Below are 57,671 nucleotides of genomic sequence, written 5' to 3'. Positions count from 1 at the left end.
CTTCAGCGCGAAGTCCCTACTACATGGAATGCCATGTTGGCAGTGACACCTCAACAACTTGAAATATGGCGACAGCAGATCATCACGTTGACACGCTAATCGTCAAAGCGACTCTCATAATGAGAAAGGTACGAAAGGCATATGAGTCCAATTTTAGGTTATCACTAAAAATCAGAGGGTTAAGTGCCAAATAAAACTTGGCACGCCTTCTGCAATACCCATAACAGTACTCAGTCACTTTCAACGAGGTTGTCATGAAGACCATTGTTCAAGTCGTACAGCATCTCAAACCAGGCGGACTCGAAGTCATGGCCTTAGAGTTGATGAAATTCTCGAACCACGGTCATGCAATGAAGATTGTCAGCCTAGAAGGTGATGCTGAAACGGCGATTGCTGCATGGCCTCGACTTCGTGAATTTGAAGATCAGTTGGTGTTTATGAACAAAGCACCCGAGTTTTCACTATCACCTGTTCTCGCACTGAAAAACATACTGACATCACTCAACGCCGATCTTATTCACACCCATCACATCGGCCCTTACTTCTACGGCGGTCTTGCTGCGTTTCTAAGCAAGATTCCACATGTCCACACCGAGCATGACGCATGGCATTACAGCAACAAACGCCACCAAGTGTTGCATCGCATCGTGTCTTTTTTTGGCAAACCCGTCTGCGTCGCAGATGCTGACATCGTCGCTCATGCGCTGTCTTCTTTGTCTGGTATGCAAGACGTTCTGGTTATCAAAAACGGTGTAGATACTTCTAAATACATCCCCGGCCACAAACCAACGGCACGCGCCGCCATGAAGCTACCTAATGCCATCAAGCTAGTGGGTGCCAGCGGACGACTTGAAGAAGTGAAAGGGCACTCGGTGTTGATTTCTGCCATGGCTGAATTACCTAACCATGTGCATCTGGTCATTGCGGGGTCGGGCTCGATGGAAGCTACATTGAAAGACCAAGCCAATCAGCTCAATCTTAGCGAGCGCGTTCATTTTCTCGGTCATGTTGAAAACATGCCGAAGTTCTATCAATCACTCGATCTATTCTGCCTCCCTTCTTTCAACGAAGGTTTCCCTCTCGCACCGTTAGAAGCGCAGGCATGTGGCATCCCGACAGCGGTCACCAATGTGGGTGGAGCCAGCGAAACACTGTGTCCAGAATCGGGATGTTTATTGAAGGCGGGGGATGCCAGTGACATGGCGGAAAAAATCATTCACTGCCTACACGGTGCCACCCCATCAAACCCTCGTGCTTTTGTTACGAATCACGCAGATATCCGCACCATGGCGAGTGCTTACGACTCTTTGACTGAGGGGCTTTGTCATGGCGCATGAAATCATATTCTGGCTAACCACCATCAGTATTATTTTGGTGATTTACCATCACGTGGGTTACCCACTGCTACTGAAAGTCTTGGTCCGTGATACGGCTTCGCAAAACACCGAGACGACCACTCCTGCTCGTGGCTACCAGAACAGTGTCGACGATATTGATTTGCCAACCATCAGCGTCCTGATGCCGGCTTACAATGAAGAAAAATGGATTGCCGATAAGATCCGTAACCTTGCTGCATTGGACTACCCAAGCAATAAAATCCATGTGGTACTTGCTTGCGACGGTTGCACGGATGAAACCGCTAACATTGCAAGACGCACCGCTGAAGAGGCACTCTGCAAACACCTTGATGTCACTGTGATTGAATACGCCGACAACGCGGGAAAAGTGGCGGTGATCAACAACACCATGCCTCACGTTCAAGGCGACATTGTGGCACTGAGCGATATTTCGGCTTTGATTTCAATCGATGCTTTCTACATCGCAGCGCATCACTTTAGCGATGAAAACGTTGGCGTACTTAACAGCCGCTACTGCTTAATCAAAGCAGAAGATGGCGAGCAGAAGTACTGGGATTACCAAACAAAGATCCAACGTAATGAAGCACAACTCGGTTCATCTCTGGGTGCTCACGGAGCGTTGTATTTCATTCGCCGCAAACTGTTCACACCACTGGCAGGCGACACCATCAATGACGATTTTGTTCTGCCGATGCAAATTGTGGAAAAAGGCTTTCGCGCTGATATTCACGACTCGATTCAAGCGGTCGAACTTGAGCCGACAAATACCGCGCAAGACTTTCGCCGTCGCCTTCGCATTGGCGCCGGTAACTATCAACAGCTCACAAGATTACTGCCTTTGCTCAACCCTCTTCGTGGTGGCGTCGCCTTCACATTTGCGTCGGGTAAAGGTCTGCGTGTGCTCATGCCATTTATTATGATCACCGCGTTATTAGGGAGCGCGTTCCTCGCGCCATCCAACAGCTTTTTTGCCTTGGCAGCCGCGGGGCAAACCACTATCTACGTAGCCATCGGGTTTTGCCGTATTGCTGGCTATAAACCAAAAAGCAGCATTGCAAAAGCTTTGTCATACTTAGTGACAGGTCACACGGCAAACCTAATAGGTACATTGCGTTACATAACAGGTTTGGAGACAGGACGATGGACGCGTGTCTCCGAGGAATCAAAGACTTATAATAAGGATAAATCACTATGAATATCAGCATGAACTTGAACGTAAACAGCGATATCAGCCCAGTAACGGCAAAAGCAAAACGTGGTTTTGATATTCTGTTTTCTCTGATTGGCCTCGGTCTGACACTGCCTTTGTTCCCTTTGATTGCTCTCGCCATCAAGCTCGACAGTCGTGGACCTGTATTCTTCAGCCAAATGCGCATTGGTCGCGCACTGCCTGATAAAAGTTTGCTGTTCCCGATGATCAAATTCCGCACCATGCGTACTGACGCCGAAAGCGTGACAGGCGCAACATGGGCAACCAAAACCGATCCTCGAGTCACCCGTGTTGGCCGTTTTCTAAGAAAAACCCGTTTGGATGAGATTCCACAGTTCATCAATGTTTTAGTTGGTGATATGTCAATTATTGGTCCGCGCCCAGAACGTCCTGGCTTCTACCAAAAATTAGAAAATGCGATCCCTTACTTCGCAGAACGTACTTATGGTGTTACTCCGGGGATCACAGGGCTCGCTCAGGTCAATCAAGGCTATGATACCTGCATTGATGATGTGCGTTCGAAAGTGGGATTCGATCATTCGTATGCGCTTTCATTAACTACGCCAATGAGCTGGTTGAAAATGGACCTGCATATTATGGTTCGTACCATCGTTGTCATGGTGTGCGGTCGCGGCCAATAGAGACCACTGAAAGCCCGAGCCAAGGCACAAGCAAGCCTCAACGTCTGATTTTAATATAAACGCCGTGCTCCCAATAGAGAGCACGGCGTTTTACTTTGATACGTTGATTGACGGTAATACGTTACTTTACGGTAATAGTGATTTTTTCCGACATCACGGGTTTGTCATGAGGAATATGCAAGTAATCCCCCAGCAATAACTGAAGCGTGTGCTTGCCCTTTGGTAGGGTCAACATCGTCTCAGTTTGCCCTCCTCCAAAGTGTCTAACATTGTCATTAGCAGGCAGGGGCAACGCGAAATCCGCTAATGAATCTACATCAATCAACAAGTGATGATGACCAGAGTTAGGCTGATTATTACCCGCAGGCGATACATCCATGCCTTTCAACCCAAATACCACTTTGAATGTTTCAGGTACGGTTTGACCATCCTGAGGCTCCACAAAATAGACTTCTGCATCGGCAGCTGACGGTGTGGCTGCCATTGATGAGAAAGGCAAGATAGACGCGGTCACTAACAATAGCGACGAAATCAGTGCGTGTTTCATAATATCCCCTCGAATTCAGCCTTGATGATGTAAACAAACGCGATAAACAAAAAAATGATGCCTTGTGCGTTGCGACGCATGTGTTCAGCATGACCGATGTTTCGAAAGAAAAAGTGTTCGGAAATGGGACATTGCAGAATTAGCCACCGTCGGTAGCCGGCTTTTTTGATTTCATTTAACGGGGGTTAGCATGTGTGACTTTCCACGCGCGCCCCCCGCCAATACGGGTTTTAGGCATAACTCACTCATCATTTCATTTGGCTTCCTTTCTTCCAAACATCTCAACCAGCTCAGCAAAGTCACCAATAAATTCTTGCATCCAAAAACGGCCTTTACTCGTCTCTATCACTCTCGTGTATCCAAAATAACCTAAAGAACATGAAATCAGTGGCTTAAAGACAAAGCCAGAACCAATCACAAGAACGCGGAGCCACCAAACATTAGCCTAAGTTAAATTAATATTTACTAAATTAGAATTGACTTAATTAAGGTGAATGATTAGATTTATTTTATGCAACGGCGTGGGCATTACCGTTAGCCCACACATTGGATTGAAGATAAACAGGAGTGTCTATGTCATTTGAAATTCCGTGGAATGCACTGTTGGGAGGTATGCTACTCGGCGTGTCTGCACTGACGTTATTCGCATTCAACGGTCGAATCGCCGGCATCAGCGGTATTGCGGGAGGGTTACTGAAGCCAAAATCGTCTGATGTTTTATGGCGTCTACTTTTCTTAGGCGGCATGGTCGGTGCAGGATTAGTGTCACCGCTCATTGGATTCAACTACCCCGACTTTTCCTCGCTTACGCCCAGCACGACGCCACTGATTGCGATCGGTGCAGGTTTGCTTGTTGGCATCGGTACTCGCCTAGCCAACGGTTGCACCAGCGGACACGGCATCTGTGGGATGGGTCGTTTGTCCAAACGTTCAATCGTCGCCACGCTCATATTTATGGGTTCCGCTTTCCTAACGGTCTTTGTGCGTCTTCACGCCTAGGGAGAAAAAGATGTTGAAACACTTTGTTGCTCTAACTTCAGGCGTTCTGTTTGGGCTTGGTATGATGATTTCAGGCATGGTTAACCCTGCCAATGTCATTGGTTTTCTGGATGCATTTGGAGAATGGAACCCGAGTTTGGCCTTCGTCATGGGTGGCGCCTTGCTGGTCTTTATGCCGGGTTATTTCTTCTTGGTGCGTAAGCAAACTAAGCCTGTATTGGCTGACACCTTCTGCGTCAATGACAACACAGCAATGGATACTCGACTGATTTCAGGATCCGTACTATTTGGGGTGGGTTGGGGATTGGCAGGGATTTGTCCTGGGCCTGCCATTGCTGCATTGGGTTCAGGATCGAGCACGGTTATTCTGTTTGTATTGAGCACAGTGGTTGGCATGTACATGGTCAATGTCATGACAACAAAGCCCTCGCCTGAGGCACTTTCTGAGCCGCAATAATTTCCTCTCATAACAAGCAACAAGTAAACTGCCATTAACGCAATGAGCCAAGCGGCCTGACTATACCCAAGTAACCTAAAGATGCTTGGGTATATATTTTTCAGGCTGTTTGATAATGCTCAACCAAATGAATAGACCATCAGAAAAGTTACCTTATAACGCGTATAGAAAGATGGCTATTAAACATACAAACCTTGTGATTTCCTCTGCATATGCCCTTCACCAATTTCATATAATCCTGTTATTTTTGTGTCGAGGAAATCACCAATAAAAGCCGATAAAAAAGACAGCAAGCACACCACACTAGACATTTGTTTACATTTATAAAACAAATGAATTGTGCAAACATCAACCAGAGATGACTGATTTATTCACCACCATGAACTGATAACAATACAAATCATGGAAGCGCCTAAAAGACAACCAACAAAAATTATTATTTAAACCAACAAACATCACTATTTTTTTGTGATGAAAGTCTGGTTTAAAAAAATAAATGACCTCGTCTCAGTTGGTTTTAAATTTAGACGATGAAATTGGTTTCATATTTATTTTATTTACATGCATCACATAAAAACGTTTTTTATATTCAACAAGTTAATCATATGCACACCCAAAAATAAAACCGAATCGCCTCAATAATGAAAATTAGTCTTAATTATGAAATTTAATACCGCAGACAAGCCGGTAGATAAATTTCAATATCAGTTATATCTTATTTCCTGAGCTGCAATTAAATAAAGGTAATGGCACTAGCCAGAAATCTTTACATTTGAATTTTCGCTCATCAATAAAATAAAGATCACCCTTAAAAATAAATGGAGTTTTTCATGTCTCTACTGAAAATAGCCAAGCGTTTTACAAAAGACGAACGCGGCGTAACCGCTATCGAATATGCAATCATCGGTGTGGCAATTTCTGCAATCGTACTTGCAGTTGTTGCAGACGGCGGGCTAGGTAAAGCACTAGGTGACGCAATGACGGTAATTGATACCAACATCGGTAAAGCTGAAACCGTTACTACTCAGTAATACGGCTCTTAGACCATTGTCAATGAATCTCATTGGTCTAGTCCTTATAGCCATCTCAACGGTTGTTGTTATTTCGGACATCAAAGAGCGGAAGATAAGCAATAGATTAAATTTAGTCGTTTTGGTCTGTTGCTTATTGATTGCCTATGAGTACGAAAATATAGAGTTGCATATACTAAGAAGCACTCTAGTTTTGGCCGTTGGGTTGGTTATCTTCAGCTTAGGGATAATTGGGGCTGGCGATGTAAAGCTTCTTTCTATCTATGCACTGATAATCGACGACCAATATTGGGCATTATCTTTAGCAACAGTCGGTTTCATTGGGGGCATCACAGCGTTAATCATCCTTATTAAATCGATAATTGTGAAAAGTGATACGGAGAAAGGCGTCCCATATGGAATCCCTATCGTCGTTTCCAGTCTTTTTTTTATTCATCTGAGTGCACTTAGTTAAAAGATCCACCTTATGTGTATGACATACCGAGTAGACAAATGAGCCAAAGAGTATTTTTTGTTATCGCAGTACTGACAATCATTATTGGCCTGTTAGGTTTGACCGGGATGTTTAGGTTTAATCAAACAGCAGTCGTCGATACATCCATCCCAACATTTCAAGTCGCACAACTAGAAGCACCACTGGCCAAAGGCGAGCTTTTAAAGCGAACAAATGTCCGATATTTCCGCGTGCGCGAACAAGAAGCCATGACAAAAGGGATTGCGCAAGATACTTCATTAGAACTTGTTGCAGGCATGATTGCCGCTAAAGACATATCTAACTCTACCTTCGTCACTCAAAGCGACTTTATTTCACCCGGAGACAAAGGCTACATCGAGGCCGCAATAGAGCCGGGCATGACACCTTACTCGTTTGGTTTAACCAGCCGAGACTTTTTAGGTTCAGGTATTTCTGTCGGTGACCATATTGACGTCCTTGTGCTGACATCAGATGAGCAAAACATTGGCGAGTCAGGCAGAAACAATGCGATTCAATCGTTTCGAACGCTATCCGTTTCTCCATTGCTCCAAAACGTCAAAATTCTCGCCATTGAAGGGGAGAGTAATTCTAAAACTGAGGACTTGCCTATCACCATTGAGCTCGCGAGAGAGCAAATAGGAAAGATGGTCATAGCGAGGCGTATTGGTGTTATTGAAGTTATTAAGTCTTTAAATCAAACAACGTTAGGCATGAATGCAGACACGCATGACGTGCTACCCAATTTTAAATCGGTCATCGAAATCCGTGGCCAAGATAAGGCTTTTAACTAGAGAGCAAGGAATGCTTACTTTGCGTTTTCATCACATCTTACTCGTCGTTTTTTTGGCGTCAGCGTCCTTGACAGCGAAGGCTGCAGGAATCATCAATCTGGGTACTGGCGATGCCCGTTCTATGCATTTTGATACCACTATCGGCACTATCTTTATCGCCAACCCAGAAGTAGCAGATTACCAAGTCATCGATAACAACCGCTTGGTCGTCTTTGGCAGAAACATTGGTACTACAACGTTAATTGTTTTTGGTGAAAACAGTTCCACGCTGACAGAAAAGCGTATCGTCGTTAACAAAAGTCTAATCAGCATTGAGCAAATGCTCTCGTCACAATACCCAAACGCCGAAGTGTCCGTTTTAAATTTGGGTGATCGCGTGGTTTTGGGAGGCACGGTTCCAACGCAAAAAGAAAAAGATGAAATATATGCCATGGTGGGTGAACTGCTCACCAAAGATCCCACTGAGAAAGTCAAAACGCTGGTATCCATTAACACTGACACACCAGATAAAGATATCGACTACCTCGCACATAAAATCTATGAGGGTGTGGTCAATAACTTGGAAGTCACGGTCACTAAACAAGTCAATGTCAAACTCACCATTGCGGAAGTGAACAGTTCAATTGTGAACGAGCTCGGCATCCAGTGGGGCACCGTATTTGAAAACACGTTCAACAATGGACAATTCTTTCGTGCCATTACGGGAACGGGCGGTTCAGGTAGCAACGTCGGCTCATACATTTCAGCCATCAACGATGACAGAATTGGACAAGTGCTTTCCGAACCCAACCTCTCTGTTATTTCTGGAGAGACTGCAAGCTTTCTTGTCGGTGGCGAAGTACCTATCTCTTACCTCTCCCCAGATGGCTACGTCATCACCTATCGTTCGTTTGGTATTGGTCTAGAGCTTGCTGCGGAAGTTCAACGCGATGACAAGATCATGTTGACCCTGCTGCCATCGGTTAGCTCTGTTGACGAGCAATTTGGTGAAACGGCCTTGGATATACCTGCATTTCGTGTTCGTCGTGCTCAAACCACCATTGAGTTGGGCGATGGCGACAGCTTTGTGTTAGCGGGGCTGCTCAGCACGGAGGACCAAGAATCATTAGCAAAAATCCCATTTATTGCTGATGTGCCGATTTTAGGGGCATTGTTCCGCCACTCTACGACCACGAGGCGCAAAACAGAGTTGGTTATTGTTGCCACTGTCTCGTTGGTGACGCCAATAACATCGGCGAACATTACGCTGCCGCACATCAAGCAAACCAGCACTCTCTCTCGATTCTTCGGGATGGATTTTGACACGTCGTCAGACACAGCAAAATGGCAGACTGAAATTCTGGCGACGGGAGGGTTCAAGAAATGATCGATACCAAAAGATATCTCGTCGCATTTGTACTGAGCACCTCTTCTCTTTTCGCATGCTCTAGTTTACCTCATAACACCGCGGTGCAAGGGGGAGACCTTACTGTTACGCCAGTGACATATACCTATGCCGTCAGTTTGAAAAACAAGAAATCAAAGCTCGCCAAAAAAGAGCTATTCACTTACCTCAAAAACAACAAAGACGACCTACTGGTCTACGGAGCTGAGATCTCCTGGAAAGGTCAACGCGCAAAAAGGTTAGCCAAAGAAGCATCCAAGTGGCTGATCAGTGCGGGCACACCGAGCGAATTGGTAACCGTGCAGGCAGACAGTTCGCAGGCCGTCGACATTATTTCGCTATCGACAACTATCTATCAGGTGCAAACCCACACCTGTAACGAGCGCGTGATTGGCCAGTATCACTCTGGTGATGATGGCTGCTACTCAGATAATTTGAGATGGCAGTCAATGCTCCATCCGGACAGAAAGTTAGCAGGCCAGAATCGCACTACCGTTTTACCTCAAGACAGCCAGTAAGAGAGACACCATGATCTTTGACGAACTACTCAAGAAAGAGTCAACGAGCTCTCTCTCTAACCTTGGCAATCAGTCTGGCATTAAGGTTGTTCAATTTCATAGAACGGATGAATCAAAGTCTCTGGTTGAAGAGACATTCCGCTTTATTGGCGAAACCCTACCCACCTCATATCAATACAAATTTGATGACGTCGCAGGACAGGTTGAAGAGTTAAATGCCCAAGTTGCCATTGTCGATTTGGTGGAATGTGAAGACATTTTAAAAGAGTGCCGCCAATTATCAGAGCGCCTGCCTACCTCGCTTTCTGTCTTAATCATCGGTGGCGAAGATTCTATTTCTGTCGTGCGAGAGTTAAAAGCATTTGGGTTTTATTATCTGCTTTGGCCGATATCGAAAATCGAGCTTGCTGAATTTGTCGAAAGTGTCTTAGCCCAGCATGAATCCGCCAACTTTAAGCATCGTCGACGCGCTAAACGCATTGGAATCATCGGCACGCGTGGCGGCATTGGTACGTCACTCATCACCGCAGAGCTTGGCTGGCAGCTTTCTAATGAAAAGCAGGCATCCTGTGTTGTGGTGGATAACAATTACCTGTCAGGCAATCTAGATATCTACCTTGGCGTGAAAAACCGTGAAAAGAGAAAACTGAACGCGGTTGAGTCCAGCGGCAATGTTGATGAATCAATCGCGAAGTCGCTCGTCACAAGAGTAAACCATCGACTCGATTACCTGGCTTTAGGCCTAGATAGTGAAACGTCAGCAGACTTCCATGAAGTCACTGGCACTGTCATCAGCAATTTAAGCAGCGAGACAAATTTCATCATTGATGACCTCTCGGCCTCTGTCAGTTTCGACTTGAGACCTAGCTCATTGATCAAACAACTTGATGTTGCCGTCGTGGTGATGGACCCAACCATCTCATGCCTTCGCGAAACCGCAGCGCTTTTGAATAACATCAAAAAACACATTGAAGAGAATGATCTAAGAAAGACTGTCCGGATTATGCTTGTACTCAATAAGCACAGAGCGTCTCGATTTCACAGTGTCACTGAATCAGAAATTGTTAAGTACTTGAGCGTACCCATTGATGTTGTTCTTCCTTATGAAGTGTCGGCGGAGGAAGCATTAGTCAGCGGAACTATGTTAAGCACAGGCAAGACCAAGTTGGGCAGTCAGCTGCGCGTTTTATGTTCGTTGGTCGTCGGTGAAGTCATACAGCCAAGCCGTGTGAAAGGGCTGTTTCCTTTTTTCCGTAAGAAGGATAGCTAATACATGAATCCTTCTCGCGAACTCTATATTTCCTTACGCACACGCATCTTTGATGCACTTGACCCAGAAGCCGTTTCGACACTTGGTAAGGATGAACTGAAAGGCCAGTTACTTCAGGCCATTTTACTGCTCATAGAACAAGACAAAGCCCCCGTCTCCACAACGCTTCGAAATGAGTTCGTCACCATGCTGTATGACGAACTGCGAGGCCTTGGCCCGATTCAGGCATTGATGGAGGATGATTCCATTTCGGACATCATGATCAATGGCCCTGATAACGTCTTTATTGAAAGGCAGGGGCTTGTTGAAAAATCTCGCATCACCTTCATGGATAATACGCAGCTGACCAACGTCGCCAAACGCATCGCCTCAAGAGTTGGCCGTCGTGTTGATGACTCGACACCGTTGTGTGATGCACGTCTAGAGGACGGAAGCCGCGTCAACATTGTTCTGCCGCCCATTGCCATTGATGGTGCGTCTGTATCTATCCGTAAATTTAAAAAGCAAAGCATCAGTTTTGGTGACTTGATTGAATTCGGTGCTGTGAGTCCAGAAGTCGCCAAACTCATGATCATCGCCTCACGTTGCCGTCTCAATGTGGTGATCTCTGGGGGTACAGGCTCGGGTAAAACCACCATGATGAATGCTCTCTCTCAATATATCTCTGAGAGCGAACGTATCGTGACGATTGAAGATGCCGCCGAACTCAGATTGCAGCAACCACACGTGGTGCGTCTGGAAACACGTACCGCAGGTATTGAAGGTAATGGCGAGATCAACCAGCGCCAATTGGTTATCAATGCGCTGCGTATGCGTCCTGATCGCATCATTATTGGTGAGTGCCGTGGCTCTGAAACCTTTGAAATGCTTCAGGCGATGAACACAGGCCACGATGGTTCAATGACCACCCTTCACGCCAACAGCCCTCGAGACGCAATTTCTCGTATCGAGAGCATGGTCATGATGGCGACGGCATCTTTGCCACTGGAAGCCATACGACGCACCGTTGTAAGTGCTGTGGACATTATCATCCAGATAAGTCGCCTTCACGATGGTAGCCGTAAGGTCATGAGTATTTGTGAGGTCGTCGGTATGGAAGGCGACGGTGTTGTAATGGAAGAAATATTCCGTTTTGAGCACCAAGGCTTTTCAAGCCAAGGACGAATTCTAGGTAGGTTCATTACGTCTGGGCTGATGGAACGTTCTGCGCTCTATGAAAAAGCGCGCTACTTCGGCTTAGACAAAGAACTCAAAAGTATCTTCCAAGAGATGCAAGCATGATTGCAAACCTGTTTTTCATCGGCTTAATTGGTGTTGGCCTCTACATCATGAGGAAACAAGCTCAACTCAGCGAACGCCGAGAAAGTATGCTTCGTGAAAACAACACGCTTCCAGAAACCAAATTGCTCGAGAACCGTGCGGTTGATATGGAAGCGCTTTCCCACACTACATTTTCTCAGCGTTTATCTCGGTCTCTAAGGAACATCTATTACGACATCGGTGAGTACGCCATTATTAAGGTCTTGGTGTATTACGTTGTTGCCACTTTTGTCGGTGAGTTTGTTTTTGTCACGGTATTTGGTTTTACGACTCAAGTATCGCTTTTACTTTCGTACCCTATTTTCACGTATCTTGGTATTCGGTACTTAGAGTTTCGAACACAAAAAGAATTCGAAGAAAACTTCCCTGACGCGCTCAATATGATTGCCAGTTCGGTTTCCGCTGGAGAGAGTTTGCTTCACGCGATTCAATACGTTGGAAAGTCACTCGATAATATTGTTGGACGAGAATTTAAGACAATGGGTGAGCGTCTGAACCTAGGCGAGACAACCGAATCTGTTTTTGCCCGTGCCTGTCAGCGATTCCCGACCCCCACGTTCCAGTTCTTTGTGATTGCCATGAGGGTGAACGTCAATCGAGGTGGTCAGTTGCGCCGCGTGATTACCAACCTCAACCGTGTGCTTTTTGACGCCAAAAGTGTGGAAATGAAGAAAAAGGCATTAACGGCAGAAGCGCGTATGTCTTCATACATTATCTGCTCCATTCCTTTTTTCTTCCTGTTTGTTGTTCTACGTTTTTTGTCACCAGAAAACTACGACTATGTCATGCATGACCCAAGCGGGAGATTTCTGCTTTATTACACCTTAATCAGTGAATCGATTGGCATTGGCATCATCACGTGGCTGATGAGGAGTGTGAAGTAGTGAACAGCTTTTACACGCTCATCTTTATTGTTTTGATTGCGCTTGGTGCAGCGACCGCCCTTACCATTTTGCTTGCAAACGTAAAGCGTAAGAGCAGCATTGAACAAGCACTAGACATTAATCAGATGGACAAAGTGTCATCGCTTGCGAATGCATCTCGATTGATTTCGTCATTTTTCGCTGCCAGTAACACCGAAATCACTGAGAAATTCATCGGTGCTGGTATTTATAACACCGCGCTGGCACCTTACTTTTTCCTCATTAAATACACGGTTTTCGGGGTCGCTTCAGCAATTGTCATTATGACCGGTGACGCGCCCATTTATGAGGGGATCGTAGATAAAATTACGTGGTTAGCAGCATTGACCCTCGTCGTGGTCATTGGGCCTGACTTGTACCTAGAAATGCGCCGTCGCGCACTCGCGCTAAAAATCACCCGAAAACTGCCTTTCTTATTAGATTTAATGGCCACCTGTGTTCAAACGGGCATGACTATCGAATCAACGCTGTTCTATCTGACGTCTGAAATGGCATCGTTCGACCGCGATATCGCTTATATGCTGAAGCGCCTCAGTGATAGAGCCAGAACCGTTGGCCTAGACAAAGCGCTTCAAGATCTTTACGAACGGGTTCCGTCGCCAGAAATGCACAGTTTCGTCATGACTCTCACCCAGAGCATGCAACACGGCACCTCGGTTTACGAAATCCTAACCACGCTTTCCAACGATATTCGCAAAATTCAGCTTCTTTCTCTCGAAGAAAAAGCAGGAAAGCTCTCTTCCAAAATGTCCATTCCAATGATCATATTCGTCATGATGCCCGTCGTTATTCTGATTGTCAGTCCGGGTGTGATGAGGATGTTGGAGAAACTATGAAACTGTTGCTCGTTGCCGCCTCCATTCTTGCGCTTTCTGCGTGTAGCTCCTCTGATGTACTCGAAGAGTACGCCGGAGAGAAGGGAGATCAACTCTTACTTCAAACCGGAAACTACAGCTCCTTGGTTAAACGCTACCAAGATCAGCTAAAGGAAAACCCGTCGCCATCACTACGATATAAATTGGCGAATGCACTGTATTTGTCGGGCGATCCTGAAGCTGCACAGTTCCAATTAGCACTGATCCCTTATGACGCCATTGAGGATTCAGAGTTAGAAATGCTCAGAGCAAACGTGCTCTATGACCTCGATAGACTGAATGCCGCCGAACAACACGTTAACGCGGCATTACGAATCTATGATAATAACGCCGAGGCATACAACCTTAAGGGATTGCTCCTCGCCCAACGCGGCGAACTCAATAAAGCCAAACAGGCATTTGACCGTGCTCGCCTTCATGGCTTTGACGACGATATTGTGAAGAACAACCTCGCGATGGTTGCCATATTGAAAGGGGATTTTGACTGGGCAGCCGACATTCTGCTGCCACTGGTGAAAAATGGCCGTTCAGACAGTATCGTTGAGGCTAACCTATTGCTTGCACTGGCTAAATCTGGTCGTTCCCGCGAGTTCAGTCAACTCCTCGCAAGCGAAGGAAGCAGAGAAACGATCAATGAGAGATATACCAGTATCAATAATGTTGAAGCGTTGGGTCGCTTCTCTCAAAACAGTGCGCAAAATAACGCTTCAACTCGCTCTTCAAGTGAGGATTCAAACAAGGCTCCAGCCAGCGTTAAAGTGCCGCTGACAACGCAGGCCCCAGCGACGGAAAGCATCAATAAAATCGACTCCATCTTGGCGGCCAATAAACAAAGAAACAAACCTAAGCGAGTACTCGCTGACAGTGCTCCGATTCAAAACATTGAAGCAGTAGCGAAAGCGAAAGACGAAACGAAAAATAATGCTATTCCAATTGCAATGAACGCTTCGTCCAAAACAACGCGTAGTGCAGTCAGCGCTTCGTCAACAATTTCGGTCCCTGTGACTAATACAACTGTGACTAAGACATCTAAAGCTGCCATTGTTCCAACAACAAAGCCCATCATTAGCCCGCCAGCTAAAGAAAAGTTGGGACCGCTAGAACTTGCACGTCAGCGCGTGGCAGCAGCAAACAAAGCGAAGGCAGAAAAAGCACAGCAGGAAAAGATACACAGCCTTGCTAAGAAAGAGGCAAAACAGGCACCGCCCAACATCAAAAAGCCGAAAAAGAAACGTACTCGCTATTTGGTCACAGACATCAATTATTTGAAGACTAATGGCGTGAACGAATACACCGCCACGTCAGACTTTGAATTGGGCAAGATCCGCACTCAATATCTCGAGAAACGCAAAAAGTGGGTGTTTGATATTGAAGGCGCTAAGAATTTCACGACCAAACGTAAGCGCTATTTGAAAAATGGGCCGGCTAAAGCGATTGAGCTAGGAGAGCATGAAAGCTTTGTGCGTATCGTGCTTGAAATGCACGAAAAAACCCAACAAAAGCCCGACATCAAAGTGGAAGGAAACACCCTAACCATTCGTTGGGATTCGTAGCATGAGATCGTTAACGCGAAAATACATGCCAATGAAAAACCAGCAAGCGGGGGTTATTACCCTTGAGTTTGCCATCGGCTTTATGCTCCTATTTTTCTTTCTCATGTTCTGGGTCGAAATATGTGTCATTGGCTATTTGTCGTCAGTCGTGGATTACGCCATTTCAGAATCTTCTCGTGCAGCCAGATCCTCTGCAAATGCAAATTATGAATCCATCTTCCGAACGGCGATCAGCAACAGTAATGACTTTTGGACAAAGGTTGTTGACCCAACCAAATTCAGTATCTCAGTTGAATTTTATGACTCATTAGACAACGCAGCATCAAGGGCTGGCACAGTATTGGGCTCGGACAAACCCATTGCGCTTTACCAAGTGAGCTACGAATACGATCCGATGTTCTCGTTTTTGTATGATGCTGAAACATTAAATTTCTCTCGTGAAGTCATTGCTATTCAGGAATTTGAACGTGACCAATTTAGCCAATAAACAACGTGGCACATTCACCATTGAACTTGTCGTCATTCTGATCGCATTCAGCTTTATTTGCGTTTTCACCATGGATGTTGTGTCAAAACAAGCCATTGTCGGAAAGCTGGATCGCCTTTCCTACTCAACGGTCAGCCTCGTCAAAGAACGAACCCAACTCTTTGATGGAGAGGATGAAATGTCACCTGCACAAACCACCACATTGTTTCGTTTAGTGTCGACATCGTTAGACGCAACAATGAACGGCTTTGAACCTAGTCGCCTCGGCATGGTGATCGAACAACAGAGATTCAATAGTGAGCAGCAACCCATTTCCGCTCTGAGTGGCGTGAATATTTTTGATGTTGGTGATTATGGATGTGCGCCCGTAGAGAAGCTCAGCTTAAAAACGGAACTCGCGCCAGTGACCAACTTCGGCAATCGACTCACGCTGTATCAAATCACTCTCTGTTATAAAACGGACAATATGTTCGGAAAGCTCATGGGCGAAACTTGGGAGTTGGCTCGCTCAACCTCAATATCAGTAGGTCGATAGGATTGAGTGCGATGAATTCAAGTTTTTCAAAACAACGTGGCGTAGCAACCATCTTCTACATTATTACGTTCCCACTTTTGTTCAGCGTATTTGTTCTTGCCATTGAATCGACGCGCTATTTGCAAACCCATGCGCGAGTCAATGATGGTGTAGAAATGGCTTCGCTTGCCGTCGCCGCCAATGCATCAACTTCCGTACATGAAAACCAATTATTGGCGAAAGGTTTTGTCGACAATTATGCGCCAGATGGAGACATTGAAGCATCGGATATCAATGTACAAAGAACAAGTTGTGATGAGATTTATGGCGACCAATGTGGGCAAGCAGGCGTTTATGACAGAGATGGACTGATTTTCACCCAGTATCGTGTCAGTGTCGAATCGGACTTCACCAGTTGGTATCCAAAGAACGATTACCATCAAGGGTATGAAGAGAAGATCACCATGGGTGGCGAAGCGACAGCACGCAAATATCAGGGTTTTACCATTGATGTCGCTTTCGTCGCGGATTTTTCTGGTTCAATGGGAAGAGCTTGGGAAGAGAACGATAACAATGACAACGACGACGATGAATTCAGTCATATCAATGCAAAATATGAGGGCGTTGTTGAAGTTATAAAACGCGTTACTGACAGGCTCGAATCATACAATGATTCCACAGAACAAGAGATCGGTGACGAGCAACTGGCAAACCGAGCCGCGTTTATTGGATACAACATGTATCCCCATGACCTTGGCGCCTACTACAGCAATGTTCAGTACTATAGCAATGGGTCTAAATCCTATCAGTGGTGGACTAACATTCCCAACATCAATTATGCCGCTACCGTTGCATCCCCCTTGAATACCCCGAGAACATCCATCATCGGCAGAGATCCGAACGACCGGTCGTCATTTAGAACGTTAGGATTGACAGACGATTTTGCCAACTTCAGAACAACGATCGATCAGTTTATCCCTAGCCATGGTACTGCCTCTTTCGAAGGTATTCTCGAAGCGGCCAAGATTGTTGACGGTGGAGACAACGTAAGAAAACTTATTATTGTTCTCTCTGACGGTGCAGATTGGCACCCCGACAACGCCCATGACAATCGTTATCCCAGCTATGCCGCTCTGCGACTTTATAACGCAGGATTGTGCGACAGCATCATCAATCAGTTAGAGCAAAAGCAAGTCAGTGGTCGGGCTGTTGAAGCGCGAATATTTGTGATTGGTTTTGACTACGACATTTCGCTAAACCCAGGATTGCAGACTTGTGCTGGTGCAGAAAACATCCAATCAGCGAGCTCATACAAGGATATCTATGAAACAGTCCTTGAGCTTATAAGTGAAGAAGTTGGACGCCTGTACGTTGGCAGTTAAGAACGCTTATGGAGACATTATGAAGTCAGCATTTTCAATGACAGCACTAGCAATTGCCTTAAGTGCTGTGAGTTCTATTTCTTTTGCTGAAAATATTTCAACAACTGTATTTGAAGATATCTGTTCAGATAAAAACACAGAGGTCGCCTTTCGTATTGATGTGGGCCAATCCACTGAAGTGTTTTTTCATAGATCACAGTATGTTCAACTAGAAGTACCGATGACATCACATCCCACTACCCCGCTATTCATTGATGCTTTGATGAACGCTGGCCTAAACAAAGAATGCGCTGAACTTTTGGTTCGCGAAACACCCACTGTTTCCACACACCACAACCAGCTTGTCGCCATGGTGCATTTCGGCTTTGATAAGTCGTCTCTCACATCGACCGGCAAAAAGATCCTCGCCAGTGTGGTGGACTCCATCAAGCGTAGCCAAACTGCCTTGTCCATTGAAGGCCACACGGACAGCGTTGGCAGCCATGCCTACAATCTAAAGTTGGGGCTTCAACGCGCAGATTCAGTCAAAGGCTACCTGACTGCATCAACGGGAAAAACAGCCACACTCAAAACAATTTCCCGAGGTGAAACCGCGCCTGTCGCGAACAATACAACCGCGGCAGGAAAGGCACAAAACCGCCGTGTAGAACTGCGTTCACTGGTCATCCTACAAGACGCCACTAGCAAGTAGTGGCATCCTAGGCGACACTGATAACATCGCTTCTCGGCGGCATCTCGTCGTCGTTAAGTTGACTAAAGTGGCCTAGGTGACTGAGATATGACTTAAGTGACTTAGCTCAAGCGCCTAGGGATGGGAGAGATAGCGCGATGATAAAATGTGATGACTATGATTACGTGGAAATTGTCTGTTTGTTTCAGTACCCCATCAAGCTGGTTCTGCGAACGGGCGACACCATTGAGGGCATCGCGAAAGACACCGCGCGAAACGCTGATCGCGAAGAGTGCATTTCACTTGAAACCAGTCGCGACCAACAGCGGGCCACGGAGCTTGTGGTGCTCGATCATATTGCTTCTTTGGAGGTGTTGGTCGACAACCCGCATTTTAAGCAAATCAGCTTTAGCTAGAAGTCAGGGTTCGAACGACAGGGAAAGCAGATAAGTTGAGAATGAAATAGAAATTCCATTTTCAATTTCATTTCGAAACATTACACTTGCCATAGATGGATCTTAATCGAGTACTTTATGGCTACGGCAACTCACCTCGCTGAATTACAGCAACAAATCCGACAGCGTTATCACGACCTCAGTAAGCGACTTCAACAAGTTGCTCATTACGTTCTGGAAAACCCAAACAGCATTGCCTTTGATACGGTCGCTGTGATTGCCACTCACGCCAATGTCCCGCCATCAACGCTGATAAGATTTGCTAACGCATTCGATTTCAGTGGCTTCAATGAAATGAAGCAACTCTTTCGTAAAAACCTTGTTGAAGAAACAAGCAGCTATACCGAACGCGCAAAACTATTGAAAGACAGCCAATCAGGCTCCTCTTTAGACACGCCAAGCGATATTCTTCAACAGTTTACACTGGCGAATACCGTCGCCTTGCAGGAACTAACCAGCTCGGTGAATCCTGAGCAGCTTGACACAGCGGTCAATTTACTTGAAAACGCAGACACCATTTACGTGGTCGCCATGCGTCGCGCATTCAGTATTGCGTCTTACCTGACCTATGCCCTTCGCCACCTTGAACGACGCGTGGTATTGGTGGATGGTTTTGGGTGCATGGCATCTGAACAGTTGGCACTGGTTGGCGAGAATGATGTGGTGATTGGTGCGAGCTTTTCCCCCTATTCACCAGAAACCATCGAGCTGTGTGACCACGCAACCCATGCTAAAGCCAAGAAAATTGTCTTCACGGACAGCCAAGTAAGTCCCCTCGCCGCGAACAGTGATGTGTGCTTCGTGATCAAAGAAGCGGCTGTAGAGTCATTTCGTTCACAAACCGCCACCTTGTGTTTGGCACAATCCTTAGCGGTGTCGCTGGCATTCAAGCTGAGTCGATAAGCGCATTACATCAAGCTCAGTAATCCATCAACAGACAGCTTGATTCCCGAAAGAAACAGAAACAAATAGCAAAGCTGATAGATGCGTTTTTGGCTAACGCGGTGGAGCATCCAAATCCCCGTTTTCACACCCAACGGTGCAAGCGGAATCAAGAGCAATGCGGTCAATACATTGGTTTTATCGAACTCACCAATCGCCGCATACGGGATCAACTTCACCACATTTAACATGGCAAAAAACACGGCCATGGTGGCCACCAGCGTTACCTTCTCAAGCTTTTGCGGCAATAGATAGATACTGGCTGGCCCGCCGCCTGCATGTATTGTCGTGCTCGAGAAGCCACTCATTCCACCCCAAATCGCGGCCGCCAATCTTCCATTTTGCTTTTTGGCTGCTTTCATCAGCCCCACTTCAGATAACACATAGTGAAAACAAAACCAAAGCGACAGCACACCAATCGTCAACTTCAGTCCTGCTTGCGGCACGGCATGGATATAAAAGCCAGCAAGGGCGACACCCAGCAATGCCCCGGGCAGCATGCGTTTTATTACGCCGTAATCTGCGCTTTTGTAGTGATAGCGAACCGCGAAAACATCCATCGCCAATAAGATAGGCAGTAATATTGCGGCAGCTTGCGTGGGAGAAACGGCAAGTGCCATTAAAGGCACAGCGATGATCCCCAACGCACCACCCAGTCCCCCTTTGCCAATGCCATAGATCAGCACTGCTGGGACGGATAACAGGTAAAAGTAGGGGTCAGTGATCACTGGCAAGCGCGCATTCTCCATTGCGTTGATGTATTGGGATCATAGCGACTTATCTGCCTTCATTGGCGAAAATAGCGTGCCTAAAGTGATATCCCGACGTAAACAGTGGAGCAGCTAAACAGACGAGCAACTGAGCATTCTAGAAATTAAGGGCTGGACCATGAGCGCTGAACAACTTGACCATCAAAACCAGTTAGCAATAAAAAGCCCGCACGAGAGGCGGGCTAGAATGGGTTGGTCTTTGCGTAACCAATGGCTGCGGCTAGCAGCTAATCGCTAGTAACTAGCAGTCAAGCGTAAGACCGTATTCCTCAGCAGCATCTTGAATCCACAACGCGATGTAATCTGCAAAGCTGCGTCTGACCACCAGCTCGTAGCAATTTTCGCTACGGTGGCGCATAAACACCTGTGCTTTGGCAAACGTCGTACCGACACATTTACCCACACCAAAGTGGCGTGAATCAACGTCATAAGAAACAGATTTTTTCAGCACATCAATCGCATGCGATCCTGTTAATGTCACCAAGGATTGACCGCCAGATACATCCACGACTTGATAATGACCACTCAACACGGCGCGTAACGACGCCTCAATGTCTTGTGCTGATTTTTCGCTGCTCAGCACTAACCATTCATCCGGTGACTGCCACCATATCTGATAGTCCTCGGACTCGGATGACGTACAGGCTGCAATCGGCAAAGACAGTCCTAAGGCTTGTTCCACGTTCGCCACAAAATCTGCGCTTGGTTCCCCGCGAAGGATCACTTGGCTCATGTTCTGCGTTTCATGAAGATGAACACCCGCAGGGGCTGTTTGCGCTTTGCCTAACGCTTTACTCAAATGGTGCAGCGGCAACGCATGCTGAACGGTATACGCCTCTTCAAGCGGTGAGACGTCCTCATCCTTCGATTGTGAAGGCTTCTCATTTTTGGTGTCGTAAAACACTGAGCTGCAAATCTGCGCCTTCAACACGCTTCCGTCTGCCAATGGGAAGTAAACATACTCACCCATGCGGTTGAGACCATTTTTGATCACCGCTAACGCAATCGAGCTGCCCAAAACATCACTGTAATACGACGATGTAACATGCCCCACCATAGTCATCGGAATGGGTTGATCTGGATTATCCACCGCTTGCGCGCCTTCCGGTATCACCTTGCTAGGCTCAGTGCACTTCAGGCCCACCAGCTGCTTTCTGTCGGTGCGAATCGTGTCTTCACGCGCCCAAGATCGACGCCCCAGAAAACTAAAGGTTTTCTGTTTGCCAGTGATCCATCCCATGTTCAAATCTTGCGGGGTAACTGAACCGTCGGTGTCTTGACCAACAATAATAAAGCCTTTTTCCGCACGCAGGATGTGCATGGTTTCCGTGCCGTAAGGTGTGATGTTATACGGCGCTCCCGCCTTCATCACTTGTTCCCACACGTACATCCCTGCATTGGCGTTGACGTTAATTTCAAACGATAATTCACCGGTAAAGCTGATGCGGAACACGCGCGCATCCACGCCAGCCACAGTCATTGGCTTCCAACTCATAAAAGGCATTGCCTCTTCTGAGATGTCTTCATCGCCAACCAATTGCTGCAAAACATTGCGGCAGTTAGGCCCAGAAATCGTCATGGTCGCCCAATGGTCGGTCACGCTGGTGAAATAGACTTCGAGCTCTGGCCATTCGGTTTGGTGCCACGCTTCTAACCAACGTAAAACCCCCGCTGCGCCGCCAGATGTGGTTGTCATCAAAAAGTGCTCATCAGAGATGCAAGACGTAACGCCGTCATCAAACACCATGCCGTCTTCGTGACACATCAAGCCGTAACGACAGCGCCCAGGGGCGAGTTTGTCCCAGCCGTTGGTGTAGATACGGTTTATAAATTCGCGAACATCTTTGCCTTGAATGTCGATTTTCCCCAAGGTCGAAGCATCGAGTATCCCAACGCTTTCTCGCGTCGCACGGCATTCTCGACCCAAAGCTTGCGCCATGGTCTCGTTTCCTTTCGGGTAATACCAAGGACGTTTCCACTGGCCGACATTTTCAAACTTGGCACCATGTTGAACATGCCATTCATGCATTGCCGTGTAACGCGCAGGGTCAAAGATTTTTCCCACATCACGCCCTGCCAGTGCCCCAAAGGTGACGGGCGTATACATAGGACGGAAGATGGTGGTGCCCGTTTCAGGAATGGTTTTGCCCATGGCATGTGCGGCGATCGCCATGCCATTGATGTTGCCCGTTTTGCCCTGATCGGTGCCAAACCCCATCGCGGTGTAGCGCTTAATGTGCTCGATGGATTCGTACCCTTCGCGCACTGCCAACTCAATACCCGCCGCAGTCACGTCATTTTGGAAATCGACAAACTGTTTGGGTGCACGGCTATTAGGAAGGCGATGCGGTGCAAGGTACAAGGCCATCGATGGCGAGGAGGTAAGCGTCTCAACATCTGGCATCGCTGGTGTTTCAATCGACACATTCAAAGCCTGCGCGACACGCAGCGCAGCTTCTGCTCCGGCATTAATCACGTCAGCCAACTCGCCAACACCCGCCACTGCGCCAGCATAATCCATGCCCTTTACGCTATCTGATGGGACAAAGGCGGCAATGTCGTCACGCCACAATGGGCGACCACCCGTGTGACAACTCAAGTGCAACGCTGGACTCCATCCGCCACTGCTGGCGACCGTATCACAAGCGATGACCGTGGTTGTGCCAATGACGCTACTGCCCGATTTATCAATGGGAACCACTTCGGCGCTAGTGACCTCGGAGCTTCCCTTGAGGTTCATGACAGCGTGGCCTTGAAGCACAGTGATCCCCAAGTCCTTCGCCTGCTGGACACGATCGCCATCAGCAAAGGGACGTGTATCCACAATCGCCGCGACTTTTCTGCCGCTGTGGTGCCAATCAATCGCTGCGTCATACGCTTCATCGTTGGTGGTCATCAGCACGAGTTTTTCGCCCGCTGCAACGCCATACCGACGAAGATAAATCGACACAGCAGAGGCCAACATGCTGCCGGGTAAATCGTTATTACCAAACACCAATGGCCGTTCAATGGCACCCGTTGCAAGTAGCACGCGTTCCGCTCGGATATGGTGAACGCGTTGTCGAATACCATGCACCTCGTCACCAAGGTGATCGGTTCGACGCTCCACAACGCCCACGAAATTATGGTCGTAGTAACCAAAGGCAGTGCTTCGCGGCAAGAGCGTACAATCCCGATCTTCCGCCAGTATGTCGAGGGTTTCAGCCACCCACTTATCCGCTGCCTGCCCATTGATCGCTTCTCGGCAATGCAGCAGGCTGCCTCCCATTTCTGATTGTTCATCGACCAGCATCACGCGAAGCCCTTGCCCAACTAAGGTTCTGGCTGCCATCAAACCTGCCGCGCCTGCACCCACAATCAGCACATCACAGTGGTGATGCATTTTGTCGTATTTGTCAGGGTCGTTCGCGCGAGGGATTTCCCCAAGCCCCGCCGCATTACGAATATGTTTTTCGTAAGTGGGCCACAAGGATTCGGGGTACATGAAGGTTTTGTAGTAGAAGCCCGCAGGCATCATGGCTCCGCCAATTTTGCCCACCATCGCCAATGCGTCGGTTTCTAGGTTTGGCCATGCATTCACGACACGCGCATCTAAACCATCATAAAGCTCGGTTTGAGTGGCGCGTTGATTGGGTGTGGACGTTGCAGGTTGAGAACCCAACTGCAAGATCGCATTGGGCTCTTCTGCGCCCGCGCCAATAATGCCGCGAGGGCGGTGATACTTAAAGCTGCGACCCACCACTTTTACACCGTTGGCAATCAAGGCAGACGCCAAGGTATCGCCTTTATGGCCTTGATAGACCTGACCGTTAAACGAGAAAGTGAAGGATGAATTTCGGTCAATGCGACCACCTTCCGGCAAGCGATTTTTTTGGCTCATGCGCTCGCCTCCCCGTTTGATTTACCCGAAGATTGATCCGCTTCTGCTGCCGCGCCAATCTTGTACACCGCCTCAATCTCATAGGTCACGGTATTACGTTGAACATTGAAGAATTTTCGACACCCTGCGGCGTGGTACCACATTTCGCGATGGCTGCCTTTGATGTTTTTACGATGAAACAAATAGTGTCCCCACTCTTTGTCACTCAGTGCATCTGGGTCTTTCGGGCGAACAATATGCGCCTCGCCGCCATAGGCATATTCGTCTTCGTCTCTGTGTTCTTCACAGTAAGGACAGTAAATACGTAGCATGTCAGTTCCTTTTCCAATACTGCGTGAAGTTAGTGTGCAACGCCGGCTGCGCCGTGCTCGTCAATCAAGTAACCCGACACAAAACGGTCGATATTGAATGGCGCAGCGATTGGGTGCGGCGAATCATTCGCGAGGGTATGGGCAAATACGTGACCGGATCCCGGCGTCGCTTTAAAGCCACCAGTGCCCCATCCACAATTGAAGTACAGCCCTTGAATGTCCGTTTTGCTGATGATTGGACAAGCATCAGGACAGGTATCCACAATCCCGCCCCAATGACGGTTCATGCGTACTCGGCTGAGGAAAGGGAACATTTCAATGATGGCGGAAATTGTGTGTTCAATAACAGGAAACGAACCGCGTTGACCAAAGCCGTTATAGGAATCAATACCCGCGCCGATCACCAAGTCGCCCTTGTCAGATTGGCTAATATATCCATGGACTTGGTTCGACATGATCACCGTATCAATACAAGGCTTGAGAGGTTCAGACACCATGGCTTGCAAAGGGTGGGATTCAATGGGCAGCGTCATGTTTGCCATACGCGCCAACTCACCGGAGTTCCCCGCAACAACACAACCCACTTTCTCTGCGCCGATAAACCCTTTCGATGTCTCTACGCCTTTGACTTTCCCATCAACAATGCGAAGCCCTGTCACTTCCGTTTGCTGAATCAAATCCACACCTAGGCTGTCTGCGGCGCGGGCGAACCCCCATGCCACAGCATCGTGACGCGCCACCCCACCGCGAGGCTGCCAACTGGCCCCCATCACTGGATAACGTGTGTTTTCAGAACAATCGAGCAGAGGGACGAGATCTTGCACTGCTTGGTTATCCAGCACTTCGCAGTCAATGCCATTGAGCCGGTTTGCGCTCACGCGTCGCTCAATGTCTCGCATATCTTGGAGCGTGTGCCCCAAGTTGAGCACCCCACGCTGGCTGAACATCAAATTGAAATTTAGCTCTTGAGACAAACCTTCCCAAAGTTTCAATGAGTGCTCATAGAGATGAGCCGCTTCATCCCACAGGTAATTGGAACGAACGATCGTGGTATTACGCGCCGTGTTACCGCCGCCTAACCATCCCTTCTCGACCACAGCAACGTTCTTTACCCCGCATTCTTTGGCAAGGTAATACGCGGTTGCTAATCCATGTCCGCCACCGCCAACAATGATCACGTCGTAATAGGGTTTAGGTGTAGGGTTACGCCAAACACGCTGCCAGTTTTCATGAAATGTCAGGGCATGTTTAAACAGGCCGAATCCTGAGTAGTTTGTCATTCCTTTGTCCTGTGCCGAGGAAAAATCCGATCCCCCAATTACAACGGAGGCAGGTTGCACCAAAAGTGTAGTCATTTCATCGCCGTTGGTCGCGAAGCTACCACGCAATCTCGACCATGGTAAAGTTGCTCTGCCACCTCAGAGTGCGCAATTGCGCCTGCACTCATTGTGTTTGCGACAACGCAATGAGCTCGTGTTTTCCTGTTGATCAATGACGATGCGTTACGTCACTTTTTCGTTCTCGTTTAACGCACAGCAGACGCAATAGCACTATCCTATCCTCTATAAGTAATTCGTTGTCGTCCCATCAGTTAGGCATCCATGACAAAACCCACGTCCAAATCCACATCCAAGCCAATGCGTTCGCCATCAAGCGCGCAGGAAGACCATGCGCTGCCGCCACACTCTCTTCACCATTACATGGACGAAGAAAACGACGTGACCTGCTTTTCAACGCTGCCCACGGAAACACCGTTGGCCATTTCCTACAACGGGGTGAGCCATGCTGTCATGATGGTTACCCCGCAAGATATCGATGATTTCATCTATGGGTTTTCATTCAGTGAGCGCATTATTCGAAACTCTGGTGAAATCCATGACATTGTCGTTGAGACAGAGAATGATGCTTTGCTCGCCCACGTCACCCTGGCGAACAGAGCACAAGCAAGAATGTCACTCGCTAAGCGTCACTTAGCGGGCCGCACGGGGTGTGGTATTTGTGGTGCAGAATCGTTAGCGCAAGCTATTCCAAGCTTGGATGCTTTATCACATATCGAACCCCTTGATACTGAGAGTATTCTCGCACTGCGTGAAACCTTGCGTGAATGGCAGTCGCTTGGGCACATCAGTGGCGCAATTCACGCCGCACTGCTCGTCAATGAAAATGGGGAGATATTGCAATGTAAGGAAGACATTGGGCGACACAATGCGCTCGACAAGGTTCTTGGTTCGGCCTTGCGCCAACGCATATTATCCACGTCCAACGCCCTGTTGATGACCAGCCGGTGCAGCATTGAACTGGTGCAAAAAGCCGTGACCGCTGGGGTGGGCACATTAATCACGTTAGGTACACCCACGTCGCTTGCCGTCGATACGGCCATTCAGGCAAATCTCAACCTCATACACCTTCCGCGAAAGGATGCCCCTCGTTTTTACAATCGGTCGGCAAAAAACCACGTGTAACAAAATATTTGTAACAAGGAACTTCATAGTCCCAATTCGCTCGCAGAACAACAATAGCTGTCTTCATTTCCCGACAAATTCACTTATCCTAGCCGACTAAATTTTTACAACATATTGACGTCTCTATGGATCTTGAGTATCCGTTCAATGCTTGGAAGCAAACCCGTCGCCACGGTAAGTTAAATTATGTCATCACGTTATTTCTGATTGTCACCATTGGAATACTGATGGGACTCGTTGGATCGGCTTACTTTTCCGCCAATGGGAACAGTGTTGAACAGTTCTTTCTTGCCTTCCCAATTTATTGTTTAAAAATCGTCAGTTTCAGTCTGACAGTTAGCCTTGTCAGTTGGTATCTATGCGAGGCGTTGTACAAGTATCGGGAAAAAAGAAATAATTTGTGATCAGCGGAACGTTATTCACCACCTCGCTTTGAATGACGCAATAGTGATAATTCATGTTAAGTGAACCGTGAAAAAGCCAATTTATTGGGCAAGGCGTGATATTGATGCCATTGTTTTTTTCGTTTCTCTGGCAACCTTGTGACGTAAATTCAGTCACGCTCTCGCGGTACTACACATATGAACGACAACGTCAGCGTATTAGAAGAACATCGTATCAAGCAAAAGGCCAATCAGATGGTAAATGGCGAAACCACTTCTATTAAAGATATCGTCACTTTTGCCGAAGTCGCGCCTATTGCTGTTCCACCATCCTTACTGTTAGAAGCCGACCCCTCAGCAAGTAGCATTGCGTCTTACCTGCTTGATTCTTGGTGTTGTGTCGCGTTGAAGAACAAGCAAATCATTGCAGCCTGTGTCCTCAAGCAAACAGATACGGATGTCGCTGAATTGTTTAATATTGCAGTGTCACCCGAGTGTCAGGGGAATGGTTGGGGGACAGGCCTTCTCAAATACGCCATACAATTCACACGTAGAAAGAAAATCAAACGTTTGGAAATCGGCACTGGGACTTTTGGTTATCAGTTGGCCTTTTATCAGCGGATGGGCTTTCGTGCTTCAGAAGTGGTAACGAACCATTTTCTCGAAAATTATGATGAACCCATTTGGGAAAATGGTGTTCAACACAAAGACATGTTGAGGCTCTACCTCGATCTCTAGCAGCGCCTCGATGTCAGTTTGGTCGAGTGTCTTGTGCGTTAACGCCCCGCGTGAAGTTCGGACAGTATCTGCGTTAATACCTCAACAGGTTGTGCCCCTGATACTGCACTCTCGCGGTTAAAAACGATGGTCGGCACAGATGAAACGCCAAGCTCTCGCCAGTAAGATTGATTCTTTTCAACCCTCTCTCGCACACTGCTATCATCCAGTTGCGCTAGCCCTTCAGAAACATCTAGTCCTACAGCTTTTAGCTGCGCAGCCAAGACCTCTCGGTTTGAAATATCTTGTTTCTCAGTAAAATACGCACTAAACAGCCGCATCGCCAAATCATGCTGGCGATTTTGGGTTTTCGCGTAGTCGAGCAGTTGATGTACATCTTGGGTGTTATAGGTTTTCATCTCGTCAAAAAACTGGAACGCAAACCCTAACTCTTCCCCGAATCCCGTCAGATTTTCACGCATGCGTACATTGTCTTCTCGCGTATTTCCGTACTTCTTCATAATGTGGTTAAACAAATTTTCTCCGTCTTTACCCACATAAGGATTGAGCTGAAATGGCTGCCATTCGATGTCGATGCTGTCTTGCAAGCCCAATTCATTGATGGCTTTCTCGAGGCGCTTATAGCCGACAATGCACCAAGGACACACTACGTCTGACACGATATCGATTTTGATTCTGTTGCTCATAACAGTCTCCGAGAATAACTACGACTAGGTAACTTATAGTAACCGAGGCAAGAGCGTCAATCGGTATACTTTCGGTAACCTACAAAATAACGCGGCACCAGCAGGACACAAATAAGCCACTGTCCAAAAATGAAAAAAGACGCATGAACGCGTCTTTTTTATATTGCATATACCCAAACAACTGACTCATTTCATCGTTCATATCACGCTATCGTTGCAGTCAGTAAACACTGAACTGCTACTTTTTCGTTTCTGTCGCTTCACCAATCAACTCTTGCTCTTCATCAGCACTTTGAATACCCAGAAATTCTTTGAACGCATCAATACTGATAGGACGACTGAGGTAATAACCTTGGGCAAGGTCACAGCCTTTCGACGTCAGCATTTCAAGTTGTTCTTGTGTCTCAACACCTTCAGCGACTGTGGTCATATTCAGCCCACGAGCCATAGATATCACAGCGGTTGCTAGCGTTTCGTTAATTTCAACGTCGGTGATGCCATCGACAAATTCTCGGTCGATTTTCAACGCATCAAAAGGAAAACGCAGTAAATAACTCAACGACGCGTAACCTGTGCCAAAGTCATCCATCGATAACACGGCTCCCATGTTGTGGAGCTCTTCTATGACGTCTTTCACATACCTTTGTTGACTTAAAAGTAATCCTTCCGTGACTTCCAACTCAAGACGACTCGCATCAAATCCAGCCTCGTCGATGATGATTTTTAAATCTTCGACAAAACCTGATTTACGAATTTGTTGCGGAGAGATATTGATCGCCACATTTAGCGGTCGACCCTGTGCGTTTTCAAGCGTAAGAAAATCATCAACAGCAGTCTTCAATACAAACTTACCGATTTCGTATATCAAGTTAGTTTGCTCGGCAATGGGAATAAATTCATCCGGCGGGACGCTTCCCAGTTCACTGTTGTTCCATCGCAGTAATGCTTCCGCCCCAACCACTTCATTGGTTTTCAGGTCAATGAACGGCTGATAGACAAGCGAGAGTTCATCAAGAGATAGCGCTCGAACGAGGTGATACTCAATGCGAACACGGCGGTGCACATTGTCATTCATTTCTGAAGTAAACATGCGATAGGAATCTTTACCGCCGCATTTGGCTTGGTCTTTCGCAACGTCTGCATTGGCGAATAGCCGCTTGAAATCTTCCGTATCCATCGGCGAAAGTGAAACGCCAATACTGGCTGTAACATGGACCTCGCCCCCACTCGCAATTGAGATAGGTTTGTTGATGGCTTTGCGTAATTTGCTCGCTATTTGGCACGCATTTTCGGTTTGATGTAACCCTGGCAGGACAATCAAAAACTCGTCGCCACTGACACGACCTACCGTATCGACTTCACGGACGACCTGAAGAATGCGCTTAGACAACTCCACCAAGACCTGATCACCCACATCATGGCTAAGCGTGTCGTTTATCAACTTAAAGTTATCGATATCCACCAGCATTAGCCCAGTGAGCAACCCACGCCGAAGATCATGCGTAATGGCATAACGAAGGCGATCCAGTGCCAAGTTTCGGTTTGCGAGTCCCGTTAACGAATCATAAAGCGCCCTCTGCATAATGAGATCTTCGTTGCGACGGATCCGCAATTGATTATAAATTCGAAGCTTCACTTCAGCGGGAGAGACAGGCTTGTTGATGTAGTCCGCACAACCAATACGCAACCCCATTTCCCGATTCTCGTCTTCCTGATTTTCACTGATCAGAATAATAGGAATGTCTTTTGTCGCCATATCATTTTTGAAAGCCTGACAAAGCGAGAATCCATCCATATCAGGGAGATCAACATCGAGTAAGACAAGCTTAGGGTGTTCGATTTTAATCAAAACACGCGCTGTGGCTCCGGTCGTAGAGAAAATGACACGATATTCTTCACCTAGGATCGCATTTAAAATACGGACGCTATTAGGCGATGAATCAATGATTAATATGGTGTCTTTATCGGCGGCGTTATGGTTAACCAACATAGGACTGGCCTCCCTGTTCCGCTTGTTCCTTACTGTACCCTTGGTCTGAAATGAATTGTTTGAGAACTGCCAAGGCTTTCGGGTAATCAAGCTCAATCAACTTATCGCCAACCGGTTTGAGCTTGATGGCCAAATCGCAGAAATCGACCAACATCTGATAATAATTGTCTATTGCCATCATATCTTGCGCCATGATCTGAGATTCCAGCACGAACACGCGGTCGATAAACGCCTTATCCATTTCGTTGATAGCATCGGATTTTTTCGACGATGATAGAGCGCCATAATCAGGCGGTGTAGGGAGAGAGGCAACATTGTTTCGCTTCAGCAAAATATCGCCAATCTCTTTAATGGCGTTATCAATATCGCGCCGAAATTGGGTCAGCGATAATTGGTAGTCTTCCAATGTAATCAGCGCATTTTGGAGTTGCTTCGCCGAGTTTCTTAATGCAACAACGGAAAGGTTTCCAGCACTACCCGCAATATTGTGCGCGCTTTCAGCCGCTTCCGTTAACTTGCCGGATTCGATAAGCACGCAGACTTGATTCTCTTGCGACCGAGCTTGATGAACAAAGTCACTCAATAGCTTGAAGTACAGCGTTTCATTGCCCATCACTCGCTTAATACCGTCTTCGACATCGACGTATTCATACTCTTCGATGGCAGTCTCGTTGTTATCGTCTCTACTCTCTTTTGCGTTCACTGCCAAACCCAAGTGGCTAGCCAGTTTTTTCAGCAAAATATCGGCATCAAGTGGTTTGGCGACATGATCGTTCATTCCGGCGTCAGCACAGCGTTGACGGTCGCGTTCCATGGTATGAGCCGTTAACGCAAAAATAGGCAGACTTTCTCTATCAGCGGTTTCTCGAATAATGCGTGTGGCTTCGAGGCCATTCATTTCCGGCATTTCGAGGTCCATCAAAACCGCATCATACAGTTCCGGCGCGGGGCACACTTTCACCACCGCACTACGCCCTGAGTCAGCCAACTCAACTTGAAAGTCATTGCTGATCAACACTTCTTGAACGATCTGCTGGTTTATCGGCATATCGTCAACCACAAGGATGCGCTTGCCGCTACCGTTAATGGTAATGCCGTTTGAATGCCCTTGCGCTGCAATAATTCGCTGATGGGTTTTGGGGAGATTTCTTCCCAACACTTCCATCATGGTGTCAAACATCACGGACGCAGAGATTGGCTTGTGAAGGTATCCATCAACTTTGCCGTTACCCCTTTCTTTTTCAATGACAGCATGGTCAAACGCGCTGATCACAATGACCAACGGTTGTTGTTCTGGTGTCATTTCTTTTTGGAGTTTCTCGAGCAAATGGAAGCCTTTTTTGCCAGGCATGGACCAATCAAGCAACACAAGATCGAACGGTTCACCATCAAGGTCTAAGTACCCTTCTTCGATGGCATGGAACGCGCTATCAACATCGCTTGCCGATTCACAGTAAAAACCCAAAGACGAAATAATGGCAGAATGCACAGCGATCGAAGACGGGTTGTCATCCACCACCAGCACTCTTAACTCTCTTAAATCAACGGGGACGGCGAAGCTCTTGTCTGCATGAACCGTTGCAACCTGAAGTTCAAGGTTGAAGTAGATCCCCGAATCTTTATCTGAAGACTCTTCGTGAAATGCGCCTCCCATCAGTTCGACGAGGTAGCAAGCCACCACCAAATTCAGTGATTCATCCAATTCAGACATTGCCATGGCAGCGCGTTCTGCCAGTTCATCGAGGTCGTCTGAATCTTGCTCGTCTTCCGTGATTTTTCGATGCACCGAGAATTCCAGCACCACACTCGAATCAGACAACGTACCCGCTTGAATACTCAAGATGATGGGACAGCCACCGCCGATGACAAAAGCTTCGCTGATCAGATTGAGTAGAATACGTCTCAATCTATCCGGGTCGCCGACGAGTGAACGGGGTACATCAAGCGGCACATTGAACAAAAGCTCGACGCACCGGCTTTCTGCTTCACCCACCAAGTAGTCTTTCAAGCTTTCAAGCAACTGCCCAAGGTCAAAAGGCGTATTGTCGAGAGCGATGGTGTTCGTTGACATCTCTTCGAAGTCTCGGAGATTGTCGCCAATGACAGACGCGCGCTTCATTGCGTTGTTCACACTGTCTACATAGACAGATTGCTTGTTGCTTAACGAGGTTTGGTTAAGCATTTGAGCACAACTTACCGACGTCGCAATAAGCGGCGATAACGTCATATTCACTTCAGACAACAGATTGAAACTTCGGCTTAATGCGCCTGTTACACCTTTATATGCGCCCGCCACAAGATGCGTGCCCATTTTTAAATAAAGCTCATCAGCCGCTATGGGATAAACCATGTAGTCACTGGCACCCGCGCGAAAAGCCTGTTGCTTTTGATCACTCGAATACGAATTGGTGGTGAAAATAATGCGCGCATTTTTACACGTGGGTAGAGAACGGATCTTCCTCATTTCAACGTCAATAGGCTCACCACTTACAAAGGCGAAGTCCATGCTGATAACAAGAATATTGACGGGATGCTGTTCGAGGATAGTGGTCAGTTTTTCCGGTGTAGCCACAGAACGCAGCCAATAACCACTCTCACTCAGAATTTGCTGGTGAAAATCAACATGTGTGAGATCTTCATCGGCGAGCACAATTATTGGCTCGTTTTTCACCAAACCTTTCATTAGACCGTTCCTTAAGAATTGTTTTATATCAGCGAGTTATCACTGAAATCTAGGTCATGTCAATGCAGAGATCCCGCTTGGCGATATCTCTTTCAAAGCCGCGAATTTCGTGTGCCAACCGGCCGTATAAAGACATTTTTCACCTTCACAAGGCGTCTGATGCTGCTCTTATTTGCCTTTGTAAAGGGTCATGTTTTTCCTTTTAAAACTAGTGTCTTTTTTGTGCGACTGCCAATCTTCCAAAAGACAACAAACCAAATTGGTAACAACCCCGTTCAGAAATCTGTGAAAGACAGTCTTTATTAGTCACGAATTTTTCCCACACCTTCTTGTCATCGTTCCCTGTAAAAACGCTTTACATTCAAATGTCTCATCAATGAAACACTATCTCTTAAAAACCTGACTTTCTTCCTTGCGTGGACTTAACACCGACGAATTTTGTGTACTAAATTTAATCAATAAATCAATTCTGATTCTTTTGGTTCATTTTTGAACCCTATGGTAATGGGAGATTTCAATGGCTATCACTTTGGTTCTCAGTCAAGTTGTTGGGCAAGCTTTTGTGGTTAAACCAGACGGCGAAATGACGCCTGCAGCACCTGGGATGCAGATAAACAGTGGCGACGTTGTGTCTGTGCCTAACGGCAAAAATGCTTGGTTGGTGACTCAAGATGGTGAGCAAGTTGATGTGCTCGACGATGCCCTCCTATTAAATGATGAAGGGTTTGATAGCTTAGATTTACCGTCTGATGTGCAGGATATTATCGCCGCGTTAGAAGAAGGGGATGACCCAACGCAAATCGAAGGCACAGAAACTGCAGCGGGTGAAGAACTCAGCAGTTCTACCTCGGGCCCTCAAGTGATCATTGAAGCGAACGGCTCTCTTGGTGGCGTCAGCAACATTGAAATGTTTGATACTACAGGGCTTGTCGATGCCGGCCTCTCATCAGCTCAGGCGGAAAGCTTGACCTCAGCGCGTTATGCCAGCTTACTGGCACGTAACTCCAACGCCGAAGATTCCGAAAGAGATAACAATCAAACTGTCAATGACGTCACCGACAACACGGATACCACGGATAACAACGCGAATAACAACGAGGGTGAAGTCAATATTGCAGCAGAAATCTCAGGAGATACTGCCGTCAACATTGAAGATGGCGATGTGTTACAAGCGTCAGGCTCCCTAACCTCATCGGACGCTGATGGCCAAGACAACCTGTTTATCGCGGAAACGGTTCAAACACGACGTGGTGAACTTACCATTGATAGTGATGGAACATGGAACTACACCAGCACAGATCCCACCGGTGCCATCAAAGGACTAAACGAAGGCGACACGCTAACGGAATATGCCACTGTCCGCGCTGCTGATGGGACAGAGCAACGAATCGCGCTCACCTTTGAAGGCAAGGATGACGGTGCCGTATTCTCAGCAATGACCAGCGCTGACATCCGAGAAAGTGATGACACTATGACGGCGCGAGGTTCCCTCAATGTCTCCGACCCCGATTGGGGCGAATCTTTCATGCAAGCGGGAGAGTTTGAAGGTGATTGGGGAACTCTCACCATTGATAGAGCGGGTAATTGGTCATATGAAGTGGACAATACCCATCAATCTTCGATCAATGGGCTAACTGATGGCGAAAAAATTATCGACACGGTTACCGTTTATTCTGTCGATGGCTCCGAAACGCAAATCACGCTAACAATCAACGGAATCAACGATGATGCGCTCATCGCTGGTGATATTACCGCAACGGTTTCCGATAACGGTGGCACCATCACCACGTCCGGTAGCCTAACCTCATCCGATGTCGATGGTAACGACAACACCTTCATCGCAGAAACGATTGCTACAACACGTGGGCAACTCACCATCGATGAAAACGGCGATTGGACCTACACGAGCACCGATCCCACCGGGGCAATCCAACGCCTACCTGACGGCGAAACCTTAACGGAAGTTGTTACCGTCCGCGCCGAAGATGGTACTTCACAGCAACTTGTTATCACTATCGAAGGCATTAACAGCGCCCCCGTATTCTCGGCGACTACCACGCAAGACGTTTATGAAACCAACGATGTGGTGAGCGTTAATGGTTCAATGAACATCTCCGACGCTGATAATCAAGAAGCCTTCATGTTAGCGGGCACGTATTTGGGTGACTTGGGCTCGGTCAGTATTGATCGCGCGGGCAACTGGACCTACACCTCTGACCCTTCTCAAAGTTCCGCCTTAGACACCTTGAAAGAAGGTGAGCAACGCGTCGATACAATCACCGTGAGATCAGTCGACGGTACAGAAACTGACATTCTTGTCACTATCATCGGTACGAATGATCCCTCTCAGATTGCAGGAGACGTTGTCGGTACAGTGTTGGAAGCCGACGGCGCTATGTCTACCACAGGGCAATTAGCGTCAACCGATGTCGATGGCAACGACAATACCTTCACACCTCAAACCATTGAAGGACGATGGGGGGAAGTCACCATCAATGCCGACGGCAGTTGGACGTATTCCACCTCTGGTGATGTTCGTGCCATAGACCGATTGAGCGAAGGTGACCAACTCACGGACACCATCAATGTTCGCGCTGAAGATGGCACCGTACAAAGCCTCACGATCACTATTGAAGGCACCAACGATATTCCGACCTTTGGTGCCATGACAGATGTCTCCATCAATGAAGACGACGGGCAATTGTCGACATCAGGCAGTGTGAACGTCACCGACATTGATGCTGGAGAAGGCTTTTTCCAAGCGGACACCATTGTCGGAGAGTTTGGCACGCTCACTATCGACACCGCGGGGAACTGGACTTACACCACCGACGAAGCCAACAATGCCGCACTAGATGCATTGGATGCAGGCGACCTGTTGCCTGACGTTATTACTGTCTATTCACAAGATGGTACGCCATTAGATATCACCATCACTATCACAGGGACCGATGACCTACCGGTTGTGAGTGGCGAATTTAGCGGTTCGTTAACCGAAACCGCCACTGAAGAAGCGCTCACGGTTGAAGGTTCGATCGGCATTACAGATGTCGATGCCGAAGACACACCGACGTTCGAGAACACACGCATCGAAGGCGAATATGGCGTTCTAGTTCTCACAGATGGAAGCTGGACATACACACTTAACCAAGAAGCCGCAGCCGTTCTCAACACTGGTGAAGTCGACACTGACGTTATCACGCTCACTGCCAGCGATGGCACCCAACAGAATATTGTCATCAGTATTACAGGTACCGATACTGTTCCCGCCCTGCAAGGCGACACCATTGCCTCAATAAGTGATGACGGTACGTTAACCGCAACAGGGACGATTCAAATCATCGACCCTGACACTGGGGAGTCTCCTACGCTAACAAATGGCACGGTCGACGGCAGCTATGGCTCATTGGAACTCGTCGATGGGGAATGGACTTACACCCTAGACCCCGACAGTGTCGCTTCTTTACCCGAAGGAGAGACCACCACTGACACTATCACCATCACAGCATCAGACGGTTCCACACACGACATCACCATTACCATCACTGGCACTGACCAAGAACCGGTTCTAACTGGCAACACTAACGGCACGATCACCGAAGGCAATGGCGCGCTCACTGCAACGGGTACCGTTGAGCTAGTCGACGTGGACACGGGCGAAAACCCAACACTGCCTAATGGCACGACGGATGGTCAATACGGTTCACTCGCGCTTGTTGATGGCAGTTGGACATACACCCTTGACCCTGACCTTGCGCAATATCTCGATGAAGGGCAAACCACCACAGATATTATAAGTATCACTGCTTCAGATGGCACAGTGCATGACATTGTCATCACGATTACGGGAAGTGAAGACGCCGCAGAGCTTAGTGGCAACGTGAGTGGTAATGTTACGGACGACTCAGGCTCGCTAACCGCCAGTGGTAGCCTCTCTATTAGTGACCCTGATACCAACGACACACCCACGCTTCCTGATGCCAATACACAAGGTCAATACGGCTCATTCAGCATGGTGGATGGCAATTGGACTTATACCCTCGACCCTGAGCTCGCAGAGGAAATTGGCGCAGGCGTACAAGTCACCGACACCATCACAATTACAGATTCGATGGGCGGCACACACGAACTGTTAATCAATGTCACAGGCACCGATGATGCCGCTGAACTTACTGGCGACACAACAGGTTCGCTGGTTGAAGGCACTCAGATTTCGACATCAGGCACGGTGTCACTGGTTGACCCAGATACGGGCGACAATACCGAGATTGAAAACACTACAGTAGACGGAGAGTTTGGCTCGCTCACGCTGACAGACGGTGAATGGGCTTACACCCTGAATCCGGGTGCGGCGCAATCTCTTGGCGAAAACGAAAGCACAACCGATACCATTACGCTCACCGATTCAAAAGGCACAGAGCATAGTATTGTTATCACGATTGAAGGCACTGACGATGCAGCTGTCGTCAGTGGTGACTTTAGCGGCAGCGTCACAACAGCCATTGATTCTGATATCACAATCAACAACGTGTTTGTGCTCGGTGACGATATCGATGTGGATGGTGAGGATTTCAATCAAGGTTCGCAGCCAGACACCATGCACTTTGATTCGGCAGGATTTAGCGCCACTGTCACAGACAGTGATGGGATACTAAATAACTCCGCTAACCAAACCATAGAGATTGATGGCCAATCCTATCCGCTGTCGGTCACTGCAACTGTCGAATACACCGATGTCTATGACAATGTGTTCACTATGGGTGTCTTGTCCATCGATAACGGCGACGGCAGCAGCACAACCGTGTTGGTTCAAATCGATGGCCCTGATATTCTTCCCGGCACAGATCTTAACCTTGTTGCAGGCTCGTATTCTGAAGTCAGCGCCATCAATTATTTGGATGTCACTGACGCCGTCACGGCAACAGGCACCCTATCGATTTCAGATGCCGATGCTAACGATTCGCCAGAATTCGCCAACACTTCCATTGAAGGTGACTACGGCACCTTCACGTTAACGGATGGCAATTGGACTTACACTCTCGACCCCTCCAAAGCGCAGGAAATCCCAGGCGGTGAAACAGCCACTGAGTCGTTTACGCTAACCGCGTCCGATAACACGCAACAACAAATCACGATCACCGTTGAAGGCACCGCTGATGCGGCAGTGATCACGGGTGATCTCAGCGCGACTCTCGCTGAAGGCGGCAATACCTCTGTCTCTGGTTCTATCAACATCAGCGACCCAGATGCCACGGTACAACCGACCCTTGAAAACGGCACTGTCGAAGGGGAATACGGTAGCCTGACGCTGACTGATGGCGAATGGACGTACACCGTTAACCCTGACAACGCGCAATCTTTGGGTGCTGGTGATTCTGCCACCGACACCATTACAGTGACGGCATCAGACGGCTCCGAGCACCAAATCACCATTACGGTCACCGGCAGCGACGATGCTGCTGTTGTTACTGGCGCAACCACGGGCAGTATTGATTTAAGCGCTGATACACCGGAAACCAGTGCGTCTGGCACACTCTCTATCTCTGACGCAGATGATGGTGAGACGCCAAGCTTTGAGAACACCACCATTGAAGGGGATTACGGCACCTTCACGCTCACCAACGGCACATGGACTTACACCGTTGATCCATCGAAAGCTGATGCACTCAACGAAGACCAAACCGAACAAGAGGTGTTCACACTCACCGCAACCGATGGCACGGTGCAACAAATTACCGTGGATGTCACCGGCACCGATGATGCCGCCGTGGTCTCAGGCGATACCACTGCCAACATCACTGAAGATGTGGGCGCACAAACCGCAACAGGTACCATCACAATCACCGATGCAGACACCGGTGATACGCCAACCATTCCAAATGGCACCTTGGCGGGTGAATACGGCTCATTGACCTTGGTCGATGGCGCATGGACCTACACCGCTGACAGCGCGTCGATTCAGTCACTGGCTGACGGTGATACTGCAACCGATACCATTACAGTCACGGCGTCAGACGGCACGACCCAAGACGTCGTGATTACCATTACGGGTACGGATGATGCGTCTGTTGTAACGGGCACTACATCGGCAACGATTGATGTCGGTTCAGATGCGCCTGATGCCAATAATGCATCCTTCACGCAAAACGATGGCAACAATGTCTCTTTCACGCTCGCAGATTACGCGACCGATGCTGAGGACGATGGCAATGACGGAAAAGAAACCTCCGTTGTGATTACTTCTTTGCCGGAAGGCGGCACGCTTTACTACGTTGATGACGATAATAACGAAGTCGAAGTGACGCTGAATCAAACCTTGTCAGACGATACCAGTTTCGTGTTTAAACCAGATTTATCGTCAGCCACCTATTCGGAATCAGACGTTACATCTGCAGAGCAAACACAGATTATCTCTGATGGCATCACGATAACTGCCGTCCAGTATTCTGGTGATAAACCTGATGCGAACAGTGACATCTCTGAGTCGAATGTTGCTTACAATACGGTGTATAAGGGCATCGGTGCAGGTTCTGACGCGCAAAACGGTGCATTCGGCGAAGCCATGATATTGACCTTTGACGAGGGCGACAATGTCACGGGTGCAAACGTACATTTAGGAGGAGTTGGCAGTCACTTCAGCGTGGATGATGTAAATGCAAATGTCATCGTCATCGCCTTCAAAGATGGCGTTGCTGTCGGGGAATACACCTACTCCGATTTGAATTCTCAGCAAGGAGTCAGACCAACTATTTCCATTGAAAACGATGGTGGATTTGACGAACTTCGTGTCTTTGTCGACGCAGAAGAAGCCAGCGCCTTCGTCATTAAAGGTGCAGAAGTTGTTTCCGTTGACGCAGACAGCGAGCTGACTTATCAAGCTGTCGATTCTGACGGGAATCTGTCTGATCCAGCCACCGTGTCACTCAGCGCCACGAACACCCCAACCGAGGCTCCTGCAGAACATACTGTTAACGTTGAAGGCACGCTCTCGATTTCTGATGTGGATGACGGTGAATCTCCAAGCTTTGAGAACACCACCATTGAAGGGGATTACGGCACCTTTACACTTTCCGATGGCAACTGGACTTACACGGTCGATCCTTCGAAAGCCGATGCCCTGAACCAAGACCAAACCGAGCAAGAGGTGTTCACACTCACCGCGACAGACGGCACAGTGCAGCAAATTACCGTTGATGTTACGGGCACCGACGACGCAGCCGTAATATCTGGCAACACTACCGCCAGCCTCACTGAAGATGTGGGCGCACAAACCGTAACAGGCACCATCACGATCACGGATGCAGACACAAGTGACACACCAACCATTCCTAATGGCACCTTAGCCGGTGAATACGGTTCACTGACCTTAGTGGATGGGGCTTGGACATATACCGCCGACAGTGCATCCATCCAGTCACTCGCGGAAGGCGATACCGCAACAGACACCATTACGGTGACAGCATCGGATGGTACAACGCAGGATATTGTCATTACCATTACAGGTACAAATGATTCCGCGGTCTTTGAAGGCGATACGTCAGGCGCAATTACCGAGGATACGGGCGCACAAACGGCATCTGGCTCCCTCACCGTTTCTGATGTGGATGTGGGTTCTGAAAACTCAGGAGATGGATTCGCCAATGAAGGCGGTAATCAAGGTCCAACGATTCCGAACGGAATGTTAGGCGGCGAGTATGGCCACGTGGTTATCTTTGAAGGCAATTGGACCTACACCGCCGACACAGCAGCGTTGCAATCGCTTGGCGAAGGCGAAACGGTCACCGATATCATCACGGTCACCGCCTCCGATGGCACCACCCAAACAATCGAAATATCACTGACAGGCACCGATGATGCTGCAGTCATCACGGGTACCACGTTAGGCGAGGTCACCGAAGCCGATGTGGGAGAAGTTTCCACGGCAACTGGTGAAGTGGATATTGTCGACCCTGATGGCGACCCCGTGAATTTCCCTGATGCGAATGTCAGCGGTGAGTACGGCAGCTTGTCATTAGTCGATGGCGCTTGGACTTATACGCTTGAACAAGGGACAGCGCAGTCACTGAATCAAGGTGAAGAAGTCACTGAAACCATCACTATTACGGCGTCGGATGGCTCGGAGCACAGCATCACTATCACAGTGACGGGCACGGATGATGCGCCTGTCGTAGCAGGTGAGGTAAAAGGTGGTGTGGATTTAGGAGCAGATACGCCACAAACCAGTGCTTCCGGCACATTGTCTATTTCTGATGTGGATGACGCGGACTCTCCAAGCTTCGAGAACACTTCCATTGAAGGCGATTACGGTACCTTTACACTTACAGATGGCAACTGGACATATTCTATCGACCCTTCGAAAGCCGATGCGCTGAACGAAGACCAAACAGAGCAAGAAGTGTTCACATTGACCGCGTCGGACGGCACGGCACAGCAAATTACTGTCGATGTCACGGGCACTGACGACGCTGCCATAATATCTGGCGATACCACCGCCAGCATGACTGAAGATACAGGTGCACAAACAGCGACAGGCACCATCACCATCACGGATGCGGACACAGGTGACACGCCAACCATTCCTAATGGTACCTTGGCGGGTGAATACGGTTCACTCACTCTAGTAGACGGCGCATGGACATATACCGCTGACAGCGCTTCCATCCAGTCACTCGCAGATGGCGATACCGCGACCGATACCATTACCGTCACAGCCTCGGATGGCACAACCCAAGACATCGTTATCACCATCACGGGCACCGACGACGCTGCGGTAATATCTGGCGATACCACCGCCAGCATCACGGAAGATACAGGCGCGCAAACCGCAACGGGCACGATTACCATCACGGATGCAGACACAGGTGAAACGCCAACCATTCCTAATGGCACCTTGGCGGGTGAATACGGTTCACTCACTCTGGTAGACGGCGCATGGACATATACCGCTGACAATGCATCTATCCAGTCACTTGCAAACGGCGATACTGCGACCGATACCATTACGGTCACGGCTTCGGACGGTACGACGCAGGATATTGTCATTACTATCACGGGTACCGACGACGATGCGGTAATATCTGGCGATACCACCGCCAGCATCACGGAAGATACAGGCGCGCAAACCGCAACGGGCACGATTACCATCACGGATGCAGACACAGGTGAAACGCCAACCATTCCTAATGGCACCTTGGCGGGTGAATACGGTTCACTCACTCTGGTAGACGGCGCATGGACGTACACCGCTGACAGCGCATCTATCCAGTCACTTGCAAACGGCGATACCGCGACCGATACAATTACAGTCACAGCCTCGGATGGCACCACCCAAGACATCGTTATCACCATCACGGGCACCGACGACGCTGCGGTAATATCTGGCGATACCACCGCCAGCATCACGGAAGATACAAGCGCGCAAACCGCGACGGGCACAATTACCATCACGGATGCGGACACAGGTGACACGCCAACCATCCCTAATGGCACCTTGGCGGGTGAATACGGTTCACTCACTCTGGTAGACGGCGCATGGACATATACCGCTGACAGCGCGTCGATTCAATCGCTGGCTGAAGGTGATACTGCAACCGATACCATTACCGTCACAGCCTCGGATGGCACCACCCAAGACATCGTTATCACCATCACGGGCACCGATGATACTGCGATCGTGACTGGCACTTCGTCTGGTGATGTTGATATGGGTGCTGATACGCCTGAAACCAGTACATCGGGGACCTTATCGATTTCTGATGCCGATGACGGCGAATCACCAAGCTTTGCAAACACTACGATTGAAGGCGACTACGGTAGCCTTACTCTGTCCAATGGCGCATGGACGTACACGATTGACCCATCAAAAGCCGATACGCTCAACGATAACCAAACCGAGCAAGAAGTGTTCACGTTAACCGCCACTGACGGCACCGTGCAGCAGATAACCGTTGATGTAACGGGTACCGATGACGTTGCCGTGATCACAGGTGATGCAACCGCCAGCATCACAGAAGATGTGGGTGCACAAAGTGCATCGGGCACGCTCAATATTGTGGATCCTGACACCAATCAAACACCGACCTTCACCAACGAAACCATTACCGGTGAATACGGCAGCCTCACCATGGAAGACGGTGAGTGGACGTACACCGTCGACACTGACGCTGTTCAATCGTTGAATGACGGCGAGCTTGCCACCGACACTATCACTGTTTCAGCGAGTGATGGTTCAACGCAAGACATCGTCATCTCGTTGACCGGTACCGATGACGCAGCCGAAGTGTCAGGCCAAACAACGGGAGCCGTTACCGAAGGAAACGCTGGCGATGTTGCAACAGCAACGGGCACATTGAGTATTAGCGATGCAGACGGTGATGCCGTGAGCTTTCCTAATGCGAATACCGACGGGGAATACGGCAGCCTTTCCCTCGTCGACGGCGAATGGACATACACCCTGAGCCAAGAAGCCGCCCAGTCACTTAATCAAGATGAGCAGGTCACCGACACCATTACGGTAACGGCGTCTGATGGCACAACCCAAGACATTGTTATCACGGTCACGGGCACGGATGATGCCGCTGAGTTAAGTGGAACCACGTCTGCGTCCATCACGCTCGAAGAACCAGCCTTTTACACCGTAACGGGCGCATTCATCATGAATGAAGGTTACTCCTTCACCAGTGGTGATATGCAATACCTTGGTGAACACCCTCCAACATTGGATTTTCAACAGTCAGCCACCACGGTGAAGTTCTATGATGATGACTCCACCATGCACGGGGATGACATCGTCAATGAAACCGCAGATGACACTAATCAATTCATTGAATTTAATGGTCAGCAGTACGTCGCCAACTACGACTACACCATGGAATACACGGATAACAGTGGCAATATCTATACCTTCGCGATTATTGATATTGATTTAGATGGTGATGGCAGACACGAAGATGACAGTAACGAACAAGGCAACATCATTGTTCAGCTGACGGGCCCAGAGATTCAACCCGGAACCCAACTCGACTTCGTTCCAGACTCTCTCGTTCGAGACGGTAACATGTCTTATGACGACTTACCGACAGTCGCTCCTATTACCACTTCAGGGACGTTAACCGTCAGTGATGTCGATTCGGCAGACAACCCAACGCTACCAAACACAACCGTTGAAGGTGAGTTCGGTACGCTGGTGCTGACTGATGGCAACTGGACGTACACCTTGGATCAGAGCAAAGCCCAAGAAATCGATGATGAAACGCTCGATACCATCATCATTACGGACTCTGAAGGCGGTCAACACGAAGTTATCATTACCATTGAAGGAACTGATGATGCGCCAACCGTCACGGGCGCATTCACTGGTGCAGTTACTGAAGGAGATTTTGGAGACGAAATCAAAGTCAGTGGCACCATTACCATTAGCGACGTAGATGCAGAAGACGCGCCCGAGTTTCTTGATACCACCGTGGAAGGGAGCTACGGCACACTGACGCTGGTGGACGGTGTTTGGACGTACGAATTGGATGACGTGAAAGCGGAGGTGTTATCAAGCACTGACAGTGTCAACGATACCATTACACTCACTGCAACTGACGGTACGGTGCAAAACATCAACATCTCCATTTCGGGCACCGACGACAACCCATTTGTCGTTGGCACCAACAGCGCAGCTATTGTCGCCCCTGATTCTGCAACCCAGGATTATGTCGACATCAACAATGCCTTTGTACTTGGCGATGGCTATGGCTTCTCCGGTGGTGACATGCAGTACTACGGAAACGAGCCAACACTGACGTTTAATGATTCGGGATCTACCATCCGCATTTACGACACAGATAGCCAAATGCATGGTGACATCTCTTCCAATGAGTACGTTTATGATTCATCGCAGAAAGTAGAAATCAATGGTGTGCTTTATACCGCTACCTATGACTACCAGATAGATTATCAAGACAGCAGCGGGAACATTTATTCTTTTGCTGTTTTAGATGTCGACCTCGATGGTGATGGTGGTTTCCAAGAAGATGCCAACGAACAAGGCAAAGTCATTATTCAAATTGATGGCCCCACGATCGCGCCGGGCACATCGATGGATTACCTTCGTGATACGCCCAACCAGCCAAGCTCAATGTCTTATGCCGACTTTACTGACGGTGCCACCGCCTCGCTTGTCGCGCAGGGTTCGCTTTCGATTTTGGATCCAGACACCAATGATGCCCAAGCCTCTTTTGCAGATACGACGGTGACGGGACAGTACGGTTCATTGGAACTGGTCGATGGCAACTGGACTTACACACTTGACCCCCGTTCAACACCTTCATTAGGCGACAATGACACAGTGACAGAGGTCATTACGCTCACTGCAACCAACGGTGCTCAAACCGATGTGAGTGTCACCATTGGGGGGTCTGAGAATGCCATCTCGAATGCCTCCCTGAATGGCGTTAGCGATTCACTGGCCGATGTCATTTCACTCGATGATGTCACCTTCTCTGGGAGTGACGGCAACGACCGTATTGCGGGCGGTGACGGGGATGATCTTGTACTTGGAAACAACGGGAACGATATCATTCACGGTAATTTAGGCAATGACATCATTGATGGGGGATTAGGTGACGACCTGATCTTCGGTGGGCAAGGTAATGACACCATGGCAGGCGGTGCAGGGTCTGATACCTTCGCCTTCCTCAACGGTGACCAAGGCACATCCGACGCGCCAGCGGTTGACCATATTGCTGATTTTGACACCTCACAAGATGCCATCAACTTGTCGGACTTAATGCAAGCAGAGCCATCAGAATCGCTCGATAGCTACCTCTCTTTAATAGACGACGGAGAAGGAAATGCAATGCTTAACATTTCCTCTAATGGCGACGGCAACGTTGATCAACAAGTGGTGTTTGACAACATGAGCGTTGAAGACATGGCGGACGCATACAGTGTCGACATTGCAGGCATGTCATCGGAACAAATCAGCACCTCAGTGATCGACGCAATGATTATGCAAAGTAAGATGATCGTCGATTAGTTTCAGTTATAACAAGAAGAGCCTAGCGTTAAACTTTCGCCAGTCAGTCCCCCTGACTGGCTTTTTCTTTCCTAAGCGCCGCGCATGCATATACCCAAGCAACCTGAAGATGTAGGATTCAGCGAGCATCTTCAGGTTGCTTGGGGATAATTGCCAGACTCAGGTATAATCCTCATCTCATCATATTTTTAATTGCTTGGTGAAAATCAAGTGAGAGTGAAGACCAACACATGAAACTGACAAGACTGCTTTTACCCCTTTTTACCGCATTGGCGCTTACTGCATGCAGCGAAAATGCGCCATCGAATTCAGACAAATACACCACACTAGAAGCCCCTGTTCAGCTTGAAAACCTGCCCGCGGTGACTGAAGTGTTTAGTCTTTCTTGCGGTCACTGCCGTTCAATGGAAGATGCTATTCCAGCCATTGAAGCCGCCGCTGGTGTCAACATTGGCAAAGCGCATGTGACGTTCAACGAAAGCGCCACCTTCTCTGCGCTCATTTACTATGCGGCTATCTCGCAGTCCGAAGGCAAGCCATCAAAGGCATTGGTAGAAGCATTGTTCAAGTATGTTCAAGAGCAGCAAACCGATGACGCAGAACAGAATAAAATAATTCTTAGTCAAGTCTTTGAACAGTTCGGTCTGACCAGCCCATATACGTTAAGCGAAGCACAACAAACCGAGTTGTTTGCTGCGATTGGGCGCGCTGACCAAATCACCACAGAATCTGGTATCGTTTCCGTACCCACCTTCCTGGTTAACGGCAAATACGTGGTAAACACCAGTGCCCACAACAGTGCCGAAGAGTTGGCCGAAACCCTAAAAATGCTGATGAACAAAGACAAATAACAACCCAGCGGACGTCGAGTACCTGCGCTTGGCAAAAAAGAATGGGTACAAAAGAACGATAGGTTTGAGTTAACTGTTTTCAAGGAGAGAAAATGATTTTAGAGGTCGCGATTCTAAACGTGATTCCGGGACAAGAAACAGCGTTCGAATCCGCATTCGCCCAAGCTCAGAAGATCATTGCGGCGCAGCGCGGCTATATTAGCCACGAAGTGCGTCGCTGCATGGAAAACGCAAGTCGCTATGTGCTTTTGGTGAATTGGGAAACACTGGAAGATCACACCGATGGGTTTCGACAGTCAGAGGGCTACTTAGAGTGGAAGGCACTGCTACACCATTTCTATGATCCGTTTCCGACGGTTGAGCACTATGAGTCCGTGCCGAACTTGAAAACATAAATCTCCAAACAAAAAACGGCGCAATCGCGCCGTTTTTCTTTCGTCTTTCTCGCGCTTAACTCACGACTTGATGCGATCAAAGCCCGCTTCTAAATCGGCAATCAGATCTTCAACGTCTTCCAAACCAATATGCAGCCTCACCAGCGTACCTTCAAAGTCTACTGGGCCAACAGGACGAATGGCATTAAGTTCCTCTGGCTGATTCGCCAATACCAATGATTCGTAGCCGCCCCAAGAATACGCCATGCTAAAGTGCGTGAAATTATCTAGGTAATTGGCAATTTGATCCTCAGTCAGTTTTTCATTCAAAATGAATGAAAACAGCCCACAACTTCCCGAGAAATCACGTTGATAATTCTCATGTCCGATAGATTCAGGTAATGCAGGGTGATTCACTCGTGCCACTTCCGGACGAGCACTCAACCATTGTGCAACAGCAATGCTGCTTTCGTGATGTTGTTTCAAACGTACACCCAAGGTACGAAGCCCTCGAGATGCCACATACGCTGTATCGGCGTCAACCATTTGCCCCATCAAGTAAGAGCGTTCACGTAAGCGTTCCCAGCAACGTTCATTAGCAACCGCTGTGCCGATCATTGCATCAGAATGACCCACAATGTATTTAGTGCCTGCTTGCACCGAAATATCGATGCCGTACTCCAATGCGTTAAACAAAACACCAGCAGCCCACGTGTTATCAATGATGATCACCACATCAGATTTAACCGCTCGCACAGCACTGACAATACGCGGAATATCCGGCACTTCCATGGTGATAGAATTCGGTGTTTCTAGAAACACCAAAGCGGTGTCCGACGTCATAAGCTTGGCGACTTCTGCGCCCTGCATCGGGTCATAGTAGGTTGTCGACACACCCATATCGGCCAGAATCGTATTGCAGAATGCCTGTGTTGGCTCATAGGCACCGCCTGTCATTAACACGTTGTCTCCGGTTTTCACAAACGACAATATGCTGTTGGCGATGGCGGCCGATCCACACGGATACAAGACACAGCCTGCGCCCCCTTCCAGCTCGGTCATCGCATCTTGAAAAGCAAAGTGAGTCAGAGTGCCACGGCGGCCATAAAACAACTCGCGCTCTCCGCGATGCTTAGTCGCATGCTTTTTTTGCTGAACAGAATCAAAAACAATCGATGACGCTCGTTGAATCACGCTATTCACACTGCCGTGGCAGTACTTTTTATCGCGCCCTGCTGACACCAATTTTGTGTTCAGTTTTTCTGATGACATGGAATCTCCCTTTCAAACCCATACGTCGTCAACTCGACGATCACAGCACTCAAAAATCAGCACAAAGAGTACATGAGAATAGTGGAATTTGCAGCGCCCAATCCTGACGCCAAACACAATGTGGAAGCTAAAGCTCAGGGCGAATTTATTTGTACTTTACCCAAGCAAGCTGAAGATGCTCGATCTCATATTGCTTGGGTACATCTCTTTGCTCACAGTAAGACCAAAACACCTACGATACCCCCGACGAATCATCGCATATTTTAAACACTGTACTATAGTTAAGACACAGTTTCTCACGTGGATATTTGCAATGAGATCAAACAGTAACCGTCATAGCGCGCCAACCAAAGGCCTATTCCAAACCATTCTATCAGCACTAGTAATTTGGACTTTCGCCACGGCGCCCGCGTTCGCTGACGCCGATCAGAGACCTTCAGATACGATTGTATTTGGCGTTGTACCCCAGCAGTCGTCTTCTAAGCTCATTCGCTCGTGGAGCCCTGTCATGGCGAAAGTCAGTGCACTCACGGGATTAAAAATCCGATTCGCCACTGCACCAAATATTCCTGAGTTTGAAAAACGATTGGCAGCTGGCGACTACGATTTGGCCTATATGAACCCTTACCACTTTACCGTCTTCAACCAATCTCCTGGCTACAAGGCGATTGCACATGCAAAAGATAAGCGCATCAAAGGTATTTTAGTGGTGAGCAAAAGTGATGGCATCAATACGCTAAAGGATTTGGAAGGTAAGGACGTTGCATTTCCCGCTCCCGCTGCATTTGCCGCCACCTTGTTAACGCAAGCTGCGTTGAAAAACCAAGGAGTCACTTTTACTCCTCACTATGTCGGCTCTCATGACTCATCTTACCTCGCCGTGTCTGATGGGTTGTTCTCAGCGGGCGGCGGCATTGTTCGAACGTTGAACGCAGCCCCTGATACAACAACGAAAAACCTCGATGTTCTTCTGAAAACGAAGGGATATACGCCGCATGCAGTCGCAACGCATCCATCGATGTCAGAGGACGCAAGACTTCGACTACAAGAGGCGTTTGTGATGCTGTCTGAAACACCGGAAGGAAGTCAGGCGCTCGAAAAATTGAAAATCAAAGGGTTTCAATCTGCCCAAGATGCAGATTGGGATGATGTTCGCGAGCTCAATATTTCGGTGATCTCGCCCAAATAGGAAGAGAAAAACTAAAAGACGATGACTTTTCGCCTTAAAACCATACTTGGCATCGCGATCATTGAAGTCGTGTTACTGGCCATACTGATCGCTTCTGGCATCGGATGGTTGCGCGACTCCAACGAAAAACAAATCATCGCCAGCGGAGAGCAGCTCACCAACACGTTTGCTATCGCTGTTCGTGATGCCATCATCGCCACGGACTTGGCGAATCTTCGCTCATTTAGCGAAGAAGCAACGCGTAATCGCGACATTGCGTACATACGTATTTTCAATGACCAACGCCAACTTTTAGCCCAGTCATCCATACTGCCTGATGATGCTGCGGAGCCAAACTACAGCCAGCGCCCCTCTGAATCACAAGATGGAATCTATGACATTCTTGCAGACATTAAAATTGACGATTGGACCGTTGGTCATATTGAAGTGGGGCTAGACGTTAGCGCCTTCAGTCAGTTGCTCCAGGACGCTAAAAAATACGCTATATCGTTGGCTTTGATCGAAATGGTGCTTGTCGCCTTGTTCTCGTTAGCCTTTGGGTCGCTGCTGACAAAACAACTTCTTCAGCTTCAACAAGGTGCGTTGCACATTCAAGAAAACGGCCCAGGGGTATCGGTTCCGGTCAAAGGCAACGATGAGGTGGCTCAAGTCGCGCGATCGTTCAACGACATGTCCGTGTCTTTGTTCAAAACTTATGAAGAGCTATCGATTGAGAAAAACCGGTATCAACAATTAGCTATCCAAAACAAGCTACTTGCCGACATTGTAGAGCAATCTCATGAAGCGTATTTGATCACTGACCTAACAGGGAAGGTCACGCGCTCCAACAGCGCTTTGAATACGTTAATCGGCTACCAAGAGCAAGAGATCCTCTCTCAACCGCTACTAACATTACTCTTTGGAAAAGAAACAAGTGTAGATGCTGCCTTTGATATCGCTGATGCTATGGAAGCCGGCGAAACTATAACGATTGGCGCAACGTGTACGACCCGAGAAAACAAAACCATCAGGACAGAAATCAGTGCATTTCCCATTTTGGACACGTCTGGCGCCTTAGACCGATACGCTTTTATTATCCGAGATATCAGCGAACGCCATCGTTTCGAACAAGAACTTAAACAAGCGGTCAAAAACGCCGAGCATGCCAACAAAATAAAGTCTGAGTTTCTCGCGAACATGAGCCATGAAATTCGAACGCCAATGAATGGCATTATTGGCATGTCTGAAATGCTCGATATCTCCCCCCTAAACAACGATCAACGCAGCTATATCAATATCATTAGAGGATCAGCCAAAGACCTCCTTCAATTGATCAATGACATTCTCGACTTTTCCAAAATTGAAGCGGGTAAATTGACGCTCAACAGCACCCCTTTTTCGCTTCGCAACACCATAGAAGAGGTCGCTACCCTGTGTGCTTACGCGGCATCGGAAAAAGAGCTGACAATCGTCGTTGATATTCCTCCGACGCTTATCACAGACGTCACTGGCGATGAATTACGAATTCGCCAAATAATGAACAATTTACTCGGTAACGCCGTCAAATTTACCGACCAAGGATACATAAAGATTCTGGTAACTGGGGAACACAGCCAACGAAACGGCTATATCAATTTCACTATCACTATTGAAGATACCGGTATCGGGATTCCTGAAGATAAGCTGGCTCATGTGATCAACGCGTTTGAGCAGGTCGATGGAACCACAACAAGACGGTATGAAGGAACAGGGCTAGGACTTTCGATTACCCAAGGACTACTCATTCTCAACGACAGCCACTTGCACATTCGCTCCCAAGAAGGCATTGGTAGCCAATTTTCCTTTACTCTTGCTCTGCCTTTCGTCCAACAAACACAGTCAGACGACAACGCGTTAGTCGGAAAACATATTGCCGTTGTGAATGCCGACCCCCTTCATCGCCCGATATTGGACCGCTATTTCACGCACTGGGGCACAAAGTTCCAATACCTGACCACTGTCGAGCACATTGCGCATAGTCAATTGGACTTCGATGCTGCCGTGGTGTTGTTTTCACATGATGGTGAATGGCAAGACACAGACATGTGCCCCGTAGTGGCAGTGTGTTCCGAACTTAAACAGCAAAAGTTGGCAAGTACGCGTTCTGGCTTTCCGATCATTTCCAAGCCATTGCGAATGGGGCAATTACTCACAGCATTGAACCACGCGGTGCAAGATAAACAACATCTCAATCGCCAACCAAGCGCCTCGATGTCGACCAGTTCTATCGTCAAAGTTGTCCCCGAACTGCCTATCTTACTGAAAACACTGTCGATCGCTGTGGTGGATGACATTGAATATAATCGCGATGTCATTCGTCTATATTTGTCTGAGATTGCAGATAACATCCTGTTTTTTGAGGACGGGCGAGACGTCATTGCGCACTACAAACAGAGCCATTTTGACATTTTGATCACCGATGTTTCCATGCCTTACATTGATGGCTACGAAATGACTCAACAAATCCGCGCGTTCGAGAAAGAGCATGATATGTCTGCTCTATTCATCATCGGCCTCTCCGCGCATGCTAACTCCAGCGATTTCGAACGCGCAGAAGACGCAGGCATGAACACCTACCTGACCAAGCCAATTATTCGTGCCGACCTTCTCCAAGCTCTTGATGATGTTGCAGCGCGACTCGCCGATGAGCAGAAACAAAACAGGGGATAAGACGACATGCCTTACCCCCTAGAATTGGTCATTTGTAGTAAAAATCTTAGCGGGACAAAAGAAAATCAACCTTCTACGGGGCACCTTGAAGAATGAAGCGCTCTAAATTTGGTAAATCGGGTAATGCTGTCATGGCCCCTTTTTGAGTCGTCGCCAACGCGCCACAGGCATTAGCCCATATCACAGCTTGTTCTACGACCTCTTTCACAACACCTTGTTCCGTTTTCCACTGACCAGCATTAGCTAAGTATGCCAGAAGCCCGCCTACAAAGGCATCCCCAGCCCCTGTAGTGTCTACGGGTTTCACTGCAGTACCTGTGATCAGGGTATGCTCTTCCGATAGCAGCACCAATGCCCCCTTCGCACCTTGTGTCACTAATATCAATGGAATACCCAATGACACGACGTCTCGTAATGCTGATTCAAAATTCTGTTTTTGTGTCAACAATAGCAATTCGTCATCCGAGAATTTCACCACATCAGCCATAGCGACAGCACGCATCACCGTGGGGATAATTTCCGCAGGATCTTGCCATACCTCCTCCCGCAGGTTGGGGTCAAACGACACATAGCCACCAGCTGCTTTCACTGCGGCCATTGCTTCAAAGGTACTGCTTCTGCTTGGCTCATTGGCCAAAGAAATCGAACAAGTATGCAGCCAGTCGCCTTTTGAAAATGCAGGAATATCTTCTGACGCCATAAACTGATCGGCACTCGGCTTTACCATAAAAGTAAAACTGCGCTCGCCATTGTCATCCAGATCAACCACCACGGTGGACGTGCGGTTATCTCTATCAAACATGAGGTAATCGGTATTCACGCGTTCCTGTCTAAGCGTGTCAGCCAGAAAATGCCCAAAAGGATCATCACCGACACGACCGAAGAACCCCACATTGCCCCCAAGACGCGCGACTCCCACGGCAACATTTGCTGGCGCACCGCCGGGGCATTTTAGGTATGTCATCTCAGTATCAGGGATCAGATCCACCACAGCATCACCCGTTAGCCACACTTTGCTCATTCCATTCATTCCCCTGATAAAGTTGCTTAAAATCCAAGGCCACGATCCATGCGCGATTTGAAAGTAGATATTCATTTAGTGCACAAAATGAAAACGCCTATCTATTTACCTTAGCCGAACTAACGAAAATATAAACAAGGTGACTAGAATTGAAGACGCGGCGACACATAGCCTTAACGAGACCCAAGTAACCAGACAATGTTCGATTTCACCGACCATCAGATAGATTGGGAATATATTCATCTAGGAAAAATAGCAGCCACGAGACTGTGAATAAAGAGACGAAAAGTATACCAATGAGGTACAAAAAGTATTTTTAGAGGAGATGATTCAGAAAGTGAAGCTATTGGGGGTTATATAAAATGAGAAAATACTGACCTTCAAGCCAGTACTTTCTCCTCAAACCTTCAGGCTGTATGCCTTATCAATGTGGGACTAAACAATTAAGAGCTAAGCAATACTCCACTTAGCAGGGCCTACTCAGCCGCACTTTCAACTGGTTCAACAGTAAACTTGCCCACATCAACCGCAACCACTTTAACTGACGCACCGATTGGTAATGTCGTTTGATGGTAATTCGGAGCAAGCACAAGTTTCCAATTGACGCCCGAGTATCGCACAGTGCCAGGGTGGCTAGAGTCTAATTCAGCGTCCAACACGAAATTCAGTCCGATCAAATCACTGTGAATATTGAATTCACGTTTAACTGTCTTTTGCGAATTCTTCATTGGTAGCCAAAGTGCAGCCGTTAGCACCCCAGCGCCAATACCTGACGCGGCAACCACGCCAGATACCGTCGCAGGCAACACCCCAAACCACACCAATACGCCAGTGGTCACGGTGGATAAACCCAACGCTAGTAAAACAATGGTCGACAACCCAAGCAGCCAGACTTCCACGATCAAAAAGACAAGCCCCAAGATCACAGTTACTTCAGCCAAGTTTTCTTGAATATACGCCATTACATCCATCATTTTTTCCCTGCATTCAAGGTATTGATGATACTCATTGCTTCAGCAACGACACCAGCCGCGCTTGATTGACTGTCAGGCAGCAATACCACAGAAGACTCTTTCGCAATCGCCTTCTTGGCTTCAATCGCTTTGACAGCAAGATCCAATTGAATCGCCTTTTGACCTTCTTCCGTTGACGCCGTGCGTCCAACGACTTCTAGTGCTTCGGCTTGTGCTTGTGCAACCGCAAGAATCGCTTGTGCTTCACCCTCTGCTTGCAGAATTTGTTCGGATTTTTCCGCTTCTGCCGCTAATACGCGAGCCTGTTTATGACCTTCAGCCACGTTAATTTCTGACTGACGAGCACCTTCCGATTCAAGAATAACAGCACGTTTTTCACGTTCGGCTTTCATTTGGCGTTCCATCGCATCCAAAACAGAGCGCGGTGGATCGATGTCTTTAATTTCATAACGAAGCACCTGCACACCCCAAGGCAGTGCCGCTTCATTGATTGCGCTAACAATCGCTGTGTTCAAGCTTTCACGTTCTTCGAACGTTTTATCCAATTCCATACGGCCAATTTCTGAACGCATAGAGGTTTGAGCCAATTGCGTGACAGAGAAAATATAGTCATCTACGCCATAACACGCCTTAACGGGATCAACAACTTTGATGTAAAGCACACCATCGACAATCAGTGAAATATTGTCGCGAGTGATCGCTGATTGGCTTGGAACATCAAATGCTTGCTCTTTTAACGTGCGAACATAACCAATGCGATCAATAAACGGGACAAGGAAGTTAAGCCCAGCCTCCATAGTCTTGTTGTACTTTCCGAAGCGCTCAATCACATACGCCGTGTTCTGAGGAACAAACTTCACTGAAGACCGCAGGAAGATGACCACCAGCACAGCCAAAATGACCCATGTATTCAGTAAAAGCGGTAATAACTCAAAAACGTCCATTGTAAGTCCTTATAACCATTTGAAATCTGAGCCCATCATAACGAATGGAAACGGCGACAAAAGCATCAACATATGCAAAATGGGACTAGACCTCGATAAATAAAAATCAAAGGGTCATAAGTCAGAAAAACGAGACGGGCGCACAACCTAATCAATACGAAGAGAAGGGGAAATACAAAGAGAGAGGAGAGAAGAGAAGAGAAGAGAAGAGAATCCATGCTGATACACGCATTCTCTTCCCCATCGATATTTGTTGGTGAAGGCTACAACTTGATTACCATAGCCACGCGGCGCCACGCACACCGCTTGAGTCACCGTATTTCGCTTTGAGTACTGGTGTTGCACATTCACCACCCAGCACCCACTTAGACATCAACTTAGGAACGTTAGTATATAGACGATCAACATTCGACATTCCGCCGCCAAGAACAATAACATCAGGATCGATAAGATTAACCACTGAAGCAAGCGCACGAGCTAAGCGATCTTCATAACGCTGAATACAAGCTTCTGCTTCGGCATCCCCTTGCTCTGCTAATTGCATAATGTCCGCACCACGCAGCGTTTTCTCCGTCATCAGTTCAAAGTCTTTCCAAAAACCCGTTCCCGAGATAAACACTTCCATACAGCCCGGCTTACCGCAATAGCAAGGGATCGACGCCGAATGATGGGCATCAGCATCATTTTGCCAAGGCAACGGATTGTGTCCCCATTCTCCTGCCACACCATTGCCACCAACATGAACACGTCCATCGATGGCAAAACCACCACCACAACCCGTGCCGATAATGACACCAAACACAAGGTGTTTGCCGGAACCAGCACCATCAACGGCTTCCGATACCGCGAAGCAATTGGCATCGTTCGCAATACGGACTTCTCTGCCTAGCAGGCGGCCCAAATCGACATCCAGTGGTTGACCGTTCAGCCACACTGAATTGGCATTTTTAACCAAGCCAGTAACGGGCGATAACGTGCCAGGAATACCTAGCCCCACGGTACAGGTTTCACCAACCGCTTTTTCTGCTTCGTCCACAAGCCCTTTAATCGCTTGCAACGTCCCTTGATAGTCATGTTGAGGAGTAGGGACTCGTTGTCGAAAAACTTCTTCGCCAGAATCAGTGATCGCCATAACCTCAATTTTGGTGCCGCCTAAATCTAAACCTATTTTCACAATCATCCTCCGCTTGAAACAAGCGACAAATACTATCGAATTCTACGAGCCCTAATCAGTGCATACCTTGGGCGAGTTTACTGACGCCAAGCCCGGTGTTATCTCTTTTAATGGAGATCACTACATCTGCAAAGGAACGCCTTGATCATAACGTTAGTCAAGCTCGCTGAGTGCTGCATCTTCAATATAATACGCTGATAAATCAGAAGATAAGTGTCCAGAGCACACGAAACACAACATTTGCTGTAAATATATAAGCAATTGATTAATAGAAAAAATTGAAGTTTTTTTTCAGTTTTCGAGAAGTAACTCACTTTCTTTTCTTCAATTAACGACTATTTTTAGAAAGTGCACCGTGTTATCAATCACGTGCTTTATGCCGCGAGCTTGATGACAAAACGCACAAGGTGATGCAGAGATGACCGACACCAGCTATACAATCGGCTTCTCTGTGG

The 57,671-nt window shown here is 48.0% G+C and carries 42 protein-coding genes (1 of these 42 cut by a window edge); 29 read left to right on the top strand and 13 right to left on the bottom strand.

Going from position 1 to position 57,671, the window contains the following annotated elements:
* The 4 genes from Q365_RS0102295 to Q365_RS0102280 all read left to right on the top strand — a co-directional run.
* On the top strand, positions 1 to 99 hold the 3' portion of the coding sequence (locus Q365_RS0102295) for a hypothetical protein (protein WP_028021822.1). The gene continues 2,262 nt to the left of window position 1, outside the view; only the last 99 of its 2,361 coding nucleotides appear in the window; its start codon lies off the left edge, out of view; it ends in the stop codon at positions 97 to 99.
* Between the two features lie 155 nt (positions 100 to 254).
* Positions 255 to 1,337, top strand: a complete 1,083-nt coding sequence (locus Q365_RS0102290; RefSeq protein ID WP_028021821.1) for a glycosyltransferase — start codon at positions 255 to 257, stop codon at positions 1,335 to 1,337.
* Complete coding sequence (locus Q365_RS0102285) at positions 1,327 to 2,553, top strand: glycosyltransferase family 2 protein (RefSeq protein ID WP_028021820.1); 1,227 nt, start codon at positions 1,327 to 1,329, stop codon at positions 2,551 to 2,553. The genes Q365_RS0102290 and Q365_RS0102285 overlap by 11 nt, the downstream gene beginning before the upstream one ends.
* Positions 2,550 to 3,209 (top strand): sugar transferase, encoded by a 660-nt coding sequence (locus tag Q365_RS0102280; RefSeq protein ID WP_051563711.1) that lies wholly within the window; start codon positions 2,550 to 2,552, stop codon positions 3,207 to 3,209. Before Q365_RS0102285 ends, Q365_RS0102280 begins: the two co-directional genes overlap by 4 nt.
* A gap of 121 nt (positions 3,210 to 3,330) precedes the next feature.
* On the opposite strand, the gene Q365_RS0102275 is transcribed toward Q365_RS0102280, so the two are convergent.
* Positions 3,331 to 3,756: a DUF4399 domain-containing protein gene (locus Q365_RS0102275; protein WP_028021818.1), complete on the bottom strand. Its 426-nt coding sequence runs from the start codon at positions 3,754 to 3,756 to the stop codon at positions 3,331 to 3,333.
* Between the two features lie 573 nt (positions 3,757 to 4,329).
* Between Q365_RS0102275 and Q365_RS0102265 the strand changes: the two genes are divergently transcribed.
* The 18 genes from Q365_RS0102265 to Q365_RS0102180 all read left to right on the top strand — a co-directional run bounded on the left by Q365_RS0102265 (position 4,330) and on the right by Q365_RS0102180 (position 19,763).
* On the top strand, positions 4,330 to 4,755 hold the full coding sequence (locus Q365_RS0102265; protein ID WP_028021817.1) for a YeeE/YedE family protein: 426 nt from the start codon (positions 4,330 to 4,332) through the stop codon (positions 4,753 to 4,755).
* 10 nt (positions 4,756 to 4,765) lie between these two features.
* Complete coding sequence (locus Q365_RS0102260) at positions 4,766 to 5,212, top strand: YeeE/YedE family protein (RefSeq protein ID WP_028021816.1); 447 nt, start codon at positions 4,766 to 4,768, stop codon at positions 5,210 to 5,212.
* Between the two features lie 830 nt (positions 5,213 to 6,042).
* Positions 6,043 to 6,243, top strand: coding sequence for a Flp family type IVb pilin (locus Q365_RS0102255; protein WP_028021815.1), 201 nt, complete (start codon positions 6,043 to 6,045; stop codon positions 6,241 to 6,243).
* A gap of 22 nt (positions 6,244 to 6,265) precedes the next feature.
* Positions 6,266 to 6,697: an A24 family peptidase gene (locus Q365_RS0102250; protein ID WP_051563710.1), complete on the top strand. Its 432-nt coding sequence runs from the start codon at positions 6,266 to 6,268 to the stop codon at positions 6,695 to 6,697.
* A gap of 38 nt (positions 6,698 to 6,735) precedes the next feature.
* The gene (gene cpaB / locus Q365_RS0102245; RefSeq protein WP_028021813.1) at positions 6,736 to 7,509 is read left to right on the top strand and encodes a Flp pilus assembly protein CpaB; all 774 of its coding nucleotides are present in this window, start codon (positions 6,736 to 6,738) and stop codon (positions 7,507 to 7,509) included.
* Positions 7,510 to 7,519: 10 nt separating this feature from the next.
* Complete coding sequence (locus Q365_RS0102240; protein ID WP_035024273.1) at positions 7,520 to 8,875, top strand: type II and III secretion system protein family protein; 1,356 nt, start codon at positions 7,520 to 7,522, stop codon at positions 8,873 to 8,875.
* The gene (locus tag Q365_RS0102235; RefSeq protein ID WP_028021811.1) at positions 8,872 to 9,411 is read left to right on the top strand and encodes a hypothetical protein; all 540 of its coding nucleotides are present in this window, start codon (positions 8,872 to 8,874) and stop codon (positions 9,409 to 9,411) included. Before Q365_RS0102240 ends, Q365_RS0102235 begins: the two co-directional genes overlap by 4 nt.
* 10 nt (positions 9,412 to 9,421) lie before the next feature.
* Positions 9,422 to 10,681, top strand: a complete 1,260-nt coding sequence (locus tag Q365_RS0102230; RefSeq protein WP_028021810.1) for an AAA family ATPase — start codon at positions 9,422 to 9,424, stop codon at positions 10,679 to 10,681.
* A gap of 3 nt (positions 10,682 to 10,684) precedes the next feature.
* Complete coding sequence (locus Q365_RS0102225; RefSeq protein ID WP_028021809.1) at positions 10,685 to 11,962, top strand: CpaF family protein; 1,278 nt, start codon at positions 10,685 to 10,687, stop codon at positions 11,960 to 11,962.
* Positions 11,959 to 12,885: a type II secretion system F family protein gene (locus Q365_RS0102220; protein ID WP_028021808.1), complete on the top strand. Its 927-nt coding sequence runs from the start codon at positions 11,959 to 11,961 to the stop codon at positions 12,883 to 12,885. Before Q365_RS0102225 ends, Q365_RS0102220 begins: the two co-directional genes overlap by 4 nt.
* The gene (locus Q365_RS0102215) at positions 12,885 to 13,760 is read left to right on the top strand and encodes a type II secretion system F family protein (protein WP_028021807.1); all 876 of its coding nucleotides are present in this window, start codon (positions 12,885 to 12,887) and stop codon (positions 13,758 to 13,760) included. The genes Q365_RS0102220 and Q365_RS0102215 overlap by 1 nt, the downstream gene beginning before the upstream one ends.
* The gene (locus Q365_RS0102210) at positions 13,757 to 15,352 is read left to right on the top strand and encodes an AMIN domain-containing protein (protein WP_028021806.1); all 1,596 of its coding nucleotides are present in this window, start codon (positions 13,757 to 13,759) and stop codon (positions 15,350 to 15,352) included. Before Q365_RS0102215 ends, Q365_RS0102210 begins: the two co-directional genes overlap by 4 nt.
* 1 nt (position 15,353) lies before the next feature.
* A complete protein-coding gene (locus Q365_RS0102205) occupies positions 15,354 to 15,839 on the top strand; it encodes a TadE/TadG family type IV pilus assembly protein (RefSeq protein WP_028021805.1) in 486 nt (161 codons plus the stop codon).
* Entirely contained in the window at positions 15,820 to 16,374 is a 555-nt protein-coding gene (tadF, locus tag Q365_RS0102200) for a tight adherence pilus pseudopilin TadF (protein ID WP_028021804.1), read from the top strand. Before Q365_RS0102205 ends, tadF begins: the two co-directional genes overlap by 20 nt.
* An 11-nt stretch (positions 16,375 to 16,385) precedes the next feature.
* Entirely contained in the window at positions 16,386 to 17,735 is a 1,350-nt protein-coding gene (locus tag Q365_RS0102195) for a TadE/TadG family type IV pilus assembly protein (protein WP_028021803.1), read from the top strand.
* Positions 17,736 to 17,754: 19 nt separating this feature from the next.
* Complete coding sequence (locus Q365_RS0102190) at positions 17,755 to 18,426, top strand: OmpA family protein (RefSeq protein WP_028021802.1); 672 nt, start codon at positions 17,755 to 17,757, stop codon at positions 18,424 to 18,426.
* Positions 18,427 to 18,563: 137 nt separating this feature from the next.
* Entirely contained in the window at positions 18,564 to 18,821 is a 258-nt protein-coding gene (locus Q365_RS0102185; RefSeq protein WP_028021801.1) for a Rho-binding antiterminator, read from the top strand.
* A 117-nt stretch (positions 18,822 to 18,938) separates the two neighbouring features.
* Positions 18,939 to 19,763, top strand: coding sequence for a MurR/RpiR family transcriptional regulator (locus tag Q365_RS0102180; RefSeq protein ID WP_028021800.1), 825 nt, complete (start codon positions 18,939 to 18,941; stop codon positions 19,761 to 19,763).
* Between the two features lie 5 nt (positions 19,764 to 19,768).
* Here Q365_RS0102180 and Q365_RS0102175 read toward each other — a convergent pair whose 3' ends face one another.
* From Q365_RS0102175 to Q365_RS0102160, 4 genes are all read right to left on the bottom strand, one after another.
* Positions 19,769 to 20,536 carry a sulfite exporter TauE/SafE family protein gene (locus tag Q365_RS0102175; RefSeq protein ID WP_028021799.1) on the bottom strand — a complete coding sequence of 256 codons (768 nt, stop codon included), beginning with the start codon at positions 20,534 to 20,536 and terminating at the stop codon, positions 19,769 to 19,771.
* A gap of 277 nt (positions 20,537 to 20,813) precedes the next feature.
* On the bottom strand, positions 20,814 to 24,452 hold the full coding sequence (locus Q365_RS0102170; RefSeq protein ID WP_028021798.1) for a sarcosine oxidase subunit alpha family protein: 3,639 nt from the start codon (positions 24,450 to 24,452) through the stop codon (positions 20,814 to 20,816).
* Entirely contained in the window at positions 24,449 to 24,763 is a 315-nt protein-coding gene (locus Q365_RS0102165) for a sarcosine oxidase subunit delta (protein ID WP_028021797.1), read from the bottom strand. The genes Q365_RS0102170 and Q365_RS0102165 overlap by 4 nt, the downstream gene beginning before the upstream one ends.
* Positions 24,764 to 24,792: 29 nt before the next feature.
* Entirely contained in the window at positions 24,793 to 26,043 is a 1,251-nt protein-coding gene (locus Q365_RS0102160; protein WP_028021796.1) for a sarcosine oxidase subunit beta family protein, read from the bottom strand.
* 321 nt (positions 26,044 to 26,364) lie between these two features.
* Between Q365_RS0102160 and fdhD the strand changes: the two genes are divergently transcribed.
* Both fdhD and Q365_RS0102140 read left to right on the top strand, forming a co-directional pair.
* Positions 26,365 to 27,225, top strand: a complete 861-nt coding sequence (gene fdhD / locus Q365_RS0102150) for a formate dehydrogenase accessory sulfurtransferase FdhD (protein ID WP_028021795.1) — start codon at positions 26,365 to 26,367, stop codon at positions 27,223 to 27,225.
* Positions 27,226 to 27,863: 638 nt separating this feature from the next.
* On the top strand, positions 27,864 to 28,346 hold the full coding sequence (locus Q365_RS0102140; protein ID WP_035024426.1) for a GNAT family N-acetyltransferase: 483 nt from the start codon (positions 27,864 to 27,866) through the stop codon (positions 28,344 to 28,346).
* A 38-nt stretch (positions 28,347 to 28,384) separates the two neighbouring features.
* Here Q365_RS0102140 and Q365_RS0102135 read toward each other — a convergent pair whose 3' ends face one another.
* The 3 genes from Q365_RS0102135 to Q365_RS0102125 all read right to left on the bottom strand — a co-directional run bounded on the left by Q365_RS0102135 (position 28,385) and on the right by Q365_RS0102125 (position 33,705).
* The gene (locus Q365_RS0102135) at positions 28,385 to 29,032 is read right to left on the bottom strand and encodes a DsbA family oxidoreductase (RefSeq protein ID WP_028021792.1); all 648 of its coding nucleotides are present in this window, start codon (positions 29,030 to 29,032) and stop codon (positions 28,385 to 28,387) included.
* A 238-nt stretch (positions 29,033 to 29,270) separates the two neighbouring features.
* Positions 29,271 to 31,022 (bottom strand): two-component system response regulator, encoded by a 1,752-nt coding sequence (locus tag Q365_RS0102130; RefSeq protein ID WP_028021791.1) that lies wholly within the window; start codon positions 31,020 to 31,022, stop codon positions 29,271 to 29,273.
* Entirely contained in the window at positions 31,012 to 33,705 is a 2,694-nt protein-coding gene (locus Q365_RS0102125; RefSeq protein ID WP_028021790.1) for a response regulator, read from the bottom strand. Before Q365_RS0102125 ends, Q365_RS0102130 begins: the two co-directional genes overlap by 11 nt.
* Before the next feature lie 517 nt (positions 33,706 to 34,222).
* On the opposite strand from Q365_RS0102125, the gene Q365_RS26620 reads away from it, so the two are divergent.
* From Q365_RS26620 to Q365_RS0102105, 3 genes are all read left to right on the top strand, one after another.
* Complete coding sequence (locus Q365_RS26620; RefSeq protein WP_028021789.1) at positions 34,223 to 46,729, top strand: VCBS domain-containing protein; 12,507 nt, start codon at positions 34,223 to 34,225, stop codon at positions 46,727 to 46,729.
* A 230-nt stretch (positions 46,730 to 46,959) separates the two neighbouring features.
* Complete coding sequence (locus Q365_RS0102110) at positions 46,960 to 47,580, top strand: thiol:disulfide interchange protein DsbA/DsbL (protein ID WP_028021788.1); 621 nt, start codon at positions 46,960 to 46,962, stop codon at positions 47,578 to 47,580.
* 92 nt (positions 47,581 to 47,672) lie between these two features.
* Positions 47,673 to 47,975: an antibiotic biosynthesis monooxygenase family protein gene (locus Q365_RS0102105; protein WP_028021787.1), complete on the top strand. Its 303-nt coding sequence runs from the start codon at positions 47,673 to 47,675 to the stop codon at positions 47,973 to 47,975.
* 60 nt (positions 47,976 to 48,035) lie between these two features.
* Here Q365_RS0102105 and metC read toward each other — a convergent pair whose 3' ends face one another.
* On the bottom strand, positions 48,036 to 49,226 hold the full coding sequence (gene metC, locus Q365_RS0102100) for a cystathionine beta-lyase (RefSeq protein WP_028021786.1): 1,191 nt from the start codon (positions 49,224 to 49,226) through the stop codon (positions 48,036 to 48,038).
* Between the two features lie 313 nt (positions 49,227 to 49,539).
* Between metC and Q365_RS0102090 the strand changes: the two genes are divergently transcribed.
* Positions 49,540 to 50,415 carry a phosphate/phosphite/phosphonate ABC transporter substrate-binding protein gene (locus Q365_RS0102090; RefSeq protein ID WP_028021784.1) on the top strand — a complete coding sequence of 292 codons (876 nt, stop codon included), beginning with the start codon at positions 49,540 to 49,542 and terminating at the stop codon, positions 50,413 to 50,415.
* Positions 50,416 to 50,436: 21 nt separating this feature from the next.
* Positions 50,437 to 53,103, top strand: a complete 2,667-nt coding sequence (locus tag Q365_RS0102085; RefSeq protein WP_028021783.1) for a hybrid sensor histidine kinase/response regulator — start codon at positions 50,437 to 50,439, stop codon at positions 53,101 to 53,103.
* 73 nt (positions 53,104 to 53,176) lie between these two features.
* Here Q365_RS0102085 and Q365_RS0102080 read toward each other — a convergent pair whose 3' ends face one another.
* The 4 genes from Q365_RS0102080 to mak all read right to left on the bottom strand — a co-directional run bounded on the left by Q365_RS0102080 (position 53,177) and on the right by mak (position 57,216).
* Complete coding sequence (locus tag Q365_RS0102080) at positions 53,177 to 54,124, bottom strand: aminoimidazole riboside kinase (RefSeq protein WP_028021782.1); 948 nt, start codon at positions 54,122 to 54,124, stop codon at positions 53,177 to 53,179.
* 476 nt (positions 54,125 to 54,600) lie between these two features.
* Complete coding sequence (locus tag Q365_RS0102075; RefSeq protein WP_028021781.1) at positions 54,601 to 55,095, bottom strand: NfeD family protein; 495 nt, start codon at positions 55,093 to 55,095, stop codon at positions 54,601 to 54,603.
* Positions 55,095 to 56,042, bottom strand: a complete 948-nt coding sequence (locus Q365_RS0102070; protein WP_028021780.1) for an SPFH domain-containing protein — start codon at positions 56,040 to 56,042, stop codon at positions 55,095 to 55,097. The genes Q365_RS0102075 and Q365_RS0102070 overlap by 1 nt, the downstream gene beginning before the upstream one ends.
* A gap of 274 nt (positions 56,043 to 56,316) precedes the next feature.
* The gene (mak, locus tag Q365_RS0102065) at positions 56,317 to 57,216 is read right to left on the bottom strand and encodes a fructokinase (protein ID WP_028021779.1); all 900 of its coding nucleotides are present in this window, start codon (positions 57,214 to 57,216) and stop codon (positions 56,317 to 56,319) included.
* Positions 57,217 to 57,671 lie beyond the last annotated feature (455 nt).

Source organism: Enterovibrio calviensis DSM 14347, from assembly GCF_000621165.1.
Lineage (GTDB): Bacteria > Pseudomonadota > Gammaproteobacteria > Enterobacterales > Vibrionaceae > Enterovibrio > Enterovibrio calviensis.
The sequence above is the reverse complement of the archived record's forward strand: the minus strand, read 5'-3'. Positions and strand labels throughout refer to the sequence as shown.

What these genes read in the sequence shown, in the direction of transcription:
- Q365_RS0102195 (WP_028021803.1), top strand. Translation starts at nt 16,386, where the DNA reads ATGAATTCAAGTTTTTCAAAACAACGTGGCGTAGCAACCATCTTCTAC.
- Q365_RS0102265 (WP_028021817.1), top strand. Translation starts at nt 4,330, where the DNA reads ATGTCATTTGAAATTCCGTGGAATGCACTGTTGGGAGGTATGCTACTC.
- Q365_RS0102170 (WP_028021798.1), bottom strand. Translation starts at nt 24,452, where the DNA reads ATGAGCCAAAAAAATCGCTTGCCGGAAGGTGGTCGCATTGACCGAAAT.
- Q365_RS0102080 (WP_028021782.1), bottom strand. Translation starts at nt 54,124, where the DNA reads ATGAGCAAAGTGTGGCTAACGGGTGATGCTGTGGTGGATCTGATCCCT.
- Q365_RS0102260 (WP_028021816.1), top strand. Translation starts at nt 4,766, where the DNA reads ATGTTGAAACACTTTGTTGCTCTAACTTCAGGCGTTCTGTTTGGGCTT.
- Q365_RS0102255 (WP_028021815.1), top strand. Translation starts at nt 6,043, where the DNA reads ATGTCTCTACTGAAAATAGCCAAGCGTTTTACAAAAGACGAACGCGGC.
- Q365_RS0102205 (WP_028021805.1), top strand. Translation starts at nt 15,354, where the DNA reads ATGAGATCGTTAACGCGAAAATACATGCCAATGAAAAACCAGCAAGCG.
- metC (WP_028021786.1), bottom strand. Translation starts at nt 49,226, where the DNA reads ATGTCATCAGAAAAACTGAACACAAAATTGGTGTCAGCAGGGCGCGAT.
- Q365_RS0102085 (WP_028021783.1), top strand. Translation starts at nt 50,437, where the DNA reads ATGACTTTTCGCCTTAAAACCATACTTGGCATCGCGATCATTGAAGTC.
- Q365_RS0102280 (WP_051563711.1), top strand. Translation starts at nt 2,550, where the DNA reads ATGAATATCAGCATGAACTTGAACGTAAACAGCGATATCAGCCCAGTA.
- Q365_RS0102130 (WP_028021791.1), bottom strand. Translation starts at nt 31,022, where the DNA reads ATGTTGGTTAACCATAACGCCGCCGATAAAGACACCATATTAATCATT.
- Q365_RS0102185 (WP_028021801.1), top strand. Translation starts at nt 18,564, where the DNA reads ATGATAAAATGTGATGACTATGATTACGTGGAAATTGTCTGTTTGTTT.
- Q365_RS0102225 (WP_028021809.1), top strand. Translation starts at nt 10,685, where the DNA reads ATGAATCCTTCTCGCGAACTCTATATTTCCTTACGCACACGCATCTTT.
- Q365_RS0102235 (WP_028021811.1), top strand. Translation starts at nt 8,872, where the DNA reads ATGATCGATACCAAAAGATATCTCGTCGCATTTGTACTGAGCACCTCT.
- Q365_RS0102180 (WP_028021800.1), top strand. Translation starts at nt 18,939, where the DNA reads ATGGCTACGGCAACTCACCTCGCTGAATTACAGCAACAAATCCGACAG.
- Q365_RS26620 (WP_028021789.1), top strand. Translation starts at nt 34,223, where the DNA reads ATGGCTATCACTTTGGTTCTCAGTCAAGTTGTTGGGCAAGCTTTTGTG.
- Q365_RS0102165 (WP_028021797.1), bottom strand. Translation starts at nt 24,763, where the DNA reads ATGCTACGTATTTACTGTCCTTACTGTGAAGAACACAGAGACGAAGAC.
- Q365_RS0102135 (WP_028021792.1), bottom strand. Translation starts at nt 29,032, where the DNA reads ATGAGCAACAGAATCAAAATCGATATCGTGTCAGACGTAGTGTGTCCT.
- Q365_RS0102125 (WP_028021790.1), bottom strand. Translation starts at nt 33,705, where the DNA reads ATGAAAGGTTTGGTGAAAAACGAGCCAATAATTGTGCTCGCCGATGAA.
- Q365_RS0102230 (WP_028021810.1), top strand. Translation starts at nt 9,422, where the DNA reads ATGATCTTTGACGAACTACTCAAGAAAGAGTCAACGAGCTCTCTCTCT.
- Q365_RS0102105 (WP_028021787.1), top strand. Translation starts at nt 47,673, where the DNA reads ATGATTTTAGAGGTCGCGATTCTAAACGTGATTCCGGGACAAGAAACA.
- Q365_RS0102075 (WP_028021781.1), bottom strand. Translation starts at nt 55,095, where the DNA reads ATGGATGTAATGGCGTATATTCAAGAAAACTTGGCTGAAGTAACTGTG.
- Q365_RS0102070 (WP_028021780.1), bottom strand. Translation starts at nt 56,042, where the DNA reads ATGGACGTTTTTGAGTTATTACCGCTTTTACTGAATACATGGGTCATT.
- cpaB (WP_028021813.1), top strand. Translation starts at nt 6,736, where the DNA reads ATGAGCCAAAGAGTATTTTTTGTTATCGCAGTACTGACAATCATTATT.
- Q365_RS0102190 (WP_028021802.1), top strand. Translation starts at nt 17,755, where the DNA reads ATGAAGTCAGCATTTTCAATGACAGCACTAGCAATTGCCTTAAGTGCT.
- Q365_RS0102220 (WP_028021808.1), top strand. Translation starts at nt 11,959, where the DNA reads ATGATTGCAAACCTGTTTTTCATCGGCTTAATTGGTGTTGGCCTCTAC.
- Q365_RS0102090 (WP_028021784.1), top strand. Translation starts at nt 49,540, where the DNA reads ATGAGATCAAACAGTAACCGTCATAGCGCGCCAACCAAAGGCCTATTC.
- Q365_RS0102290 (WP_028021821.1), top strand. Translation starts at nt 255, where the DNA reads ATGAAGACCATTGTTCAAGTCGTACAGCATCTCAAACCAGGCGGACTC.
- Q365_RS0102110 (WP_028021788.1), top strand. Translation starts at nt 46,960, where the DNA reads ATGAAACTGACAAGACTGCTTTTACCCCTTTTTACCGCATTGGCGCTT.
- Q365_RS0102140 (WP_035024426.1), top strand. Translation starts at nt 27,864, where the DNA reads ATGGTAAATGGCGAAACCACTTCTATTAAAGATATCGTCACTTTTGCC.
- Q365_RS0102160 (WP_028021796.1), bottom strand. Translation starts at nt 26,043, where the DNA reads ATGACAAACTACTCAGGATTCGGCCTGTTTAAACATGCCCTGACATTT.
- Q365_RS0102275 (WP_028021818.1), bottom strand. Translation starts at nt 3,756, where the DNA reads ATGAAACACGCACTGATTTCGTCGCTATTGTTAGTGACCGCGTCTATC.
- Q365_RS0102210 (WP_028021806.1), top strand. Translation starts at nt 13,757, where the DNA reads ATGAAACTGTTGCTCGTTGCCGCCTCCATTCTTGCGCTTTCTGCGTGT.
- fdhD (WP_028021795.1), top strand. Translation starts at nt 26,365, where the DNA reads ATGACAAAACCCACGTCCAAATCCACATCCAAGCCAATGCGTTCGCCA.
- Q365_RS0102285 (WP_028021820.1), top strand. Translation starts at nt 1,327, where the DNA reads ATGGCGCATGAAATCATATTCTGGCTAACCACCATCAGTATTATTTTG.
- Q365_RS0102240 (WP_035024273.1), top strand. Translation starts at nt 7,520, where the DNA reads ATGCTTACTTTGCGTTTTCATCACATCTTACTCGTCGTTTTTTTGGCG.
- Q365_RS0102250 (WP_051563710.1), top strand. Translation starts at nt 6,266, where the DNA reads ATGAATCTCATTGGTCTAGTCCTTATAGCCATCTCAACGGTTGTTGTT.